Raw genomic sequence first — 56387 nt, 5'->3', positions numbered from 1 at the left:
TATCACCAGTCCTAAATAGTATAGAGCCTTTTTTCAATGTATAGACTGTGAGCCAATCCTGAGTAATTGAGTCGAAAACTCGGTATAATGAGTAATACGCTTATGGAACGTCAATGAAAATAGACAGAAAGGAGCGACGGCATTGCGTCAATTAGGAGAAAAACATTACGTCAATGGTGTGACGTTAAATGTGAGAGATAAAGAAAACTTAAAACACTTTTATGAAGAGATATTAGGATTTAATGTGATTAATGAAACGTATACTTCTATTCAATATGAAGTAGGAGATTCAAAACATCGCATTACCTTACATCAAATAGATGATGGCAGAGAGCCATTAGTATCAGAAGCAGGATTATTTCATATCGGTATTCGCTTAGGTTCGCACGCGCATTTAGCGGATTTAATGGCACACTTAACGGAACATGAAATCCCGTTAAATGGTGCGGAACATAATGTCAGTACGTCATTATATTTTACAGACCCTGAAGGTAATGGCTTTGAATTTTATGCGGACCAACCGGAAGAAACTTGGGATTTTGATAAAGAGAACCGTGTGATTATGGATACAAGACATTTATATGCCTCTAAACTAATGAACTTACGTTCACGTGATGGATGGCAAGGTATTCCAGATGACAGTATGATTGGTAATTTACATTTGAAGACGGTACGTATTTCTGAAGTGAAAGATTATTACTTAGCACACTTTGGATTAGAAGAATCTTCTTTTGTGAATAAATCATCGCTCTTTATGTCATCAAACGGTTATCATCATACTTTAGCTGTCAATCATTGGATGTCTAGTATGCAGCGGATGGAAAATGATGATACGTATGGTTTAACATTAGTAGATTTCCATTATCCAGAGACGACACATACTTGGCTAAAAGGACCGGACGGTATCGCATTTCGATTTAATTATCTAGGAGTTTGATAATCATTGAAAAAACTAATTTCAGCAGGTGTTATGTTGGTCGTCCTTGGTGGAGCAACATATGTGGCAGTCGACCATCAAGATGAGATTGAACATTATATAGAACAGATGAAACCTGATCCTATGGCATTTAATCCGTACGATGATGGAGAATGTACGGATTATGTGTTTGAGAAAGTCAAAGATGACGGTAATATGATTGGTAAAAGTTGGGGAGATGCGAAGTACTGGGCAGACAAAGCTGAAGAAGCGGGTTACACAGTGAATCAACAACCTAAAGCTTCATCACTCTTACAATCACCAAGAGGTGAAGAAGGTCATGTCGCATACATTGAACATGTGAATGACGATGGTTCATTATATGTAACTGAAATGAATTACGTTGCCCCTCATAAAGTGACTTCACGTACGATTCAACCACAACAAGTTCAAAATTATCATTATATTCATCCAAAAGAGAATCCGAAGACACAAGATACTAAAGAAGCTTAATTGATAATTTTAGTATCTGTTCTACTGGCAATTTGTTATAATATACAATGTTGTTATGAAGAAGTGAAAGGTCAGTATGCATCATTGTGATAACACAATAGATGAGCTGGCTGCTTCAAGGAGGAAGACATGAGAAAATCATATTTCATCGGTGCCACGTTATTTGTGACCTTAGCGGTACTGATTTTAGATCAATTTACTAAAGCATATATTGTAAAAACAATGTCAGTAGGCGACTCATATTCAGTCATTCCAGGATTTTTAAACATTACCTCTCACCGTAATACAGGCGCTGCATGGGGAATACTCAGCGGCAAGATGGGCTTTTTCTTTTTAGTTACGATTATTGTATTAGGGTTACTTACTTATTTCTACGTTAAAGAAGCAAGAGGTCATTTCTGGATGCAGATGGCAATCAGTTTACTATTTGCTGGTGCGTTAGGTAATTTCATCGATCGCATGAAAAATGGTGAAGTGGTCGATTTTATTGATACGTATATTTTCGGTTATGATTTCCCAATCTTTAATGTTGCGGATTCTAGTTTGACTGTCGGTGTCATTTTAATTTTGATTTTGTTGTTGTTTGATTCGAAGAAAAATAAAGTGAAGTAAAGGAGTGTTGAAATGACTCAATTTGATTTTCAGATTACAGAAGATGAACACGTTGGCCAACGTATAGATAAATTCTTGCCTGAACAAAACTCTGATTGGTCACGTAGCCAAATCCAAGATTGGATTAAAGAAGGCTTAGTTGAAGTGAATCAAAAAGTTGTGAAGGCGAATTATAAAATGAAGAAGAATGATCAAGTTCAAGTGACGGAGAAGGAGACGGTTGAAGCGGATATTCAACCTGAAAATCTGGACTTAGACATTTATTATGAAGATGAAGATGTGGCAATTGTATATAAACCTAAAGGTATGGTTGTGCATCCATCGCCAGGTCATTACAGTGGAACACTTGTAAATGGCTTAATGTACCAAATCAAAGATTTAAGTGGTATTAATGGTGAAATCAGACCCGGTATTGTCCACCGTATCGATAAAGATACGTCAGGTTTATTAATGGTTGCGAAAAACGATATTGCACATAGAGGTTTAGTGGAACAACTCATGGACAAAACTGTAACGCGTAAATATACGGCATTAGTTCATGGTAATATTCCACATGACTACGGTACAATCGATGCGCCAATCGGCCGTAATAAAGTAGACCGTCAAGCTATGGATGTTGTCGATGACGGTAAAGATGCGATTACACACTTTAATGTGTTAGAACACTTTAACAACTACACATTAGTAGAATGTGAACTTGAAACAGGACGTACACATCAAATTCGTGTACATATGAAATACATCGGTTATCCATTAGTTGGAGATCCAAAATACGGACCGAAAAAAACAATGGACATTGGGGGTCAAGCCTTACATGCAGGTGTCATCGGCTTCACACATCCAGTAACTGGTGAATACATCGAAAGAAAAGCACCTCTTCCAGATTACTTTGAGGAAATCCTTGAAGATATTCGCACTAGACATGCGTAAATAAAAGTAAACTTAATATCTAATAGAAAACCCCTTGAAATGAAAGTGTTCGTTTCAAGGGATTTTTTGCATAAAAAAAGTCTTACTGACACAGTAAGACGTTAGCATTTAAGCTACATTTTCGCTTTAAGCTTGTTTTAACTTATTTATGATCTTTTAGAATGAAGTAAACTTCTATTACATCTTAACATAGGCCTTTATAAAATAAAAGAATTTTGAGATAATTTATATAAATTATTACGACAACAGGTGATGACATGAAGAAAACAAACCCATATATTCTTAGCTTAGACATTGGAACAGCAAGTATTGGTTATGCTTGTATGGATTTAGATTTTAATATTTTAAAATACCATGATAAAGATGCGATAGGTGTGCTTACATTTGAAGGTGCAGATACAGCAGCTGAAAGGCGTGGATTTAGAACAAGTAGAAGACGTAAAAATAGAAGAATTAAACGTCTTGGATTATTACAGGAAGTTTTAGCACCATTAGTAAAGAATTCTAATTTTTACCAATTATTAAACTTGCATAAATGGAAAAATTCAAATGAGGATTTTAAACATCGCAGTTTATCTGAAGTCTTAAAAGCTTTAGGGAAGAACCCTAAAGCTTATCCTACGATTTATCATTTACAACAAGACATTCAGAACCATCCCGAAAAGAAATTTGAACCAGAATTAATATTTTTAGCGCTTTACCACTTAGTTAAGTACCGTGGCCATTTCTTATTTAATAATTTAAGTTTTGATAAAGGAAAAACTGTTGATAATGAAGCACAACTATCAGAACTGTTAGAACAATATCAGAGTATTAATCCATATGAAGACTCTATTTCAAATAAAGATATTAAAGTGATTGTTGATACTTTGAAAGATGATCAGTTAACAAGAAATGATAAATCTAAAGAATTAAAGAAAAATGTGTCTTAAACACATGCAGAGCTATTTAAAATGTTAGTTGGCCTCAAATTTAAGCAAAGTATTTTATTTGAAAATATGGAAAATGCAGAAGATATAAAAGAAAGTGCTACAGGTAGTGATGCAATTTCGTTATCTGATGATTATTATGAAAATTTATCAGAGTTTCTTACAGATGAACAACTGAATTTTATTGAGTCGGCTAATACGTTCTTTATGGGTATTATGTTAGACAGAATATTAAAAGGTGCAACAAGTATCTCTGCAGCTAAAGTGAGAGACTATAAGATTTTCAAAAGTCAATTGAAGTTAATTAAAGATATCGTTTATCAAAATAAGTATGATAAATATCATGAGTTTTTCGTGACAAGTAAAGAAGATATGAGGGCATATCAAGAAAACCCTGATGCGAAAAATTTCGGGAAGCTATCTAAATTTGATCAATATTTAATTCATTCTAAAGATCAGTATGCGAAATTGATGAAAGACTTAAAAGGGTTAGTACCTAAAGAATATACTGAGGTTTTAAATTTAATAGATGAACAAAAGTTCTTAGTGGTCCAAAATACGACGGATAATGCGAGTATACCGTATCAAAATAATGTGTTTGAAGCGGAAAATATACTTAGAAATCAACAAAAATATTATCCTGAAATTACTGAAGAGATGATTGGTAAAGTTATCAATTTAATTTCATTTAGAATTCCATACTATGTAGGTCCGCTCACTAATAAAAATGGACAATCTGATTTTGCATGGATGATTCGTAAATCAGATGAACAAACTTTACCATGGAACTTTGACAAAGTTATTGATAAATCTAAGAGTGCTGAAAAATTCATCAGACGTATGACAAGTAAGTGTACTTATTTGTTAGAAGAAGATGTATTACCAAAACACAGTCTGTTATACCAAGAGATGGAAGTACTCAATGAACTTAATAATGTGCAACTTAGGGGAGAAAATGAACCTAAGCATAGAATCCATAGACTTGATCCTAAAGTTAAACAATTTATTTATCATAATCTGTTCCAAAAGAAAAAGAATGTCACGCATAAAGATTTAATCACTTTACTGCAAAACTCTGAACATAGAAATACTTTAAACAAAACAAGTGGTCAAAAATTAAAAGTGTTTGGTACGCAAAATGATTCTAAATTTGCGTCAAAACTCTCTACTTATAATGATATGAAAGCTATTTTGGGTTCTGTTGAAAACAAAAGACAGATGATTGAAGAGTTAGTTTTATGGATTACAATCTTTGAAGATAAAGCGATATTGAAACAGAAAATTGGTGAAAAGTATCCAAATATTACTGAAAAACAACTTAATCAAATTGTTAAACTGAATTATTCTGGATGGGGAAGACTAAGTGAAAAATTACTAACTAAAGAAGTGAATGGTCGTTCTTTAATAGATTTGATGTATAGTACAGAAAATAACTTTATGGAAATTATCACAGATAAAACATTAGGATTTGATTGTTTCATTAAAAATAGTAATAAGGTAAAAAATGCTAAAATTTCTTATAAAGATGTTGCTGAATTAAGAACTTCTCCTGCACTTAAAAAGGGCATTTGGAACGCGATAAAAATGGTAAGAGAAATTAGCAATTTATTTGGTGCACCAGAGAAAATTATTATTGAATTTGCGACAGAAGATCAAGCAAAAGGTAAACGCCAAAAGTCACGTAGCGAACTTTGGGATGATTTGGTTAAAAAGAATAACCTAAAACGAAATAAAGAGTTCGAAGGTTTGTTTGAAGAACTAAAAGCTTATCCTGATTTAGATTTTTCTAATCCTAAATTATGGCTTTATATTCATCAAAACGGTAAATGTATGTATACCAAGAAGCCGATAGATTTAGAAAGATTAATGTCAGATACGAATAATCAACTCTATGAAATAGATCATATTTTACCGAGAACATTTGTAAAGGACGATAGTATTAACAATAAAGTTCTTGTTATACAAAGCGCTAACCAGAAAAAATCAGGCGATAAAATGCCGCTAGAAATTTTTGATAATCATGTACTTGTTCCATTTTGGAAGATGCTATATGAAAACGACCTAATTAGCAGTAGTAAGCTTTCAAAATTAATGAAGAAAGAATTTAATGATTTGGATAAAGAAGGTTTTATTCAAAGACAACTTGTTGAAACCAGACAAATTATTTCTCATGTAAGTGACTTCTTAACAGAAGAATATCCATCAACTACTGTCGTTCCTATGAAAGCAAACGTCGTTTCTGAATTAAGACGTAAATTTGATATACCTAAAATTCGTCAACTTAACGATTGGCATCATGCGGTAGATGCGTATTTAAATGGTTTCGTATATCAAGCTGCTCGTGTCTTTTATCCTAAAGTTAATCTATTTGAATTTAACTTCAAGTGGGAAAAAGTGCGTGAAAAATGGAGACAATTAGGTGAATTTACTGAGAATAATAAGAAAAGAGAATTCTTCCTATTCAAGCGTATGGAAAACTATGTTAATGAATATGGTGAAGGTATGATTTCTAAATTGATATTTGACTTAGATAATTTTAAGTTCAATTATTCAAGAAAAGTAGAAAGCACAAGCACAGAAAGTGCATTCTATAAACAAAGTGCTTTTTCTCCTAAAAATACGACTGCACAGTATGACTCGGATAAAAATAAAACAGCTATTTATAAAGAAATGAAAAATAAACGTGGTATTGTAGTTAGCTACACTTATGTTAAAAAAGATCAAGAGTTAATAGGTTACGGCGTATTTAATGAAACGGTATTCGAATATGTAAATAATGCTGATGTAGATATGAATACACGTGCATTGAAAATTGTTAGAAAAGCATTTCCTAAATTAGACATTAAAAAAGCACAATATCTATTTAGTATTAATAAGGGCGATGCACTTCTTGTCAATGGACATCCATTCTTATTTGTTTCTGCATATGAACGCATTAATGGTAAACAATTAGAGTTTGATATCGCAATGCAACGTAAAATAAAACAGGCATTAAGTCCATATAATAATATGACAGAACAAGAAAAAGTAGAGTTTTATAATCAGTTTGCAGAAAAAGTTATTGAAGAGTTCAGAAATAGTATTGGATTACAATCTAGAGATAGAAAGGTTAACTTAATAAAAAATCTGTTTAACAATACAGAAAAGTCTAACGACTCAATGACTCAATCTATATTAGAAGTTTTGAAGATGACTAAAGTCTCAGCTGAGAGATCAAAAGAATTAAAGATACGATGGAATGGACAAACGCCAAACACATTTATAGATACTAAAAATAATGCTGAAATACAATATAAATCTATTACGGGTTTAAAAACAACTAAACCTAAATCTATTTTCAAATTAGCGGAGTCTAAAAATGAGCTTTAGGACTGTCATAATTACTAAAGAATCAAAGTTGTCCTTGAGAATGAATCATTTAATAGTAAAAGCTGATGAATTGTATAAAATTCCACTCCAAGAAATTCTATGCTTGGTGATAGAAAATCCAAGCGTTTCTATTACTGGACATTTATTAAATGCCTTGTCTGAAAATAAGATTATTACGCTTTTATGCGATAAAAAACATTTACCTTCATCGTTTGTGGTGCCAATTTATGGGCATCACAAACAATCTAGGCATATTGCTAAACAATTGAACTGGAATAAGGAATATAAATCATTACTTTGGCAGAGGATTATAAAAAATAAAATTGCTAAACAAAAACAAGTGATTCAATATTTTTATAGAAATATTGATACCTCATTCTTTGATAACTGTGTTCATGAAACCAAATTAAATGATAGTACAAATAGAGAGGGACTAGCCGCAAAGTCTTATTTCAATATTATTTTAGATTCAGGCGTATCCAGAAATTCAGATGAATTTGTGAATGGAGGACTGGATTATGGCTATCAAGTATTATTAGCTGTATTTGTGCGAACTATTGTTAGTAAAGGTTATTTAACTGAGATAGGGATAAAACATAAAAATGAATTTAACCCTTTTAACTTAGCGTGTGATTTTATGGAAGTATTTAGACCGATGGTAGATTTTTTGGTTCTACAAAATGTGTACGATAAATTTTAAAAAGAGGAAAAAAGAGCGATTTTAAACATGTTTAATGAGAAAGTTAAGTTAAACAAAAAGAATTACTTTTTAGTTAATGCGATTGAAATTTATTTGGATGGAATTTTTAAATTCTTGGAAAGTGGAGATATCAACTTTATTAAGATGCCTGTTTTTAACTTCTAAAAATTGGGTGTTTGAAAGGAGTAATATGAGATTCTTGAGACTTTTTATTATGTTTGATTTACCTGTTGAAACTTCGAGAGAACGACGTGAATATAGAAAGTTTGTTAAATTTTTGTTGAATGAAGGATATGTCAGAAGCCAATATTCAATTTATTGTAAATTGATATTAAATAGAGGTACATTAAACCATCAAATAAGTAAGCTTAAACAAAACTTACCTGCGCATGGAATTGTGCAATCGTTAATTGTCACTGAAAAACAATTTTCAGACATGACCTATCTAGTTGGCGAACCTAGAACGAAATATGATGTAAATACAACAGAAAGAATTCTTGAATTATGAAATTAGTTGGAGAATTTAATAAACCGATTGAAATAGTAGAGCAGAAATTAAATGTGATTTCTTTTCAGAATACTAGTAAATTGAATGCTTTAACTGATGGACTTATAAAGTATAGTCAGTCTAAGTCTAAAAATTATGATGAGAACGTTAGACTTGTAGCAGATAATTATCAAACAATATTACCTAATAATGTAAACTTAATTATTGTTCCGTGCGGTGATATAAACCTCTTTGATAGTAAAATATTCAAAGAAGCATTATATCATCGTTTCGAACAACAAATTTTTAACGAAGAAACGACTAATTTATTATATAATAAGGTAGAGTCAACGATAGAAAGTTTCTTAAACTCATTAGAAATAAAGAATGAAAGTTATCAAGTTGACTTTCAATCCTCTAATATTGTTTTGAAAAAGTTGCTTGGCATGTTTAAACCAGACTTTCATAATGATTTAGATGATTTAAATGCGATAGAGCAACGCAAATTATTTATAGACACATTAACATCAACAGAAAAAGAAAATGTGCTGGTTTTGTTATTCCCTGAAGCTCATTTAGGGCTTTCGGATATGAAGGCATTTAATAAATATCTGCAAACTCTAAATATGTTTAGTATTATTGTTACGAGCCATCCTTATTTTATTATAGAGTCTGATACATTAGCGCTTATTAAAACGAATGGAGAATCGGTAAATACTAAACAAATAAGAGAAGAGTTATTGTTGTTTAAAGAAAAAGAAACAATAACTGATTTGGATAAGACAAGCAAAATGATAGCTTATCATGAATTTTGCCAACATCCATATCTTGATGATGAGTTCTTCATTCAATTTATGAACAAATATTAGTTTACTGTCATTATAAAGGTCTCTAAAACCTTGATTTCTCGTTGTTTAAGGTTTTAGAATTGTGATCTTTTAGAATGAAGTAAAACTGAATTGGGCGTAAAAACATTTGATGCATCGTTTTAGAATTGTGATCTTTTAGAATGAAGTAAAACCTTTGCTTTAATCAATACGGGTTTACCGCTGTTTTAGAATTGTGATCTTTTAGAATGAAGTAAAACTTTCCTGTATCATGAAACACACAAAACTTGTTTTAGAATTGTGATCTTTTAGAATGAAGTAAAACTAATCTCGATTTTCGCTTTGTTGTCACTAGTTTTAGAATTGTGATCTTTTAGAATGAAGTAAAACGATAATACACGCAAGTTAGCACTAGAAAGGTTTTAGAATTGTGATCTTTTAGAATGAATTGACCATGGAGATTAACTTAACTATTTATCATGTTTGTATGAGTGGAAAAATCTTTATATTTGTTTTGGAAATGTCTTTGACTTTTCATCTATCTGTGTTAAACTTAGTACAGTTTAATAAAGAAATCGTAAGTCTTTAATTGAGAGTACAGAGATGCTCCGAAGGCAGATAATTTACATGTTGAAACTAGAGAAAGTAACTAAGTAAACACTTTATTAAGAGGTAATTTTGTATGAACACGCAATTCACCAACCCTGATTGCCATACAAATTTAGTAAAGTAACCGACAAAACAGTTACTGATTTAAATAGTTGAGATAGTAAATCTCGCATGTTCTTCGTGTCCCGTGTCTCTCAATTGAGATACGGGATTTTTTTATGGAAAGGTGAGTGCGGGAATGACAGAACGTATTGTATTAGATGATGCAGGCATGCAGCGGACTTTAACACGTATCGCACATGAAATTCTAGAGTATAACAAAGGTACTGAAAATCTTGTGTTGCTTGGTGTGAAAACACGCGGAGAATTTTTAGCGAAACGTATTCAAATGAAGATTCAACAAATTGAAGACGTAAGTGTTCCTACAGGAACATTAGACATCACGCAATTCAGAGATGATTTAGAGTTACCGACACCTAAAATGTCTGAGAAATCTTATGTCATTGATGTAGACCTTAAAGACAAAGTCGTTATCATCATTGATGATGTGCTTTATACAGGTCGAACTGTACGTGCGTCACTCGATGCAATCTTACTACATTCTCGACCACAAAAAATCGGGTTAGCAACATTAGTGGATCGCGGACACCGCGAATTACCAATACGCGCTGACTTCGTAGGTAAAAATATTCCAACTGCGAAAGACGAAGAAGTTTTAGTCTATGTAGACGAAACAGATGGTCGCAACGCAGTTATAATTGAATAGCTTACCCTTTTAAATCAGTACGAGAGACTGACAAAGGGTTAGATAAGAACTGTTGTCGACTTACAATGCTAGCACGAGAGGCTACAAATCTTGTAAGAAACAACTTCTAAAGAGGTACACGTGTATCTCAAACAGACAACACCTTCTTATCTTTCCCCCACAATGTCTCTTTGCACGCTGATTGCTGTAAAGAGATTTTTTTATGAAAGGAAGAAAGAGAAATGGAAAATGAACAAATGTTTGAGCGAACGGTGAAACCCGTACTAGATGTTAATGAAAAGCCGAAAGCAGGCCAATGGGCCTTTCTCAGCTTACAACATCTATTCGCGATGTTCGGCGCAACAGTCTTAGTACCATTCCTAACAGGCTTGCCAATTTCAGCGGCATTGCTTGCATCAGGAATCGGGACATTGCTTTATATCTTAATTACAAAATCAATGATTCCAGCATACTTAGGCTCAAGCTTCGCCTTCATCACACCGATTATTACAGGATTAAGTACACACAGCTTAGGAGACATGCTTGTGGCACTCTTCATGAGTGGTGTGATGTATGTCATCATCGGAATCTTAATCAAACTAAGCGGAATCGGTTGGCTTATGCATTTGTTACCGCCCGTTGTAGTAGGACCAGTCATCATGGTTATCGGATTAAGTCTTGCGCCAACAGCTGCCAACATGGCAATGTTTGAAAATACTGCAGACATGAAAGGTTACAACGTTACTTACTTGATTGTCGCAATGATCACTTTAATCACAACATTAGTTGTTCAAGGCTACATGAAAGGGTTCTTCTCGCTGATTCCAGTCTTAATCGGAATCATTGTAGGTTACATCGCAGGCATCATCTTCGGCATCGTAGATTTCAAACCAGTGATGAAAGCATCATGGTTCGACTGGCCGCACATCTATGTACCATTTGTAGATTATCATCCAAGCTTCCACTTCGGATTGGTGCTCTTAATGGTTCCGATTGTGTTCGTCACAGTCAGTGAGCACATCGGACATCAAATGGTCATCAACAAGATTGTCGGCAGAAACTTCTTCGAGAAACCAGGTCTTCACAGATCAATTATCGGAGACGGTGTATCTACAATGTTTGCAAGTATTATCGGCGGACCGCCAAGTACAACATACGGTGAAAACATCGGCGTACTTGCGATAACAAAGATTTACAGTATCTACGTTATCGGCGGTGCAGCAGTCATTGCGATTATCCTGGCATTTGTAGGTAAGTTCACAGCATTGATTTCATCAATCCCAACACCAGTCATGGGTGGGGTATCCATTCTCTTATTCGGTATCATCGCTTCAAGCGGCTTAAGAATGCTGGTTGAAAGCAAGGTAGATTTTTCGGAAAACCGTAACTTAGTAATCGCGTCAGTTATTCTTGTGGTGGGTATCGGAAACTTAATGTTCGATATTCACGGCGTCAAAGTTGAAGGTATGGCACTTGCAGCACTTTCAGGTATCGTATTGAACCTAATTTTACCTAAAGTAAAACCGGAAACATCAAATAAATAAACTTTATCCAATTCTTAGGGGGAATTAACAATGAAACAATTAGTATCTATGGAACATTTATCAAATGAAGAAATCTATTCACTTATCGAAACAGCAATCGAATATAAACAAGGTAAGAAAGTTCATAAATTAAATGACACATACGTAGCAAACTTATTTTTCGAAAACTCAACACGTACAAAATGCAGCTTCGAAATGGCAGAACGTCGCTTAGGTATGCAAGAAATTCCATTTGAAACTAGTACTTCATCTGTTAAAAAAGGTGAGTCATTATATGACACATGCAAAACTTTAGAAAGCATCGGTGTAGACGCATTAGTTATCCGTCACCCACAAAATGATTACTACAAAGAATTAGAGGGATTAAATATTCCAGTCATTAATGGCGGAGACGGCAGTGGTCAACACCCAACGCAAAGCTTACTTGACATCATGACAATCTATGAAGAATACAAAAAATTCAAAGGCTTAAACGTGTTAATCTGTGGAGATATTAAAAACTCACGTGTAGCACGCAGTAACTACCAAGCACTTACAGCTTTAGGTGCTAACGTTAAATTCGCAGCACCAGACGAATGGGTTGACGATACTCTAGATGCACCTTATGTCAAAATTGATGATGTCATCGAAGAAACGGATATTGTGATGTTATTACGTGTACAACACGAAAGACATGACGGAGAATTAAACTTTGATCCACATGAATACCATGAAAAATACGGTTTAACAAAAGAAAGATACAACCGCATGAAACCAAACGCAATTGTAATGCACCCAGCACCAGTGAACAGAGGCGTTGAAATTGATACAGAATTAGTAGAAGCGCCAAAAGCACGTATCTTCAAACAAATGAAAAACGGCATGTTCTTACGTATGTCAGTCATCAGCCATATTATTGCGGAACAACAGAAAGGGGTTCTTATCGATGTTGCTAATTAAGAATGCAAAAGTATTAAAAGACGGTAAATTAACAGAGGCTTCTATCTTAGTAGAAGACGACAAAGTAAAAGAAATCGCACCAGAAATCACAGTAGGTTCAGAAGTTGAAGTGATCGACGCAAAAGGTCGCTTCGCAGCACCTGGCTTAGTTGATGTACACGTACATTTAAGAGAACCAGGCGGAGAACATAAAGAAACAATTGAAACAGGTACAAAAGCAGCAGCACGCGGTGGATTCACAACAGTTTGTCCAATGCCGAATACTCGCCCAGTACCAGATACAGTTGAACATTTAGAAAAACTTAACAAATTAATTGAAGATAACGCACGTGTTCGTGTATTACCATACGCTTCAATTACAATCAGACAAGCAGGCAGCGAATTAGTTGATTTCAAAGGGTTAGCTGAGCACGGCGCATTTGCGTTCACAGATGACGGTGTAGGGGTACAAACAGCCGGCACAATGTATGAAGCAATGCAACAAGCAGCCAAATTAAACAAAGCAGTGGTTGCACACTGTGAAGATAACAGTTTAATCTACGGCGGCGCTATGCACGAGGGGAAACGCAGTAAAGAATTAGGTATTCCAGGTATTCCAAACATTTGTGAAGCTGTACAAATCGCACGTGACGTATTATTAGCTGAAGCAGCAGATTGTCACTACCACGTATGTCACGTTTCAACAAAAGAAAGTGTACGTGCTATCCGTGATGCGAAAGCAGCAGGTATCAAAGTCACTGCTGAAGTGACACCGCACCACTTATTAATGACAGAAGACGATGTCCCTGGTGACAACGCAATGTACAAAATGAATCCTCCTTTAAGAAGTAAAGAAGACAGAGATGCACTGATTGAAGGATTGTTAGACGGCACAATTGATTGTATCGCAACTGACCATGCTCCACATGCAGCTGACGAAAAAGCACAACCAATGACAAAAGCACCATTCGGTATTGTCGGCAGTGAAACAGCATTCCCATTACTTTACACACACTTTGTAAAAAACGGAGATTGGTCATTACAACAATTAGTTGACTACTTAACAATTAAACCTGCACAGATCTTTGACTTGCCATACGGCATCCTAGAAGAAGGCAAAACAGCAGACTTAACATTAATCGATTTAGAAGAAGAGAGAGAAATCAAAGCAGAAGATTTCCATTCAAAAGCAAGCAACACACCATTCATCGGTTATAAAGTATACGGCAACCCTGTATTAACAATGGTAGCTGGAGAAGTGGCATTCAAGGAGGAATAAACAACAATGTTAGAAAAACGATATCTTGTATTTGAAGATGGTTCAATTTATGAAGGAAGAAAGCTGGGATCAGACAATCTGACTAAAGGTGAGATTGTCTTCAACACAGCAATGACGGGTTATCAAGAAACAATTTATGACCCGTCTTACACAGGTCAAATCATTACATTCACTTATCCTTTAATCGGGAATTACGGTATTAACAGAGATGATTTTGAATCGTTAGTACCGACATTAAGTGGCGTAGTCGTAAAAGAAGCGAGTACGCATCCTAGCAACTTCCGTCAACAAAAGACTTTCTACGATGTATTAGTTCAATATGATATTCCAGGTATTTCTGGTGTAGATACACGTAGTATCACACGTAAAATACGTGAACACGGAGTACTTAAAGCAGGTTTTACAGACCACGCTGAAGATATTCCAGCATTCATAGAAGAACTTAAACAATTTGAACTCTCTCGTGACGAAGTACCGATGGTATCGACGAAAACACCTTATGTATCAACTGGCTCAGACTTAAGCGTCGTATTGGTAGACTTCGGAAAGAAACAAAATATCGTTAGAGAACTTAACGCACGCGGTTGTAATGTAACTGTCGTGCCATACAATACACCAGCTGAAATTATTCTTGGCATGTCACCTGACGGTGTCATGTTATCGAATGGCCCAGGAGACCCTGAAGATGTACCAGAAGCTGTGGAAATGATTCAAGGTATCTTAGGAAAAATTCCATTCTTCGGTATTTGTTTAGGTCACCAGCTATTTGCATTATCACAAGGTGCCGAAGCTTTCAAAATGAAGTTTGGTCACCGTGGTGCAAACCATCCAGTTAAAGACTTAGCAACAGGAAAAATTGCTTTAACAAGTCAAAACCATGGTTACGCAATTGATGAAGCTTCAGTTGCACACACAGATTTAGAAGTCACACATATTGCCTTAAATGACGGCACAGTGGAAGGATTAAAACATAAAACGCTTCCTGCTTTTTCAGTACAATATCATCCAGAAGCATGCCCAGGACCTACTGATTCAAATTACTTATTCGATCAATTCATTGATATGATGAAAGAATTCAAAGCGAAGGAGCGTACAGTCAATGCCTAGAAATAATGACATCAAAACCATTTTAGTGATTGGTTCAGGACCTATCATCATCGGCCAAGCTGCAGAGTTTGATTATGCCGGTACACAAGCGTGTTTAGCTTTAAAAGAAGAAGGTTACCGCGTTATCTTAGTCAATTCAAACCCAGCAACAATTATGACTGACAAAGAAATTGCAGATAAAGTTTATATCGAACCTTTGACACACGACTTTATCGCACGTATCATCCGTAAAGAACAACCTGATGCACTCTTACCAACACTTGGTGGACAAACAGGTTTGAACATGGCCATTCAACTTCATTACAGCGGTGTTTTAGAAGCGAACAATGTACGTTTATTAGGAACAAAATTAAGCTCAATTCAACAAGCAGAAGACCGTGAATTATTCAGAAGTTTGATGAATGACTTAGATGTCCCTGTTCCTGAAAGTGACATCGTCCACACCGTAGAACAAGCTTTTGCGTTCAAAGAACAAGTGGGGTATCCATTAATCGTCCGCCCAGCATTTACAATGGGTGGTACAGGTGGCGGTATTTGTCATAACGACGAAGAATTAAAAGAAGTTGTGACAAACGGCTTGCATTATAGCCCAGCTACACAATGTTTGATTGAAAAATCTATCGCAGGATTTAAAGAAATTGAATATGAAGTAATGCGTGATAAAAACGATAACGCCATTGTGGTTTGTAATATGGAAAATATCGACCCAGTTGGTATCCATACAGGTGACTCTATCGTTGTTGCGCCAAGTCAAACTTTGACAGATGTTGAATATCAAATGTTACGTGACGTGTCATTAAAAGTTATTCGTGCTTTAGGTATCGAAGGTGGTTGTAACGTACAATTAGCACTTGATCCATATTCAATGAATTACTATATCATTGAAGTTAATCCACGTGTATCACGTTCATCAGCCTTAGCATCAAAAGCAACAGGTTATCCGATTGCGAAATTAGCAGCTAAAATTGCGGTTGGTTTAACATTAGATGAAATGTTAAATCCTGTCACAGGCACATCTTATGCGGCATTTGAACCAGCTTTAGACTATGTGATTTCTAAAATTCCACGTTTCCCATTTGATAAATTCGAAAAAGGTGAACGTGTACTTGGAACACAAATGAAAGCAACAGGTGAAGTTATGGCTATCGGCCGTACGTATGAAGAATCATTATTAAAAGCCATTCGTTCATTAGAATATGGTGTCCATCATCTAGGATTACCGAATGGAGAAAGTTACGATTTAGACTACATAAAAGAACGTATCTTACAACAAGATGATGAACGTCTTTTCTTCATCGGTGAAGCGATTCGACGTGGTACAACACTCGAAGAAATTCACGAGATGACTAAAATCGATTACTTCTTCCTTAACAAATTCCAACATATTATCGATATCGAACGTGAATTAAAAGCACATAAAGGTGATATCGAATATCTTAAATATGCGAAAGACTATGGTTTCAGCGATAAAGTCATCGCGCATAGATTTGATATGGAAGAAGAAGATGTTTATCGACTCCGCCATGAAAATGATATTAAACCAGTATACAAAATGGTAGATACATGTGCTGCAGAATTTGAATCTGCGACACCGTACTACTATGGAACATATGAAAGAGATAACGAATCCATCGTAACAGATAAAGAAAAAGTGATTGTACTTGGTTCTGGTCCGATCCGTATCGGTCAAGGTGTTGAATTCGACTATGCGACAGTTCATGCCGTATGGGCAATCCAAAATGCAGGCTATGAAGCAATCATCGTCAACAACAACCCAGAAACAGTGTCAACTGACTTCTCAATTTCAGATAAACTTTACTTCGAACCATTAACTGAAGAAGATGTCATGAACATTATTGAACTCGAACAACCTAAAGGTGTTGTAGTTCAATTCGGTGGCCAAACTGCCATCAATTTAGCAGAAAAACTTGCGAAACACGGTGTGCAAATCTTAGGTACATCTTTAGAGAATTTAAACCGTGCTGAAGATAGAAAAGAGTTTGAAGAACTCTTAAATACCATCGATGTACCGCAACCGAAAGGTAAAACTGCAACTTCTCCTGCAGAAGCTTTAGACAATGCGCGAGAAATCGGTTATCCAGTTGTTGTACGTCCATCGTATGTATTAGGTGGCCGTGCGATGGAAATCGTGTATAATGATGCAGAGTTAGAAAACTACATGAGAGAAGCTGTAAAAGCGAGTCCTGAACATCCTGTACTTGTTGACCGTTACTTAACAGGTAAAGAAATTGAAGTTGATGCGATTTCAGATGGGGAAACAGTGATTATTCCAGGTATTATGGAACATATTGAACGTGCAGGGGTCCACTCAGGTGACTCTATCGCGGTTTATCCGCCTCAAACGTTATCTGATGAAGTGATTCAAACTTTAGAAGCGTATACAACGAAACTTGCGAAAGGCTTGGATATTATCGGTTTAATCAATATCCAATTCGTATTAGCACATGATGGTGTCTATGTCTTAGAAGTGAACCCAAGATCAAGTCGTACAGTACCGTTCTTAAGTAAGATTACAGATATTCCAATGGCACAACTTGCGATGCGTGCCATCTTAGGAGAAAAACTCAGTGACTTAGGTTACAAGCCAGGACTTCAACCTTATTCAGAAGGGGTTTATGTTAAAGCGCCAGTATTCAGTTTTAATAAATTAAAAAATGTCGACATTACGCTTGGACCTGAAATGAAATCAACAGGTGAAGTTATGGGTAAAGATTTAACTTTAGAAAAAGCATTGTTCAAAGGTTTAACTGCGAGCGGTGTGGAAGTGAAAGATCATGGTACAGTGTTAATTACTGTCAGTGATAAAGATAAAGAAGAAATGGTTAAAATCGCAAAACGTTTACATGAAGTGGGATATAAAGTACTCGCAACTTCAGGTACAGCTGCGAAATTAGCTGAAAATCATATTCCGGTTGAAACAGTGGGTAAAATCGGCGGTGAAGATGATTTATTAAATCGCATTCAAAATGGTGACGTACAAATTGTCATTAACACTATGACAAAAGGGAAAACGATTGAAAGAGATGGTTTCCAAATCAGACGTGCGTCTGTAGAAAATGGTGTGCCATGTTTAACATCATTAGATACAGCGAATGCGTTAACGAATGTGATTGAAAGTATGACATTCACAATGAGAAGTATGTAAAAGTAGTTAAAGTGGCTATAATGAAGATAGATTCAAGATTAAAAGGAGGATTTAACAGTGGAACAAAACATTATCGTATCCAATCGAGAAATTGCGGACCGCATTTTTGAAATTAAAGTAAAAGGACCTGTGACACGTAAAATGACACAACCTGGACAATTCGTTCATATTAAAGTAGGTGAAGGTTCACTGCATATGTTGAGACGTCCGATCTCAATTTGTCATATCGAACCTGAAATTGAAACCTTTACGATGTTATATCGTGCAGAAGGTGCTGGGACACAACGTCTGTCTCAAATGCGTGAGAATGATGCGATTGATATTATTGCACCTTTAGGTAATGGTTTCCCTGTTGAAAAAGCAGAACGTAAAGCGCTTCTTGTAGGCGGCGGTATTGGTGTTCCTCCTTTATATGAACTATCTAAACAACTCAATCGTCAAGGTATTGAGACAGTACATGTTTTAGGTTTCAGAAGTAAAAAAGATGTCTTCTACGCAGATGAATTTGCGCAATTAGGTGAAACGCACATTGTGACTGAAGATGGCACAATGGGATCAAAGGGCTTTGTGACAAATGTGATTTCTGAGTTGCCGGTAGATTATGATATTTACTATACATGCGGACCTAAACCGATGTTAAAAGCCATTAAAGAACATGACAAATTAGCAGATGTTGAAGGTTTCTTATCACTTGAAGAACGCATGGGTTGCGGTATCGGCGCATGTTACGCATGTGTCTGCCATACACCTGAATCTGAAACAAGTTATGTCAAAGTTTGTACAGATGGACCTGTATTTGAGAAAGGAGCAGTCATCCTATGAGTCGATTAAATGTAGAAATTCCAGGATTAGAGTTAAAGAACCCGATTATGCCAGCAAGCGGTTGTTTTGCTTTCGGTGCAGAGTTCAGTCAATTTTATGACTTAAGCGAACTAGGTGCCATTATGATTAAAGCCGCTACGAAAGAAGCGCGTTATGGTAATGAAACACCGCGTGTTGCTGAAACAGATAGTGGTATGATTAATGCGATTGGGTTACAAAACCCTGGTGTGCATCACATTATTGAACATGAACTTAAGAAGTTAGAACAATTTAATGTACCAATTATCGCAAATGTTGCGGGTTCTACTGAAGAAGACTATGTATACGTGGCTGAACATATTTCAAAAGCACCAAATGTGAAAGCATTGGAATTAAACATCTCTTGTCCGAACGTGAAAGAAGGCGGTATGCAGTTTGGTGTGGATCCAGTAGTTGCTGCTGAATTGACACGTAAAGTTAAAGCAGTTTCTGAAGTGCCTGTATACGTGAAACTTTCACCAAACGTAACAGATATTGTCGCAATGGCTAAAGCAATCGCACAATATGCGGATGGTTTAACAATGATTAATACATTAGTCGGCTTACGTATTGATGCGAAAACAGGGCGTCCAATTATCGCAAATACAGTCGGTGGCTTAAGCGGACCAGCAATCAAACCTGTCGCAATGCGAATGGTTTATCAAGTCAGACAAGCTGTAGATATTCCAATTATCGCAATGGGCGGTGTTCAAAACGCACAAGATGTTATAGACTATATTTCAGTGGGTGCGAATGCGGTAGCAGTTGGAACAGCTAACTTCCAAAATCCAATGGTATGTAAAGAAATCATTGATGAACTGCCAGCATTGCTCGACGACTTAGGTGTAAACCATATTAATGAATTGTACAAAAGGACTTTTGAGGTGACTAAATAATGGCAAATCGTAATTTACCTTTACCGATTATCGCATTAGACTTTGCGACGGCTGAAGAAGTAGAAAATTTCTTAGATTTATTTGATGAACCTTTATACATCAAAATCGGAATGGAACTTTATTATCAAACTGGCCCTGAATTAATCAACAAAATTAAAGCACGCGGCCACCAAATCTTCTTAGATTTAAAACTGCATGATATTCCAAATACAGTCAAACAAGCGATGGCTGGTTTAGGACGTTTAAATGTAGATTTAGTAAACGTACATGCTGCAGGTGGTACTGAAATGATGCGCCAAGCAGTTGAAGGCTTACGTAGCGTTAACAAAGACACTAAAATTATTGCGGTCACACAATTAACATCAACAACAGAAGAAATGCTGCAAAAAGAACAAAACATCCAAACTTCAATTGAAGAGGCTGTATTAAACTATGCACGTTTAACTAAAGAAGCTGGCTTAGATGGCGTAGTATGTTCACCATTAGAAGCAGAATTACTGACAAAAGAATTAGGTTCAGACTTCTTGAAAGTAACACCAGGTATTCGTCCAGCACATTACGCACAAGACGATCAAAAACGTATTACAACACCAGACAAAGCACGTGAAATGGGCTCTACACATATTGTAGTAGGTCGTCCAATCACACAAAGTGACAATCCGGTTGAAAGTTATCATCATATTAAAGAAAGTTGGTTAGGTTAAGATGTCAAAACAAATTGCGCAATCATTATTAGATATTGGTGCAGTTGCACTATCACCGAATGATTTATTTACATGGAGTTCAGGGATTAAATCTCCGATTTATTGTGATAACCGTGTTACATTAGGTTATCCAGAAGTTCGTAACGCGATTCGTGACGGTTTAATCGAATTGATTCAAACACATTTCAAAGATGCTGAAATTGTATCAGGAACTGCGACAGCGGGCATTCCTCATGCAGCGTTCATCTCTGAAAAATTAGATATGCCAATGAGCTTTGTACGTTCTAAAAGTAAAAGCCATGGTAAACAAAACCAAATCGAAGGTGCACCAAGTAAAGGTAAAAAAATCGTAGTCGTTGAAGACTTAATTTCAACAGGCGGTTCTTCTTTAGTTGCTGCAGAAGCATTAAGAGAAGCTGGCGCTGAAGTATTAGGTGTAGTCGCAATCTTTACGTATGGTCTTGCTAAAGCGGATCAAATGTTCAAAGATGCTGATATTCCGTTCTATACTTTAAGTGACTACAACGAATTAATCGACGTGGCTAAAGAACAAGGTAAAATTTCTGAGTCAGATATTCAATCTTTAGTTGAATGGAGAGACAATTTAGCATAAGATGGAATTGGATGGAGGGATGAACCATGTCCAATACACATGCACAAACTGCTCATAAACCATTTGCGCACTTAAATAAATTCTTATCCGCAAATGAAGATTATCGTGAGCCGGTCAATAACTATGATCAAGATGAAAATCAATGGTTATCGAATGAACACGAGAAAAACATATTCAAGAAATGTAAAACAGATATAAAAGAAAAAGGCTTAATTTAAAAACAAACGACAAAATCCGCAATCATGAACACTCATTTTGAGCTTATGATTGCGGATTTTTAGATTTTAAGAAAAATCTGTCTAAGTCAAAAGTGACAAATAGACTAGCGTAAATATATTTTAATAAAGATATAACCGATAATAATCACTGCTAACATTGCTAAAATAGGTAAGAAAAAGTGAGACATCATAGACCTCCATTCATTCAATCATCTGATTAAGATTTACTCATTGTTTTGGAATAAAGTCATTATACTATGAATTGTGTCATACATATAGAAAAAGGTACTGTTTGATTCACTTTTGGTCTTTCACAATGTTAGCTTAAGTTAACGCTTTTAAGGAAAAACACAATCTCAATTAAGGCAGTTCTATGTATAGGTTGAGTTGCTTTTGTATAGTCATTCATGTATCGTTTTAAGTGTCAAAATAGTGATTTTTAAGTTGCTTAATTTTAAATTACTATGTGATTAGTAAATAGCAAGTCAATGAGGAGGGGATAGTGTGCAAATACCAAAGGTGACACCATTTTTAATGTTTAATAATGAAGCTGAAGAAGCGATTGAACTTTATACTTCAGTATTTGAAGACAGTGAAGTGGTTTCAATGGTGAAGTATGATGAGTTTGGAAGCGGAGAAGCGGGTGCAGTCCAACACGCAATTATTCGTTTAAAAGACCAAATTATTATGGCGATTGATAATTCTAATGGAACTGAAATACCGATGAATCCATCTATTTCTTTATTTGTGACAGTAGATAATGCTATGGAAATGGAACGTCTATACAGTGGATTAAAAAGCGGCGGTGCCATTTTAATGGCCAAAACTGAGCTTGGACCTTACAGAGAATTCGCATGGATACAAGATCGCTTCGGTGTGAATTTCCAACTAGCATTAATGGATTAATTTCATCAATGATATGTAAACAACTCACCTGATAGGTGGGTTGTTTTTTTATTTACAGCAGGCTATGAAAGAAGAATATAATGAAGGTGAGTTATGAACAAACACCATTTAAAAAGATAGATTGGTAGTCTGAATTTTGGAGTGATACCCATGATAGATATGCATAATCATATATTAATTGATTCAGATGATGGACCAAGAGATGAAGAAGCGGCTATTCAATTATTAAAACAAGCTAAAAAAGAAAATGTAACAAAAATTATTGCAACACCTCATTATACTAATAAATACGATAATTCTTTTGATAAAGTAAAGTTAAAAATAAAAAGATTATGTAAATTAAAAGAGGTTAAAGATTTAGAAATTCAAATTTATCCAGGACAAGAGGTAAGAATTCATCAGAATTTAATTGAAGATATTAAATCCGGAAAGGTAAGTGGTTTAAACAAGTCCAGATACATACTCATTGAGTTTCCTCCTAACGACATTCCTGATTATACGTATCAAATGTTTCAAAATATACAGGAATTAGGTTATATTCCCATCATTGCACATCCTGAACGTAATATCGCTTTGTTGAAAGATATGAGTGTTTTATATCACTTGGTTCAGCAAGGAGCATTAAGTCAAATTACTTCAACGTCTTTAGTAGGGGATTTTGGTAAAGGAATTCAAGATGTATCGATTGAACTAATGAAATGTAATCTTGCTTATTTTATCGCATCTGATGCGCATGACTTTGAAGCCAGACCTTTTATGATGAAATCTTTGTTTAAGGAAGAAGTGTTATTGGATTTTCGTGAATCTATGATGAAGTTAATCAAGAATGCAGAAGCAATTATTAAAAATGAAGAAATTGATAAGCGTGAACCGCTTATTCTTGATAGTCAAAAAATTAAAGGTTGGATATTTTAAAATAAAGCACTCGAAAACATTTTGTCTTCGAGTGCTTTTAAAGTAAATAGATTATTTTAATTTCACTTTTTCTGCATCGCTTTTCATCGATTGTATGTGATCATAATCTGGTGTTGCATATAATGTTTTTTGATTATCGTACGTTACAAAGCCAGGTTTCGCACCAGAAGGTTTGTGTACATTTTTGATATCTGTGTAATCTACTGGAATTTGACCAGAGTTTCCTGCTTTAGAGAAGTAGGCTGCTAACATTGCAGCTTCTTCTACTGTTTTATCGCTTGGTTCATCTTCAAAAATGACTACGTGAGAACCAGGAATATCTTTTGTATGGAACCATAAATGGTGCTTACGTGCTTTTTTATTTGTTAGATAATCGTTTTGTTTGTTGTTTTTACCTACATAAATAGTTGCGCCATCTGTAGAAACGTAAGTTTGCAATTGCATTTGCGGTTGTTTCTTTTTCTTACGATTTTGACGTTGTTTCATAAAGCCTTGTTCTGCAAGTTCTTCACGGATTTCGTCAATATCTTCTACAGTGATATGAGCCAACTGTTGCTCAATAGATTCAAAGTATGCGATGTTCTCTTCTGTGAGTTGTATTTGATGTTCAAGTTCATGTTCACGTGTTTTTAAACGATTATATTGCTTATAGTAATATTGCGCATTCAGTGAAGGTGATTTCGTCGGATCTAACTTAATCGTTACTTCTTCACCTGTATAGTAATTTTCTGTAGTTAATGTTTCATCGCCTTGTTTAATGCGATAAATGTTTGCAGTAATGAGTTCACCATATAACTGCATATCTTCTTTTGATTGCGTACCTTCATACTCAGCGTTTAATTTAACGAGTTTGTTTCGATTCTTTTGAAGTTGTTGTTGGACAAAACGAACTAAATCATTCGCACGTTGTTTAACACGTTCACGTTCGCCACGCGCATCATAGAAACGATCTAATAACTCATCAAGTGATTCGTAAGTCACACTATCATCATCAAACTGTTTCAAACGCATGAAGTAATAATCTTCTTTACCTGTTTCATGGTTTTTATGGAAAATCGGAACAGGTTTAAGTTTAGTTTCTTCCATAACTTCATCGAATGCTGCTGGTAATGTTTCAGTAGTCATAAATTGACGACGTTCTGTAATTTCTTTCGTAATGAGTGGACTGAAACCTTCGAAAGTTTGTAAGAGTTGTCTCGCAATATTGCCTTGATTGAAATCAATATACTTGAGTACATCTTGATCTGAAACTTCATAAGGATTGATTTTATTTTGTGTAGGTGGTGCTTCGTATTGGAAACCTGGCATCACAGTTCGGTATTGGTTTGTGTTAGGTGTTAAATGTTTGAAACCTTCGATAATCTTACGATTATCATCAACAAGTATTAAGTTACTGTGTTTACCCATAATTTCTAAGATAACGGTACGATATATTTTATCACCGAGTTCATCTGTGCTTTGAACATCGATTTCGATACGACGGTCATTATCAATTTGACGAATTGCTTGTATAATTCCGCCGTCTAAGTGTTTACGAAAGACACGGTTAAACATTGGCGGTTCAAATGGGTTATCATATTTCTTTTTCGTAATATGCATACGAGAGAAATTAGAATGGATAGATAACAGTAATGAATGGTTTTTACGATTCTGACGAATGACCATTATAATTGTATCGTTATCAGGTTGGTTGATTTTATGAATACGTCCACCTTCAAGAAAGGACAGTTCTTCTACCATTTTCTTTGTGAATAGGCCATCAAATGCCATAATTATCAGCTACCTTTTTATTTTCGTTCTTGTACTACGTTCTTATTATTGTACCATGTGAATATGGTAAACTTCCAAATTAAGATTTTATCTATTGGCATCTATACAATTTTATTTAGAATATGGTATCATTATATAATACAACAATAGCTTAGAGAGGTCGTAAGGCATGGATAATGAAAAAGGTTTACTAATTGTCTTATCAGGTCCATCTGGAGTCGGAAAAGGTACTGTCCGCAAAGAAATATTTGATGACCCGAAAACATCATACAAATATTCAATTTCAATGACGACACGTGAAATGCGTGAAGGTGAACAAGATGGCGTTGATTATTTTTTCAAGACAAAACGAGAGTTTGAGCAACTTATCGCACAAGATCAATTTATTGAGTATGCAGAATATGTAGGTAACTACTACGGTACACCTGTACAGTATGTGAAAGACACTATGGATGAAGGCTATGATGTCTTCTTAGAAATCGAAGTTGAAGGTGCGAAACAAGTACGCAAGAAATTCCCTGATGCATTATTTATCTTCCTAGCACCGCCAAGTTTAGACCACTTAAGAGAGCGTTTAGTCGGCCGCGGTACAGAATCAGACGAAAAGATTCAAAGTCGTGTGAAAGAAGCACGTAAAGAAGTGGAAATGATGAATCTTTATGACTACGTTGTGGTAAACGATGAAGTAGAACTTGCTAAAGAACGTATTCAAGCAATCGTTGCAGCCGAACATCTAAAACGCGAACGTATAGAAGCAAAGTATAGAAAAATGATATTGGAGGCCAAAAAATAATGTTATACCCACCGCTTAATCAATTAACTTCAAAAGTAAAATCAAAATATTTAATCGCAACAGTGGCAGCCAAACGCGCACGTGAATTATATGACAAAAAAGACACTGCGTTATTAGAAAAATATCACTCAGTTAAAACAGTTGGAGAAGCTCTAGAAGAGATTGCCGATGGCAAAATCACTCCAATCGAACCAGAATTAAACGAAAGTGAATTCGAAACAAAAGACTGAGTTTAAAGTGATTATATAAATTGAAAACAACCTTTAAGGCAAAAAACTGCTTTAAAGGTTGTTTTTCATTTAATAAGACATCTTCAATTGCTCCATAGAACGTTCTAACTGATCGAAATCTATAATACGTGCTTGTCTATGAAATTCTCTTCCATTATTAAAAAGAATGACGACAGGCGCAGTAAAGAGTGAGAGCTGACCAGCAGCTTCAGGAATATCATTTACAATAATTTGTGCTGCAGGTATTTCTAACTGATTTACTAATTTTTCTACTCTAGGTTGGTCTGCATGGCAGACTGAGCAACCATTCGCCATGACATATAATAAGAATTTATTTTCTGATTCAATGCGTTGTGTAATATCGTCATATTGCTTTAAAGTCTCCACCTTCAAACCTTCTTTCTATTGTCTGTATCGAAAGCTATCATACGCGGATAGAGGTAGAGAATCAACTTTATTGCTTTGCAAAGCTAAGGACTTTTTTGACCTAGAGTGTTAAAATATAAAATGATTGATGAATTATGAGGCCATTTCATTTGGACTCATTTTTTAATATTAAGCCGTATACATAAAGAGAGAATAAACTTGGAGGCAAAGATTGCGATGAAGAATATTTTATTAGCAGTATCGGGTGGTATTGCAGCTTATAAAGCGATTGATTTAACAAGTAAATTAACACAAGCAGGGTATGACGTACGTGTAATGCTGACTGAACATGCACAAGAGTTTGTGACACCGCTTGCTTTCCAAGCAATCAGTCGTAATCCTGTATACACGAGTACATTTAAAGAAGAAAATCCAGCTGAAATTCAACATATAGCGTTAGGTGATTGGGCAGACGCAGTGATTATTGCGCCAGCAACTGCCAATATTATCGGTAAATTAGCAAACGGTATTGCTGACGATATGATTACTTCAACTTTATTAGCGACGACTGTTCCTAAATTTGTTGCTCCTGCTATGAATGTGTATATGTATGAAAATCCAAGAGTACAAGCAAACATGCAAGTATTGACTGAAGATGGATATCATTTCGCCGAACCTGGTGAAGGCTTTTTAGCCTGCGGCTATGTAGCGAAGGGCCGTATGATGGAACCATTGGATATCATGGCATTCATGCGCCAAACGATGGAACAAAATAATAATCAATCAGTCATCAATGAGAGTGATTGGTTCAATGGTAAACATGCCTTAGTTACAGCAGGACCGACGGTCGAAGTTATTGATCCTGTACGTTTTGTGTCTAATAGAGCATCAGGAAAAATGGGATATGCACTTGCTGATGCATTACAAAAGAGAGGCGCTAAAGTAACTTTAGTGAGTGGTCCAACAAGCTTAACGCCACCAGAAAATGTGGACTTTGTACCTGTAACTAGTGCGGAAGATATGTTTAACGCAGTAGTTGAACGTTTTGATGCTCAGGACTTTGTCTTTAAAACGGCTGCAGTTTCAGATTACAAACCATCAGAAAAACTGGAACATAAAATGAAAAAACAAGATGGAGATTTAACCATTTCATTTACACGAACTAAAGATATATTGAAATATTTAGGTGAGCATAAATCGCATCAAAAATTAATTGGCTTTGCAGCTGAAACACAAGATATTGAAAAATATGCAAAAGCTAAATTAGAGAAAAAGAATGCAGATGTGATTATTGCGAATAACGTAGGAGACACATCTATCGGTTTTAGTTCTGATGATAATGAAGTCACATTATACTTCAAAAATGACGAAGCAGTTAATATAGAGAAAGGTAAGAAACAGCAGCTTGCTGGAAGAATCTTAGAAGAATTAGAACGTAGGTGGAAATAATGTATGCAAAGGTAATTGTAGATGTTCCAGCTAAAAACGTAGACTTTACCTTTGACTATAAAATACCAGAGCGACTCGTACCCATTATTCAAGTTGGTGTACGAGTCGTTGTACCCTTTGGGTACAGAACCATTCAAGGGTATGTTATGGAAATAGCTGAGGAACCAGATCCAGAACTAGATTTATCTAAACTAAAAGAAATCCAAGAAATTCAAGATATCAAACCAGAACTGATACCTGAATTAGTTGATTTAAGCGCTTGGTATGGTAAATATCATGTCACGAAACGTATTTCTATTTTAGAAGCCATGTTACCAAGTGCTATTAAAGCAAGATATACCAAAGTATTTGAAATTGTAGAAGATGAATCAATACCAGATGACATTTTAAAACGCTTTAATAAAGAAGGACATTATGCTTATAAAGCTGCTCAACAAAATGGTGATTTAAAACATTTAGTTCCTTTATTAGAAGAAGGTATCGTTAGAGAAGAAACGTTATTGTCTCAAAATACAAAGAAAAAAACACAACGTGCAATACGAATAAGAGATGATCATCAACCAGATGAAGTTTTAGCAATGTTAGAACGACACCCTAAACAATATGATGTTTATGCATACTTGCTAGATGCACAAAATAGAGATGTTCCTTTAAAAGAACTTGAAGAAGTAGGGTTATCAGCTTCAAGTGCTAAAACATTGGAACGTAATGGTTTTGTAGAGAAGTATGATGCTATAGTAGAACGTGACCCATATGCATCAAGAGTATTTGAACAAGAAGAAAAACGACAACTCACTCCAAGCCAACAAATCGCTTACGATGAGATTAAAAAGGTTATTGATGAAGAAAAACAAGAAACATTCTTACTACATGGTGTAACAGGTTCTGGTAAAACTGAAGTTTATCTTCAAACGATAGAAGCTGTTCTAGAAAAAAATCAACAGGCTATGATGTTAGTTCCAGAAATTGCTTTAACACCACAAATGGTTTTACGTTTTAAACGTAGATTTGGTGATGAAGTTGCAGTATTGCATTCTGGTCTTTCAAAAGGCGAACGTTATGATGAGTGGCAAAAAATACGTGACGGACGCGCACGCGTAAGTGTAGGCGCGCGTTCTAGTGTTTTTGCACCATTTAAAAATCTAGGTATGATTATTATTGATGAAGAACATGAGGCAACATATAAACAAGAAGATTATCCGCGTTATCATGCGAAAGAGATTGCGTTATGGCGCGCAAAATATCACCAATGTCCATTAATTTTAGGTAGTGCGACACCAAGTCTTGAATCATATGCACGTGCTGAAAAGGGTGTTTATCACTTATTAAGCTTACCTGATCGTGTGAATAATCAACCATTACCTGAAATTGATATTGTAGATATGCGTGAAGAATTAGCAAATGGCAACCGGTCAATGTTTTCGACAGAATTGCGAGAAGCAATTCAAGACCGTTTATCTCGCAATGAACAAATTGTACTGTTCCTAAATCAACGTGGTTATTCTTCATTTATATTATGCCGAGACTGTGGTCATGTACCGCAATGTCCAAACTGCGATATTTCATTGACCTACCATAAATCTAGCGATAAATTGAAATGTCACTATTGTGGTTATGAAGAAACACCGCCTAATAAATGTCCAAACTGCGAAAGTGAACATATTCGTCAAATGGGAACTGGTACCCAACGTGTTGAAGAACTTTTAAATCGTGAATTTGAAAATGCGAAGATTATTCGTATGGACGCAGATACAACATCACGAAAAGGTGCACATGAGAAGTTATTGAATGACTTCGGAGATGGTAAAGGGGATATTCTGCTCGGTACTCAAATGATTGCGAAAGGGTTGGATTTCCCAAATATTACACTTGTCGGTGTGTTAAACGCTGATACTATGTTGAACTTACCAGATTTTCGTTCCAGTGAAAGAACTTTCCAATTATTGACTCAAGTAGCAGGGCGTGCAGGACGCCATGAAAAAGAAGGTAAGGTTATTATTCAAACTTATAATCCTGATCATTATGCGATACAAGATGTCCAGCTTAATGATTATTTATCGTTCTATCATAAAGAAATGAAATACAGACAAATTGGTAAGTATCCACCATACTATTTCTTGATTAACTTTACGATTTCTCACCAAAATATGAAAGAAGTTATGCAAGCAGCTGCACATGTTCATAAAATATTATTACAACATCTTACGGATCGGGCTTTGATTTTAGGACCATCACCAGCAGCTATCGCTAGAATTAATAGAGAATTTCGTTTCCAAGTTCTAGTCAAATACAAAAGTGAACCCGAATTACACAAAGCACTTCAATATTTAGATGATTATTATCATGAACGCTATCAAAAAGATAAGCTTTCATTAAAGATAGACATAAACCCTTATGTCATGATGTAGTGAATAAAATAGCATAAAATCAAGGATAAGTGATGATTTAGGAAGTATTAGATGCTTTTTAGATTGTCACTTATCTTTTTATTTTCAGCCAACATCAATGTATAAGTGTAACACTTTTTGAAAGTTCTTTATTATTGCGTACTATACAAAAAGTGGTGTAAAATAAATTAAATTATAAATGCTTATCTGCTTACGAACTTCATATAGATATACGATTAAGGAGTCTTTATTAGGCACAATACTGTTAAAAGTAAGTAAAGTATCAAAGTTATAATTAATTTTCAAAAGGGGATGATGAAACGATGAAAATAGCAATCATTAGCGCAACGGGTAAACAAGGAACGATTTTAACTGAAAAAGCATTAGAGAGAAACCATGAAGTTACTGCGTTTGTCAGAAATCATAATAAATTACAATTTGATGTTCCATATGTAGAAAAAGATATATTAGATATTACTCGTGAAGATTTAGAAGGTTTTGATGCAGTATTCGTCGCATTTGGCGCACCAAAAGGGAAAGAAGAATTATATATTCAAATGACTAATCATCTTATTGATATTCTAGCTGGTATAGATGTGAAACTAATGTTTGTTGGTGGAACAGGTAGATTGTTTATAGATGATAGTAAAACAACAAGAGTGGCGGATAATCCAAATATCCCAGAGGCTGTAAAAGAATCAGCTATAAAAATGGCTGAAGCTTATGATATTCTAGCAGCGCAAGACAAACTAAAAGACTGGACGTTTGTAAGTCCTGCAAGCATGTTTGATTTTAATGGTCTAGAAACCAACGATTATAAATTGGGTGCTGATACAATTATTTATAACTCAAAAAATAAATCTTATGTATCGTACAGTGATTTTAGTAACGCATTTATAGATGAAGCTGAAAATAATCAATATCCAAACCAAGGTATCACAGTAGTTTCTGGTTAACTGATAATAAAACCTCATTAAAAGCAATAGAAAGTAAATTGCTTTTAATGAGGTTTTATTATTAAGAATTCACTAACTTGTACAGGTGTATATATTTTATATAGGTAACTATAAGTTAATATCCCTTTTTTGATATTGTAATGATTATTTTCATGTATAATAAGGAATCAAGGAGTGATTTTATGATTCTGCTCAAAACGTTTATCATAGCATTTTCAGTTTTCACATTTTTATCTGCGATATTAATGTTAGCACGTAATCCGAAAACACCTAAAATTACAATGATCCTCTTAATAGTAGGAAGCTTATTGTTAGATATCGGAGCTTTAATTGCTAATTTCATACCAGCTCTGATTCTTTTAATCATTGGGTTTGCGATGATCCAAGTAGGCATAGGTATCTATCAAAAGAGAACTTTTGGGAAAATCATCTTTTTAGCACAAAGTATAAGGTTCATTGTAAGCATATTTGTTATTGTTTTCTTTATTATTTTACAATAGTTTAAAGCATCTACTAAGAAATCTTGGTAGGTGCTTTTTTACGCCTTAGCAAAGGTATCCAGTGAATTAAGCTATCAATAGATTTAGTGATTGTTATAATTTTGTGGATTTTATTAAAAAATATTACAATCTGATTTTGATTGTAAAAATATTTAAAATTTGTTTCAAAAGCGTCATGTTATCCTATATAATGTAAAGTATACGTTAATTAGTATGTACTATACATATAATGGAGGTTACTATGGAAAAGACAATTGATATCGGTAAGATATTTACCGCACTAAAGAAAAACGTTAAATTGCTGTTGATTATTCCGTTAATATTTTTAGTTGTAAGTTTATTGTTAAGTTTTTTTGTTATACAACCCAAATATTCTGCAACTACTCAAGTATTGGTTAATCAGAAACACTCAAACAATGAAATGATGGCACAACAGGTTCAATCTAATATTCAACTTGTTAAAACATACTCAGAAATTATTAAAAGCCCGAGAATCTTAGATAAAGTTTCTAAAGATTTAAATGGTAAATATTCAGAAAAAGAATTATCTAGTATGTTAAGTGTAAATAATAAAGCAGATTCTCAAATCATGAGCATTACTGTAGAGAGTAATAAAAAAGGTGACGCCACAAAAGTTGCAAATACAATTTCTAAAGTATTTAGTGATGATGCTAGTAAAATCATGAGTATAGATAATGTGTCTACTTTATCTAAAGCAGAAGATGCAAAAAAAGTCGCTCCTAAACCTATTACAAATGCACTTATCAGTATAGTATTAGGTCTTATTCTTGCTGTGATTATCATAATATTAATAGCTATTTTTGATAAAAGAATTAAAAGTGAAGATGAAGTTGAAGAATTATTGGATTTACCAGTTTTAGGTGCAATTCCTGAGTTTAATAAAAAATGATAAAGGAGAATTCACAGATGAAAAAAAAGAGTAAAGCTATAAATAATCCATTAATGACTCACTATGACCCAAAATCTGTTATTAGTGAAAAATTTAGAGGAATACGTACAAACATAATGTTTTCTACTGCAAATGATGATGTTAAAACTTTAGTAATAACATCTGAAAAACCTGGCGTTGGAAAATCTTTGGTTTCTGCAAATATAGCAGTTACATATGCACAAGCCGGTTATAAAACATTGCTTATCGATGGAGATATGAGAAAACCCACTCAGCATTATATGTTCAATACTAGCAATATTGATGGATTATCTAATTTAATAATTAGTAAATCATATTTTGAAAAGGCGATTACTAAAACAGAAATCGATAACCTAGACTTATTAACTTCTGGACCAATTCCACCGAATCCGTCTGAGTTAATTGGCTCAATCCAGTTTCAAAATCATTTAGAGGAATTAAAAGAAATATATGACTTTATAATTATTGATACTCCTCCTGTAAATACTGTTACAGATGCACAACTGTTTTCAGAAATCAGTGGATATGCTGCGTTAGTAATAAATGTAAAAAATAATGATCGGAAGTCAATCTTAAAAAGTAAAGAATTGATTGAAAATACTGGAGCTAAAGTTTTAGGCGTTGTTTTAAACAAAACAGAACATGAAAAAAATTCAAGTTACTATGCGTATTATGGAGAAGAATCATAATGATAGATATTCACAATCACATTATATATAACGTTGATGATGGTCCGGAAAATGAAGATGAAATGATTAGTTTATTGCAACAAGCTTCTGAAGAAGGTATCAACGAAATTGTGGCAACACCACATCATTTACATTATAAATACAATAATAAATTTGATGATGTAGAGAAACATGTCAATTCTTTGAATAAACATGAGGAAATTAGAAAGTTAGGAATTAAAATTTTACCTGGCCAAGAGATAAGGGTGACGGATGAATTACTAACTGATTTGGATAATGGAAATATTAAAGGAGTTAATTATTCAAAATACTTATTACTTGAACTTCCATCAAATAATGTACCAAACTTTCTTCAAAATATTATTTATGAAATTCAAACCAGAGGATACATTCCAGTTATTGTGCACCCAGAAAGAAATAAAAAAATTGCTCAAGACATTAACATACTATATGGGTTAGTTAATATCGGAGCGCTTTGTCAATTAACAGCTTCTTCTTTAGCAGGTAATATGGGGAAAAATATTCAAAAATTTTCAATTAGAATGATTAAACATAATCTAGTTCATTTCATTGCTTCTGATGCACATGATGTAAAATTTAGACCATTTATAGCTGAGAAACTATTTTCAATTTCTAAACTTAGTAAATATGAAGAAGAAATTAAGGAAATGTATGAGAATAATAAACACCTGGTTTGTGATGAAAAAATTACTCAAAGAAGACCTATTGAGTATAAAAAGAAGAAAATTCTTGGGCTTTTTTGATACTTTAAATTTTTATTCATAAAAGAAAGGTGATAGGGATGTTAAAAAGAGCAATTGATTTAGCGATAGGTAGTTCAGTTTTCTTAGTAAGTGCTCCAATTTTAGTCGGTGCATCTGTTGCCATTGCCAAAAGTATGGGACGACCAGTGTTATTTAAACAACAAAGACCAGGTTTAAATGGAGAACCCTTCTATATTTATAAATTCAGAACTATGACTGATGCACGAGACGATCAAGGTGAATTATTGCCTGATGAACAAAGAATGACAAAAGTGGGCAGTTTTATTCGTAAAACTAGCATTGATGAACTACCGCAATTAATTAATGTCATAAAAGGTGATTTAAGCTTGGTCGGTCCACGTCCGTTATTAATGGAATATCTCCCTTTATATTCAGACGAGCAAAAGAAACGTCACTTGGTAAAACCTGGTATCACAGGTTGGGCACAAGTAAACGGCAGAAATGCGATTTCATGGGAAGCTAAGTTTAAATTGGATGTTTGGTATGTTGAAAACCAATCGTTCAAGTTAGATATGTATATCCTATACAAAACATTTATTAATGTTTTAAATCGTAAGGATGTAAGTGCTAAGGATCACGTAACAATGGAAAAATTCCGAGGTTCGCCGCAATGAAATCAATACTAATTATTGGTAATGGCGGACATGCTAAGGTTGTCAGAGATGTAATCGAAGCTGAAGGCATTTATAAAGTTAGTGGATATTTGGATGATAATATTGAAAAAATGTATAAAGAAAAAGATTTGATTTTCGATAATCTTAGAAATATTCAACTTTATCAAGAAAATTACTATTTTGTTATTGCAATAGGGAATAATAAAGTTAGAAATAAAATTTTCGACAAGATTAATGTGCCTATCGAAAGATTTCCAGTGTTTATTCATCCGCATGCAATTATTAGTAAAACTGCAGAAATTGGCAATGGTACCGTTGTTATGCCCGGTGCCATTGTTAATGCGGATACAGTAATAGGGAAGCATGCCATTATAAATACCGGTTCCATAGTTGAACATGATTGTTTAATAAAGGATTATACACATATTTCACCAGGAGCAGTGTTAACTGGTAATGTTTCGGTTGGTGAGAGCACGCAAGTTGGAGCAAATGCGACAGTGATTCCGAATTTGAAAGTTGGAGCACACGTTATGGTAGGCGCAGGTTCTACCGTAATTTCTAATGTAAGGGACAATGTAACGGTAGTAGGATCACCCGCAAAAGTTATTAAGGAGTAATGATGATAATGAGAGAGAGAATATTTTTATCAACACCGCATATGGGTGGGACAGAAACCCAGTACATAGAAAAAGCTTTTAAAGATAATTGGATTGCACCTTTAGGTGAAAATGTAACGGAATTTGAAAATGATGTAAAAGATTACGTAGGTGCAGATTATGCACTAGCTACAGCAAGTGGTACATCTGCTATTCATCTTGCATTGATTGAAGCAGGTGTTGCAAAAGGTGACATCGTCTTTTGTTCATCATTAACATTCTGTGCAACATCTAATCCAATTTTATATCAAGATGCTACACCAGTATTTATTGATTCAGAAATGGAATCATGGAATATGTCACCGACAGCTTTAGAAAAAGCATTCAAAACATATGAAGATAAAGGTACTTTACCTAAAGCAGTTTTAGTAGTGAATTTATACGGTCAGACAGCAGACTTTGAGAAGATATCAAAAATCTGTAAACATTATAATGTTACCTTAATTGAAGATTCAGCAGAATCTCTAGGGTCAACTTATCACGGTAAAATGAGTGGTAGTTTTGGAGATTTAAGTATTTTTTCATTTAATGGTAATAAAATCATCACGACAAGCGGTGGTGGCATGTTGCTTTCTAATCATAAAGAATACATTGACCATGCGTTATTCTTAGCAACACAAGCTAAAGATAAAGCACCATATTATCAACATAGTGAATTAGGTTTTAATTATAGATTGAGTAATATTTCAGCAGGTATTGGCCGTGGCCAAATGGAAGTTATTAATGATCGTGTGAATCGTCGACGTGACATCTTCGACATGTATTATGATGCATTAAGTGAAATTGATGGTATTAATTTCCAACCTGAATTACCAGACAGTAAATCTAATCGTTGGTTAACAGCAATGACAATCAATCCAAATAAGATTAATATTTCTGCAGCTGATTTAATAAAAGAATTAAATGTCAAAAATATTGAAGCAAGAGCAGTATGGAAACCGATGCACCTACAACCATTATATGAAGCATTTGATTATTTTTATGATGAGAAAGATAATGCCAAAAAATTATTTGAAGAAGGTGTTTGTCTGCCATCTGGTTCAAATATAACAAATGAGGAATTAATTGATGTAATTGATAGTATTAAGTCACTTTTAAAATGATTTTTTCAGTGGTTAAAATTTAGAATATAAATATAAAAAATGAGGGATAAAGATGAAAGAGAAAAAAATCGCAGTAATTGGTATGGGATATGTTGGAATGCCGTTAGCTATAGCTTTTGCTAAACATTTTGAAGTAATTGGTTTTGATATTGATGAAAATAAAATAAATAAATATAACAATAACATTGATCCAACTGGAGAGGTTGGAGAAGAAGTGTTAAAGAATACATCATTAAAATTCACTTCTAATGAGAATGATTTAAAAGATGCAGAATTTTTTATAATCACTGTACCTACACCTATTAAACAAGATAATACACCAAATTTAGCACCAATTGAAAGCGCTACTAAATTAGTAGGGAAATACTTAAAAAATAATGATTATGTAGTTTATGAATCCACAGTCTATCCTGGTGTTACTGAAGAAGTATGCGCACCATTATTAGAAGAAATATCCGGATTGGAAGTAATTAATGATTTCAAAGTTGGTTACTCCCCAGAAAGAATAAATCCTGGTGATAAGAAAAATACAGTTGAAAATATAATAAAAATTGTTTCAGGTATTGATAAAGAATCACTAGATGTGATTGCCGAAATATATGGAAAAGTTATCAAAGCAGGTATTCACAAAGCTTCAAATATCAAAGTAGCAGAAAGTGCAAAAGTAGTTGAAAATAGTCAGAGAGATATAAATATTGCATTTATGAATGAACTATCACAAGTCTTTAATTTAATGGGAATTAATACTCATGAAGTGATAGATGCCATGAATACAAAGTGGAATGCATTAGGTTTCTATCCAGGTTTAGTAGGTGGTCATTGTATAGGTGTAGATCCTTATTACTTCATTTATAGAGCAGAGAACCTTGGATATCACTCTCAAATAATTACAGCAGGAAGAAAGATTAATAATGCGATGCCTGCATTTGTTGTTAACAATATAATAAAGGAGTTGATGAAAAAAGGTAAATCATCAGATGCAACAGTCTTAATTGCCGGTTTGACCTTCAAAGAAAATACACCTGACTTCAGGAACTCTAAAGTGTTAGAAATGATTAAGTCTTTAAATGAATTTGGTATAAAACCAAAAATTTTCGATCCTTATATTAATAGTTTTAGCGACGAAATTGAAGCGGATATTGTAGATATGGAAGACTTTAAAGAAAGCGTTGATGTCTTACTATATGCCGTGAATCATGATGTTTTCAAAAATATAGAAGATACAAGTTTCTTAGAATTATTGAAAAAGGACTCTTCTATAATTGTTGATTTGAAAAATAGATTTAAGAAATATGAAAATGATAACGTTACTTACTGGTCTATTTAAAAAGAAAGGTTAGATGTTATGGAAATTTTGCATTTTAATAGCAATTACTTACATTCACCTTTATATAGCGAAATGTTTAATCAATTAGAAAAACAAGGTGTTAGAAATGATGTTATTATGCCAAGGAAAATTAAAGATGAAGCAAACGTTAGTGATAAGTTGATTGAAACAAACACAAATGTGTTTGAAAAACAATTTTTAAAATCAATTGATCGTTTCTTTTATTTTAAAAAGCAAAAGAAGATACTAGCTTGGGTTCAGTCATTAAACTTAGACTTGAATGATTACGATATTGTTCACGCACACACTTTATTTTCAGATGGTTATCAAGCGTTAAAATCAGGTAAGCCATATATTGTTACAGTGAGAAATACTGATATAAATTTTTATATGAAATTTTACAAGCACCTATTACCTTTAGGAAGAAAAATTTTAAAAAAAGCCAGTCAAATAATATTTTTATCGGAGTCTTATAAAAACAATACTATAGAAATGTTGTTTGGTACTAGAAAAATAAAAAAAGAAATTTACGAAAAATCACATGTCATACCTAATGGTATTAATGATTATTGGTTGAAGCATTCCAGTGACCAAACAAAACATATTAATGAAGATATAAATGTTATTTGTGTTTGTAGGATTATGAAAAATAAAAATTTGGAATTTTTAGCTGAAAATCTTACTGCTAAAAACTTAGGAAGAAATGTAAATATTTATATAGTTGGTGATGTAGTTGATTTGAAATATTACCAGAATTTAAAAAAATATCCTAATATGTATTTTCTTGGCAAAAAAGGCAAACAAAACATTGTAGAAATTATGAAAAATATGCACGTTTTTATAATGGTTTCTTTTACAGAAACGTTTGGCTTAGTGTACTTAGAAGCGCTGACACAAAATTTACCTGTTATATATACCAAAAATGAAGGTTTTGATAAATACTTTGAAGAAGGGTATGTTGGTTATTCTGTAAACCCAACAAATAATAATGAATTAATAAAGCAAGTAAGAAAAATTATTGAAAATTATAATGTAATACAAAAAAATATTAGTCAAATAGATAAGAAACGATTTTCTTGGCAAAACAATGCCTTAAAACACAAAGAAATTTACGAAATAGCAAAGGCAAGGGTTGAACAATGAAATTTATCAAAGATATGTTAATAAACATATTATCTCAAGGTTTATTTATAGCGGTACAACAATTGTTTTTATTTCCCAATTTCGAACAAGCACTTGGTCAAGGGGAGTTCGGTAGATTTTTAATAATATATGGTTACTTTAATGTATTGGTAATAACCTTAAATGCAAGTTTTACCAATCTGTATCAAAAAAAATTTAACACGTTTGATCAAGAACTAGATAACAAATCTGCACTTTACACGTATTATAAAAAGTTGTTGCTATATATTACGTTAGTATCTGTGATATTTTCTGTATCAATTTGGGTATTTCATATTGATGAAATAGAATATTTACTAATTTATTTATTAGTTTTATTTACGTCGAGTAGAATGTTTTTACTAGTTTTCTACAGGGTAAAAAAAGAATTTATGAAAATTCTTTATGTTAACTTAGTACTTAGTTCTATGTATATATTGCTATACTTTTTACCTATAGAAAGTGTGAGAGGCGTTCTTTTATGTTTTGTAGTGATAGAGTTGTTGATTAATGTAGTTACTTACCTATTAGTTAAAGTTAATGTAATTGCATTGTTCAAAACAAAAAATTATTATTTTGAAGCATCAGCACTAACTTTTTTATTAATATCAGGCTGTGCAGGATCTTTAATGAACTATTCTGATAGATTTATAACAAGTTTTTTACTTGGTGCAAGTAGTGTTTCGATTTTTTATATAGCAACTTTGCCAACTAAATTAATGTTATTCCCGTTTACAATGATTTCATCAGTTATTTTGAGTTACATTGCTGATACTGAAAAAATCACAAAAAGAATTAAAAAACGCGTATTAATGTTGATGCCGATTGTAAGTGTTATTGTATTTGTTATTTCCTATTTTGTTGGCTATATTTTGATATATCTGTTATATGAAAATTATTTAGAAGCAGTCAAACCTATATATTTATTTGTAACAATAACGTTTGGATTGATTTGTGCTGATTACATTATACGTAGTTTCTTAGTTAAATATTATTCATTAAAACGCAAAGCGTTGATTGACATATTAACGCTAATCTTTTTTGTAGTATTATCAATGATATTAAGTATTTTTAGCCATAGTTTAGTTATGATTGCAGTTGCTCAATTAGTTACATACTCAATAAAGCTATCTGTACAATTGTATATCTTCTCAAAACTAAAAGTATAAAAACAGATTACATGGAGGAATAAGATGATTAGTCGTATTAAGATAGCTATTAGAAAATTGTTATTAAGAGAAAGTACTAAAAATATATATAAGAAAATGAGTAAAATAAAAGCTAAATTGATGAGATTTTTGAGTGACGAGCAATTTACAAAGCTCAATATAAAACATAATACAGGTATTAAACTAAACTTGAAAAACCCTAAGATGTTTGTTGAAAAAATAAATTGGCTGAAGTTGAATTATAGAAATGACTTGCAAACTGAGTATACTGATAAGTATCTAATGAGACAGCATTTAATTGATAATGAGTATAGTAACTTATTACCTCCTTTATTAGGTGCATATGATAATTTTAATGATATTAACTTTGAAAAATTGCCAGATAAAGTATTTTTAAAAACCAACCATACATCTGGGGTAAACCAAGCAGTTGAAAAAAACAAAACAAACTTAAAGAAAACTAAAGAAAAATTTGATGCAGCTATGAAAGATAACTATTTTAAATATTCAAGAGAATGGAATTATAAGAATATTAGACCTAAAATTTTAGTGGAAGAGTATTTAGATATGACGGAATTTATTGATTATAAATTCTTCGTATTTGAAGGTAAAGTAGAATTTTTTGCTATCATAAAAAATATTAATGATGAGCAAGGCAACCAATCTCTAGAAAGTAAAATTAATCTATACGACACAGACCTGAATAAAATGAATATAGATATCAAAAGACAAGAGTTTAATGATGATGATTTCAAATTCAGTAAATTTATACCTGAAATGATTAAAGTATCTGAAAATTTAGCGTCGAGATTTCCGTTTTGTAGAGTTGATTTTTTTGTGAGTAAGGATAAATTGTATTTTGGTGAAATGACATTTCATCCTAATGGCGGCCAATTAGTGCTGTACCCATTAGAAAATGAATTAAAGTATGGAGAAAAAATTCATTTGAATAAAATTCCTCAAAGCGATTTGAAAAAGCAGCTTAATCATTAATGGTTAAGGAGGTAAAGTATGAAAAATAATCTGCATGAACATAAGTTTACGATTAAAGTATCTACAATTGTTATATTCATATTGTATTTGTTAATAATTATAGGATCACTTAATGCGACAGAATCTGCAACTGTCCTTATTGGAACTGCATCGCTGTTTCTAACTTTTTTTATTGCCGCTTTAGGAATACTTATTTATATCAGTAAATTAGTTCCTTTTGATAAATCGCAGTTGGCAGTATTGATTTTAATTCTATTATTGACAATGGTATGTGTTACTTCTATTTCAAATAATACATTTGAAATGAAGGATTTAATTAATACAATTCAAATGATTGCGTGTTTATTAATCATTATGTATTTATCTTTTATCAAAATAAGTTTTGAAAATCTTAAATATATAAATGTGTTAGTCGCAATATTCGTCCTATTTCATTTTATAGTATGGGTAGCAATGGGTTTACCTGGTTTCTTTGCAAGTATATATAATAATTCAAACCTGATTGGTCCTTATATGTTTTATACTTCTTTCTTCCTGATATTAGGTATAAGATACTCTAAATTTAAAATTATATATATTGGAATTCTTTTTATTAGTTTAATTCTTGTTTTCGCTAGTGATACACGATCTATACTTTTGAGTATTGCTGCAACGATATTCGTGTTCTTATTTTGGAAATTTTTAACTAAGTATCAAATTATAGCAGTCTTATTTTTTGCTCTCATAATTATACTTAGTATTTCATTTGTTTATATCTATCCAATGTTACCTACTTTTAGATTCTTTACACCTATAGAACAGTGGATGTTGGATCATACTGGTAAAAGTATAATGTCTGGTAGAAATGACTTGTGGATTCCATTAATTGAATTAATTAATGAAAAGCCTTGGTTTGGTTATAGCCCTGGAACTATGGCAGAAGAATTATATTCACATGATCAGTCGCCACATAATTTATATTTAAATATTTTGATGCAAATTGGTTATTTAGGCTTAATACTAATTTCAGCTATTTTATTGATTATATGGAATGCAATGGTAAAACAAAGAGATAATTTCATTGTTAAATTATCTGCTAGTTATTTTTTAGGAGTAATTGTACACCAATCATTTGAGATTACCTTATTCCAAAATCAGTTATCAGTAGGATTGCTACAAGTATTTATAATGGGTGTTGGATATAGTGTTGCGACAAACTTAAACAAAGAAAGCAAAATGATAATAGAATGATTTATCGAAAAAATATGGAGGTTGTTAACTTGAAAAATATATGGATATTTAACCATTATGCTACAGACAATTATTTTAATGAAGGCGGAAGACATTATTGGTTTGCAGAATTTTTAAAGAAAAAAGGGTATAAAGTTACAATATTTTGTGCAAATACGAGACATAATTCTAATGATGTTATAGATACCAACAGAAAACTGTATGCAGAAAGAGTTGTTAACGAAATTCCATTTGTTTTTGTGAAATCCCATACTTATAATTCAAATAACCATCATAGAATTTTAAATATGCTTTCTTTTAGTAAAAGATTACTTAAAGTATCAGAAGAATATCGAAAAAGATATGGCAAACCGGATATTATTATAGCATCAAGTGTACATCCACTCACTTTAATAGCAGGTTTAAAAATAGCAAAAGAATTACAAGTGAAATGTATAGTTGAAGTCAGAGACTTATGGCCAGAAAGTATTGTTGCATATGAAATTTTAAGTAAAAGCAACCCAATTACACAAATAATGTATCAAGCAGAAAAGAAAATTTATGAAAAAGCTGATGCAATTGTAATGACGTGGCAAGGTGGTAAGGATTATATTAAAAATCAAGGTTGGTTCTCTTCAATATCAGAAGAAAAAATTTACCATATTAGTAATGGTGTAGTTTTAAAAAACTTTAATCAGAATGCTGATTTATATAAAGTAAATGACTCAGAACTAATGGACACTAATTATAAAAATTATGTATACACTGGATCAATAAGAAAAGTAAACTACTTATCGTTTTTAGTTGATGTTGCAAAAATATTAGACGAAAAATATCCAGATTCAAACATAAGAATTCTTGTTTATGGCGATGGAGACGAGAAAACTAATTTAGAAGAAAAAGTAAGTGAATTGAAATTATCTAATATAGTATTTAAAGGAAAAGTACATAAAAAATATGTTCCGTTTATTTTGAAAAACTCTTATGGCAATATACTTCATAATCGCAGTACAAACTTAGATAAATATGGACAGAGTCAAAATAAATTGTTTGAATATTTAGCAGCGGGTAGACCTGTTATTCAAACTTATTCGACTGGCTACAGTGTAATTGAAACAGAAAATTGTGGTTACTGTGCAAAAAATCAAACACCAGAAGAAGTTGCTAAAGCTTTAGTTGATCTTGCTCAAAATGAAAATGAAGCAAGAACACAAGGTGAAAATTCAAAACAGAAATCTATCAACTTTGATTTTGAAAATCTTACTAACAAATTAATAGAGGTTATTGAAAGATAAAGTTAAACAAAGCACATCTCACTCGCTTGAGATGTGCTTTACTGTTTGTTCTATTTACTTAATAAGTTCGTGTTCACTTCATCAAAGCCTTTGTCTGATAAGCGAACATCATTAATTTTTGTCCCGTCCCATTTACCGTCTACATATCCTTTATCAAATAAGACTTTCAAATCGTCTAAGAATGGGTCTCGATCCTTATCACAGAAATAGTTTTCTTGTAATGAATAAGAATCCTTGAAATCATTCGCTTGTTCAGGTGTCATATCAGCGTTACGTTTTTCTGTATAATATTTATACAACACCGCAACGATGAATGCCTGATCACGTGTGATATCATCCAAGAATATTCACCACCTTTAATCAATACGCGTATAAACCCTAAATTTATACAATATTAATACTTTACCCATTTTGTTTTGTTTTAAATCTTAATTTTATTAGGAATTTGTTGTTTGTTTTTGTGGATGTATCGCTTTTCTGAGTGTTTTACGATATAATGATTAGATGAATTTTTTAAGGAGTCGATGAATGTGGCAGTGAAACCTTTAGTGTCTGCATCAAGCGCAATATTGCGTCAACAAGCAGAGGATGTTAAAACGTTTGATAGTCAGTTGAAACAGTTATTATTAGATATAGAGGATACTTTATATGAAACAGAAGCATCTGCTTTGTGTGCACCACAAATTGGGGTTTCACAACAAGCAGCGATTATCGATATGGAAGCGGACGGATTACTTCAATTAATCAATCCACGTATTGTCAGTGAATCAGAAACGAAAGTGACTGAACTAGAAGGCGATGTATCGTTTCCAGATATCTTTGGGACAGTTACACGCAGTCAAATGATTGTCGTTCAAAGTAATGATGTTGAAGGCAATACAGTAGAATTAACCGCATATGATGATATTGCACGCATGATTCTTCATATTATAGATCAATTAAATGGCGTGCCTTTTACAGATAAGATGGAAAAACAATTGACTGAAGAAGAATTGGAGGCGTATTTAGAAGATGAGTAGAATTATATTTATGGGAACACCAGATTTCTCCACAAAAGTATTAGAAATGTTAATCGCGAAAGAAGATGTGATTGCGGTTGTAACACAACCAGATCGTCCAGTAGGGCGTAAGCGTGTTATGACACCGCCGCCAGTAAAAGAAGTGGCATTACAAAATGGGATTGAAGTCTATCAACCTGAAAAAATTTCACAATCAGAAGATTTACAAACATTAATTGATTTAAAACCAGACTTAATCGTGACAGCAGCATTCGGTCAAATTTTACCGAAAGCATTGTTAGATGCGCCACGTTTAGGCGCAATTAATGTGCACGCTTCATTATTACCAAAATACCGTGGCGGTGCCCCGATTCATCAAGCGATTATCGATGGCGAAAAAGAAACAGGCGTTACGATTATGTATATGGCACCAAAACTAGATGCAGGCGACATCATTTCACAACAAGCCATTGACATCGAAGCAAATGATGATGTAGGTTCTATGCACGATAAATTAAGCTTCTTAGGTGCAGATTTACTTGCGAAAACTTTACCAGACATTATTAATGGTACAAATGAACGTATTGAACAAAATGAGGAAGAGGCAACATTCGCTTCAAATATCAGTCGTGAAGATGAACGTATCGATTGGTCAAAATCTGCACAAGATATTTACAACCATATCCGTGGTTTATCACCATGGCCAGTGGCATATACAAAACTAGATGATAAAAATGTGAAGTTATATCAAGCACATATAGTAGAAGGAAAAGAAGGCAAACCAGGTGAAATTATTGAAACGACAAAGAAAGCAATCATTGTCGGAACAGGTTCATCTGATGCGATTGCGTTAACAGATATTCAATTATCAGGTAAAAAACGTATGCCGACTGCGAACTTCTTAAGCGGCTACCAAGATGACTTAGTTGGGAAGGAATTAAATTAATGCAGACAGTGAGAACACTCGCATTTGACACATTACAAGCAATTATCCAAGACAAAGCGTACAGTAACTTAAAGATTAATGAAGTTTTAAAAGAAAATGAATTGAGCCGTGCGGATAAAGGTTTATTAACAGAATTAGTCTATGGTACGTTGAAACATCAATATACACTTGATTATTATTTGAAGCCTTTCGTAAAAACGAAGATTAAAGGGTGGATGCGCCGTTTACTATGGATGAGTATCTACCAATATCAATATTTAGATAAAATCCCAGATCACGCAATTATCAATGAAGCAGTTGAAATCACTAAACAACGTGGTGGGCTGCATAACAGTAAAGTTGTGAATGGTATTTTACGTAATATGATGCGCAGTGATTTACCAAACCCTGCAGATATCGAAAATGACCAACAACGTATTGCGATTATGTACAGCTTGCCTAAGTGGATTGTTAAACATTGGGTGACACATTTTGGTTTAGAAACAACTGAAGCAATCGCTCAGTCGTTGCTTGAACGACCAGGTCAAACAGTACGTGTCAATACACATAGAACAACGATTGAAGATGCGATAGTACGCTTAGAAAAAGAAGATTATGAAGTATCACAAGATAAAGATATTCACTATTGTTTACATGTGTCAGGACGTCCAGTAGTAGAAAGCCGTGCATTTAAAGATGGTTATGTATCTATCCAAGATAAAAGTTCTATGTTTGTAGCTGAAATCTTAGCACCTGTTGAAGGTGAAAATATTTTAGATGCTTGTAGTGCACCAGGTGGTAAAGCGTGTCAGACTGCTGAATTATTAAAAGGCAGCGGTCATGTCGATGCGACGGATATCCATGAGCATAAAATTGATTTAATTGAGCATAACATTCGTAAGTTGCGTTTGAAGAATGTCACAGCGTTTCAACACGATGCGACAAAGCCATATGACGCAAAGTATGATAAAATTTTAGTGGATGCTCCATGTAGCGGTTTAGGTGTGTTACGCCATAAACCAGAAATTAAATATACACAAAATCCGGAAACGGTCGATGGATTAGTCGACTTACAGTTAGAAATTATGAATAATATTAAAGATTCTGTAAAACCGGGTGGCGTGATTGTCTATTCAACATGTACAATAGAACAGATGGAAAATGAAAATGTGATTTATACATTTTTAAAACAAAACAAAGACTTTGAATTTGAACCATTCCCACATCCTAGAACAGGAGAGGAAGTAAAGACCTTACAAATCTTACCGCAAGACTTTGACTCAGATGGTTTCTTTATTACAAAGATTAGAAGAAAGGAAAGTTAATTCATGATTACACCTCAAAAGAAGAAAAAGAATCGTTTTCTTCCTGATTTTGAAAAGCAATCAATTTATTCACTACGCTATGAAGAGATGCAAGCGTGGTTAGTCGAACATGGCCAACAGAAATTCAGAGCAAAACAAATCTTTGAATGGCTCTACGAGAAACGTGTCGATACAATCGACGAAATGACAAACTTATCTAAAGACTTGCGCGCATTATTAAAAGACAACTTTACAATCACGACTTTAGAAACTGCCGTTAAACAAGAAAGTCGTGATGGGACAATCAAGTTCTTATTTGAATTACAAGACGGTTATACAATTGAAACTGTGTTGATGCGCCATGAATATGGTAATTCTGTCTGTGTAACAACACAAGTAGGTTGCCGTATCGGATGTACATTCTGTGCGTCTACGCTCGGCGGATTGAAACGTAACCTAGAAGCAGGAGAAATCGTAGCCCAAGTGCTTACTGTTCAAAAAGCCTTAGATGCGACAGATGAGCGTGTCTCTTCAATCGTAATTATGGGTATTGGTGAACCATTTGAGAACTATGATGAAATGATGGACTTCTTAAAAATTGTAAACCACGACAATGGTTTAAATATTGGAGCGCGTCATATCACGGTTTCAACATCAGGCATTATCCCTAAAATTTATGATTTCGCAGATGAAGAAATCCAAATCAATTTTGCGGTCAGCTTACATGCGGCGAACGATGAAATTCGTTCTAAATTAATGCCGATCAACCGTGCATATTCAATTGATAAATTAATGGAAGCTATTCAGTACTATCAAGAAAAAACGAATCGTCGTATTACGTTTGAGTATGGTTTATTCGGCGGTGTAAACGATCAGCTTACACATGCGAGAGAACTGGCACATTTAATTCAAGGTTTGAACTGTCATGTCAACTTGATTCCAGTGAACCATGTGCCTGAAAGAAATTACGTGAAGACATCTAAAGAAGATATCTTTAAGTTTGAAAAAGAACTCAAACGTTTAGGTATTAATGCGACAATTAGACGTAACCAAGGCTCAGATATCGATGCCGCATGCGGACAATTAAGAGCGAAGGAACGTCAAGTAGAAACGAGGTAGGAACCTATGTTAAATGCACAATTTTTTACAGACACAGGACACCATAGGGAAAAGAACGAAGATGCTGGCGGCATCTTCTACAACATGACTGATCAACAGCTGTTGGTTTTATGCGACGGTATGGGCGGACATAAAGCAGGCGAAGTTGCGAGTCAATTCGTAGTCAACCGCTTCCAAGAACTCTTCGAACAAGAAAACCTTGTCGAAGAATCTCAAGCGGAAGAATGGCTGCGCAGCACCCTGCAGCTCATTAACCGAGAGCTCTATAACTACGCCGCAGCTAACGAAGATTTCAGAGGCATGGGCACTACTGCAGTTGTCGCCCTGATTTACGATAAGCGCGTCATCATCGCCAACATCGGCGATTCCCGTGCCTTTCTCATCAACAGCCGTGAAATCGAACAAATCACAAGCGACCATTCCTTTGTCAATCATCTCGTGATGACAGGACAAATTACCGAAGAAGAAGCCTTTACGCATCCACAACGTAATATCATTACTAAAGTGATGGGTACAGATAAATTCGTAGTCGCAGATATCTATGTGAAACGTTTGAACTTCAATGATTACTTATTATTAAATTCAGACGGCTTAACAGACTTTGTCCGTCCGCATTTAATTCAAGAACAATTGAATCAAGATTTACCGCTAGAAACACAAGGTCAAGCCTTATTAGATTTAGCACAAGCCTATGATTCAACCGATAACGTCAGCTTCGTATTGGCAGAAATAGAAGGTGACCGCGTATGATGATTGGTTCAACTATCAGCGAACGTTATAAAATTATAGAATTCTTAGGTGGAGGCGGCATGAGTAATGTCTACCTCGCTGAAGATTTGATCTTAGAGACTAAAGTTGCGGTCAAAATGATTCATATTGCGCCACATGAAAAAGAAGACATGGTGAGACGATTTGAACGTGAAGTGCATAATACATCTCGTCTCTCACATGATAATGTTGTCAGTGTCAAAGATGTCGGAGAAGACCACGAATATTTCTACTTAGTGATGGAATATATCGAAGGTCCGACACTCTCCGAATATATAAAAACACATGGTCCTTTAAGTATTGAAACAGCGGTTAACTTCGCACAACAAATACTTGAAGGCATTCAACATGCACATGAAATGGGTATCGTACATAGAGACATTAAACCTCAAAATATTTTAGTAGACCGACATAAGACATTAAAAATCTTAGACTTCGGTATTGCTAAAGCGTTAAGTGAAACAGCCATGACCCAAACCAGCCATGTGCTCGGTACTGTGCAATATCTTTCACCTGAACAAGCGAAAGGTGAAGCAACAGACAAACGTACGGATATTTATTCGATCGGAATTGTCTTATATGAAATGTTAGTCGGTGAACCGCCATTCACTGGAGAAACAGCTGTCAGTATCGCCATCAAACATATTCAAGACCAAATGCCGAACCCGACAGATATCCGTCCAAATATCCCGCAAGCGCTCAGCAACGTGATTTTAAAAGCGACTGAAAAAGATAGAGACAAACGCTATCAAGATATTGAAAGTATGCAACGTGATTTAAGCAGTGCGTTAGAAAAATGTCGTGAAGATGAAACACCTTATGTTTCAGATGAAGCAGATACTAAAACCATCGCGATTGATAAAGCAGCAATCGCAAAAGAAACTAAAGATAATGAACCGATTCATCAAACAATGGAAATTCCAATTGTGAATCAACAACGTTTCCAAAGTACAGAAGGTCCTGTTTATGAAGTACCTAAAAAACGTCGGTCTAAAAAGAAAAAGTTCTTCTTTGCGTTAATTTTCGCGTTATTGTTAATCAGTCTTATCAGCTTTATTGCGTACGGCTTATTAGGAAATAAATATATCGAAACTCCAGACTTGCGCGGTAAAACAGAAGCACAAGCTGAACAGATTTTAAAAGAACATCATATTAAAGTAGGCAAAACAAAACGGGCTTATAGTGATAAGTATCAAGAAAATCAAATTATCACAACAGATCCTGCACCAGGTGAGCGTGTAGAAGAACATGGCACCGTAAATATCGTGTTGTCTAAAGGTCCGCAAAAAGCACAAATGCCTAACTTATACGGTACAAGTAAAACGGAAGCATTGAAGCTATTAGATGAACTTGGTTTCAAACATATCTCAGTAGAACAAGCATACTCTAAGACTAAATTAGAACGTGGTTTGATTGAAAACCAAAATATAGCGGCTGATACCGAAGTACCGATTAATGATACACATATCGTACTGACTGAATCTTTAGGTGTGAAACAAGTGTATGTCAAAGATTATACAGGTGAAAGCTATGACAAAGCAGAAAAAGAACTGCAAGATAAAGGCTTGAAACCAGTAAAAGAAAAAGAAGTACACAGTGATAAAGTCGAAAAAGGCAAGATTATTTCGCAATCACCTAAGAGTAAATCTATTGATGAGGATTCTACAGTAACGTTTGTCGTATCATTAGGAAAAGATGATGGTAAAGATGAAGATAAAGCTGACGACAATCCATCAGTCAAAGATGTGACACAAACGGTTCAAGTGCCATATTCTGGTGAAGATAAAGAACGTCAGAAAGTAGAAGTCTTTGTCAGAGATAAAGACCATGACGGTTCTTCAGCAGTTCAAACGTTTCATATCAACAGCAATCGTTCGATTTCAATCCCATTAAAAATTGAAAAAGGCAAAACTGCTGGTTATACCGTACGTGTAGATGATAAAATAGTCGCAGATAAAGACGTCGCATATGACTAAAACATTTCAAAATCCTATCTCATTCATTCAGTTGAATTGAGATGGGATTTTCTTTGTTTCAATCCGTTCGTTTATTAAGGGAACGTTTGGTATAATGTATTAGAGAAAATGAACGAAATAAGAGAGGTGTCTCGGTGAGAACAGGACGTATAATCAAGTCGATCAGCGGTGTGTATCGAGTGGACTCAGATGGTGAGCTTTTTGATACGAAACCGCGCGGCCTATTCCGAAAGAAGAAATTTTCTCCGATTGTCGGAGATATTGTAGATTTTGAAATTGAAAATGTGACAGAAGGCTATATTCATCATGTACATGAACGTCAAAATGAATTGAAAAGACCGCCTGTCAGTAATATTGACCATTTAATTATTGTGATGAGTGCAGTCGAGCCTAATTTTTCAACACAATTAGTCGATCGCTTTTTAGTCATTGCGCATTCCTATGAATTGAGACCACGTATTGTGGTAACGAAAAAAGATATGGCATCAGAGACTCAAATCGCACAGATAGAGAAAGATTTAGCTGTATATCAAGCAATCGGCTATCAAACGCAATTTGTCGGAAAAGATGACGATGTCGAAGCGATTTTCGATGCGTGGGGCGATGGTTTAGCAGTATTGAGCGGTCAATCTGGTGTAGGTAAATCGACTTTATTAAATGCCTATCGTCCTGATTTACAATTAGAAACGAATCAAATCTCAAAATCATTAAATCGAGGTAAGCATACAACTCGTCATGTGGAGTTGTTTGAACGTAAGCGTGGCTTTGTGGCAGATACACCTGGATTTAGTGCACTTGATTTTGATCATATTCAAAAAGATGAAGTAAAAGATTATTTTTTAGAGATTCAAGAATACGGACAAGACTGCAAGTTCAGAAATTGTAATCATATGAAAGAACCGAAATGTAATGTGAAAGCGCAAGTAGAAGCTGGCAATATTGCGGAATTCCGTTATGCGCATTATGTACAATTATTTGAAGAGATTGCAGCACGAAAGGAAAGATATTAATGGTTAAAGTATTTCCATCCCTTTTATCAGCGGACTTTTTAAACTTACAACAGGAATTGAAAGACCTAGAAGCAGCAGGTGTAGACGGTGTACATTTTGATGTGATGGATGGTCAATTTGTGCCGAATATTTCAATTGGTCTTCCTATTTTAGAAGCAGTAAATGCGGGTACTGATTTACCGATTGATGTGCATTTGATGATTGAAAACCCAGAAGCATATATCGCAGAATTCGCTTCTAAAGGTGCAGATATGATTTCAGTTCATTTCGAAGCAACACCGCACATTCATCGTGCCATTCAACTGATTCATACACATGGTGCTAAAGCAGGTGTCGTGATTAATCCAGGTACTTCTGTTGCCGCAATTGAACCGATTTTACATGATGTAGACTACGTATTAATTATGACAGTGAATCCAGGCTTTGGCGGCCAAGCGTTTATCTCAAACAGTGTAGAGAAAGTGACTGCGTTACAAGCATTTAAAGAGAAATTTAATTTAGACTTCGATATTGAAGTGGATGGCGGTATTAACGCGATTACTGGTAAGAAATGTGTAGAAGCAGGTGCGACAATGCTTGTGACAGGTTCTTATTTCTTTAAACAAGCGAGTTATCAATCTGTTGTAGAAGCATTGAAATCAACAGCACAACCATCAGAATAAGGCAGGGTGACGCTATGAAAATTAATCTATTATGCGGCGATCGTCATTTGCCGAAACATTTATTAGAAGATAAATCTGAAGAAGAGTGGGGCGGTATTGATCGCGGCGCTTTAATTTTAATAGAACATGAAATTGAACCGATCTTTTCATTGGGTGATTTTGATTCAGTGACGGACGAGGAACGTTCTGAATTAAAAACGAAGCTAGATATTAACCCAGTTAAAGCAGAAAAAGCGGATACTGATTTAGGGTTAGGTGTCAAAGAAGCAGTGGAATGCGGGTTTGACGAAATTGATATTTATGGTGCGACAGGCGGCAGACTGGATCATTTCTTAGGTGCCGTACAACTGCTGCAAGTGCCTGAATATGTAGAAGCGGGTATTGTGATTCGCATTATTGATACGAATAATGAAATTTCATATTTAGAAAAAGGCGAATATCATATGACGTATGATAAGCATATGCCTTATGTATCGTTTGTGCCGCAAAGATCTAATACAGTGATTTCACTGACAGGCTTTAAATATCCGCTTCAAAACCAAACACTCCACCAAGGCTCAACCTTAACCATTTCAAACGAAATTGCAGCTTACCGAGGCACAATCGAGGTAGAATCTGGCGGTATCCTAGCCATCAGAAGCAGAGATGCACAACATTCATTATAAAATGAGTTGAATACAAATAAACACGCAACCTTCTTTATGACAACACATCAATAAAAAAACAGCGGATGATGCATAAGCAAACCATCATCCGCTGTTTTTCGTACAATATATCATTAAAAAGACTAAATCGCTGTTTTAAGACAAGAAAAAAACGACCCGCCACATACGAGTCGTTTTTGTCATGTGCTTAATATTTATTAAACTCTAGTTACTTTACCAGATTTTAAAGCACGTGCAGAAACCCAAACTTTTTTAGGTTTTCCGTCTACTAGGATTCTAACTTTTTGAAGGTTAGCATTCCATCTACGTTTAGTAGAGTTTAAAGCGTGTGAACGACGATTACCAGTCGAAGCTTTACGACCTGTTACGAAACATTGTTTACCCATGAAAGTACCTCCTTTAATAAATATAAACACACTGACTTATGATATACTTTCCTAATTTAGCATATATTTTTCAGATTGGCAACCAAAAATTATAGCTTTCAAGAATATTTTAAGTTATTCTAAACAAGGAACAAAATTGTGTTATAATTTGTAAATGTCTATGTATGCGTTTTTATTAAAAAGCGGCGACGTGGACTTATAACCACGCAATGATTTTATAAGGATGAGCCAAGAGTAAAATCCGGCATTTAAAAGGCAAAATTGTGTTATTCATTATATAATAGTATGTAATGAATGCAAAACATAAATCATAACTGATTAGACCTATATTTAAGGAGGAACTCATAATGACATTAGAAATTACCAATGAATACGGCAATATTGACGTTTCCAACGACGTAATCGCTTCAGTAGTAGGTGGTAAAGCCGTAGAATGTTATGGTATTGTCGGAATGGCATCCAAACAACAAGTCAGAGACGGCATTGCGGAAATTTTAGGTCATGAAAATTATGCACGCGGAATTGTGGTGCGTTCAAATGACAAAGCAATTGACGTTGATATGTATATTATAGTAAGTTATGGCATTAAGATTTCTGAAGTAGCGAATAATGTACAATCTACTGTTAAATATACTTTGGAAAAAACTTTAAATTTGAAAGTCAATTCAATCAACATTTATGTACAGGGTGTACGTATGAATAATTATGGCAAGAAACATTAGGAGGAAGACATGATGATCAGCAAAATAGATGGTAAATTATTTGCCGACATGGTGATCCAAGGGGCACAAAATTTATCAAATAATGCAGAGCTAGTCAATGCATTAAATGTTTATCCAGTGCCAGATGGCGACACAGGGACGAACATGAATCTTACGATGACTTCTGGGAGAGAAGAAGTCGAACAAAATGCTTCACATCACATCGGAGCCTTAGGAAAGACATTTTCTAAAGGCTTATTAATGGGTGCCCGCGGGAACTCAGGCGTGATTCTATCACAAATTTTCAGAGGCTTCTGTCAGAATATGGAAGACTTAGAAACACTAGATGCGAAAGCCTTCGCAGAAAGCTTTGAAGCGGGTATTGAAACAGCTTATAAAGCAGTGATGAAACCGGTAGAAGGGACAATTTTAACGGTTGCAAAAGAAGCGGCTAAAGCAGGTGTTGAGAAAGCACAATCGACTGAAGACTGTGTAGAAGTCTTAGAAGCGATTATCGCATATGGTCAAGTTGCCTTAGAAAACACACCGAACCAATTACCAGTCCTTAAAGAAGTCGGCGTAGTCGACAGTGGCGGTAAAGGTTTAATGTGTGTTTATGAAGGTTTCTTAATTGCGATGAAAGGTGAAAAAGTCGAAGCGACAAAACCAAAATTAGATACTGAAACATTTGTGAATGACGAACATGATTTCCATGGTGTCATTAATACAGAAGATATCGTCTATGGTTACTGTACGGAAATGATGGTACGTTTTGATAAACATAAACGTCCATTCAATGAGCAGCAATTCCGTGAAGACATGTCTAAATTCGGAGATTCTTTACTTGTCATCAATGATGATGAAATTGTGAAAGTACATGTGCACTCTGAACATCCAGGTGAAGTCTTCAACTATGGCCAAGAGTATGGTGAATTGATTAAAGTCAAAGCTGAAAATATGCGTGAACAACACCGCAATGTGGTCAATAAAGAAAAACAAAAATCTAACGATGAAACACCACAAGTAGAAACTGCGATTATTGCGATTTCTATGGGTAATGGTATTTCAGATATCTTTAAATCAATGGGTGCAACGTCTATTATTAATGGCGGTCAAACAATGAACCCATCAACAGAAGACATCGTTAAAGTGATTGAACAATCTGGCGCGAAAAAAGCTATTATCTTGCCGAATAACAAAAACATTCAAATGGCGAGTGATCAAGCAGCTGAGATTGTTGAAGCTGAAACAGTAGTTATTCCAACGAAATCTATTCCGCAAGGGATTGCGGCAATGTTCCAATATCTACCAGATGCGTCATTAGAAGATAATCAATCAAATATGACACAAGCATTAGAAGATGTGACTTCTGGTTCTATTACAAACGCTGTACGTAATACTACAATTGATGGTGTAGAAATCAAAGAAGGCGAATTTATGGGCCTTAAAGAAGGTAAAATTGTTTCAAGTCAGAAAACACAATTAGAAGCAGCGAAAGCATTGTTAGCTGATATGATGGATGATGAAACTGAAATTGTTACAGTAATTACAGGTGAAGATGCTGATGCAGAAACAACTGAAGCATTAACAGAATGGTTAGAAGAAACTTATCCTGATGCAGAAGTCGATGAACAAGTCGGCGATCAACCGATTTATCCATATTTATTCTCTGTAGAATAACGTTGAAAATCATATAAAGTAATGTATATAAAAAAATTCACTTAGACTAAAGCGGTCTAAGTGGATT

General features: G+C 34.3%; 54 protein-coding genes, 1 pseudogene and 1 CRISPR repeat array. Of the genes and pseudogenes, 51 read left to right on the top strand and 4 right to left on the bottom strand.

What is annotated here, in order from left to right:
• Window positions 1–142: 142 nt before the first annotated feature.
• The 22 genes and pseudogenes from HMPREF3031_RS09955 to HMPREF3031_RS09855 all read left to right on the top strand — a co-directional run bounded on the left by HMPREF3031_RS09955 (window position 143) and on the right by HMPREF3031_RS09855 (window position 23743).
• Window positions 143–937 carry a VOC family protein gene (locus tag HMPREF3031_RS09955; RefSeq protein WP_002480605.1) on the top strand — a complete coding sequence of 265 codons (795 nt, stop codon included), beginning with the start codon at window positions 143–145 and terminating at the stop codon, window positions 935–937.
• 6 nt (window positions 938–943) lie between these two features.
• Window positions 944–1429, top strand: coding sequence for a CHAP domain-containing protein (locus tag HMPREF3031_RS09950; protein WP_002480606.1), 486 nt, complete (start codon window positions 944–946; stop codon window positions 1427–1429).
• A gap of 129 nt (window positions 1430–1558) precedes the next feature.
• A complete protein-coding gene (gene lspA, locus HMPREF3031_RS09945; RefSeq protein ID WP_002480607.1) occupies window positions 1559–2041 on the top strand; it encodes a signal peptidase II in 483 nt (160 codons plus the stop codon).
• A 12-nt stretch (window positions 2042–2053) separates the two neighbouring features.
• The gene (locus HMPREF3031_RS09940; RefSeq protein ID WP_002480608.1) at window positions 2054–2971 is read left to right on the top strand and encodes an RluA family pseudouridine synthase; all 918 of its coding nucleotides are present in this window, start codon (window positions 2054–2056) and stop codon (window positions 2969–2971) included.
• Between the two features lie 257 nt (window positions 2972–3228).
• Window positions 3229–3903, top strand: coding sequence for a type II CRISPR RNA-guided endonuclease Cas9 (cas9, locus tag HMPREF3031_RS13695; RefSeq protein WP_002480609.1), 675 nt, complete (start codon window positions 3229–3231; stop codon window positions 3901–3903).
• An 18-nt stretch (window positions 3904–3921) separates the two neighbouring features.
• Window positions 3922–7269 (top strand): annotated as a pseudogene (cas9, locus tag HMPREF3031_RS09935) (type II CRISPR RNA-guided endonuclease Cas9); the annotation flags it as partial.
• Window positions 7259–7969 carry a type II CRISPR-associated endonuclease Cas1 gene (gene cas1, locus HMPREF3031_RS09930; protein ID WP_002480611.1) on the top strand — a complete coding sequence of 237 codons (711 nt, stop codon included), beginning with the start codon at window positions 7259–7261 and terminating at the stop codon, window positions 7967–7969. The pseudogene cas9 (HMPREF3031_RS09935) and the gene cas1, both read left to right, overlap by 11 nt.
• A 190-nt stretch (window positions 7970–8159) precedes the next feature.
• Window positions 8160–8477 carry a CRISPR-associated endonuclease Cas2 gene (cas2, locus tag HMPREF3031_RS09925; RefSeq protein ID WP_002480613.1) on the top strand — a complete coding sequence of 106 codons (318 nt, stop codon included), beginning with the start codon at window positions 8160–8162 and terminating at the stop codon, window positions 8475–8477.
• Window positions 8474–9325 carry a hypothetical protein gene (locus HMPREF3031_RS09920; protein WP_002480614.1) on the top strand — a complete coding sequence of 284 codons (852 nt, stop codon included), beginning with the start codon at window positions 8474–8476 and terminating at the stop codon, window positions 9323–9325. The genes cas2 and HMPREF3031_RS09920 overlap by 4 nt, the downstream gene beginning before the upstream one ends.
• A 50-nt stretch (window positions 9326–9375) precedes the next feature.
• Window positions 9376–9738: a CRISPR direct-repeat array (repeat unit 36 nt; unit sequence GTTTTAGAATTGTGATCTTTTAGAATGAAGTAAAAC).
• Window positions 9739–10130: 392 nt separating this feature from the next.
• Entirely contained in the window at window positions 10131–10658 is a 528-nt protein-coding gene (pyrR, locus tag HMPREF3031_RS09915) for a bifunctional pyr operon transcriptional regulator/uracil phosphoribosyltransferase PyrR (protein WP_002480615.1), read from the top strand.
• Between the two features lie 221 nt (window positions 10659–10879).
• Window positions 10880–12181, top strand: a complete 1302-nt coding sequence (locus HMPREF3031_RS09910; RefSeq protein ID WP_002480616.1) for a uracil-xanthine permease family protein — start codon at window positions 10880–10882, stop codon at window positions 12179–12181.
• A gap of 30 nt (window positions 12182–12211) precedes the next feature.
• Window positions 12212–13120: an aspartate carbamoyltransferase catalytic subunit gene (locus HMPREF3031_RS09905; RefSeq protein ID WP_002480617.1), complete on the top strand. Its 909-nt coding sequence runs from the start codon at window positions 12212–12214 to the stop codon at window positions 13118–13120.
• Window positions 13107–14378 carry a dihydroorotase gene (locus tag HMPREF3031_RS09900; protein ID WP_002480618.1) on the top strand — a complete coding sequence of 424 codons (1272 nt, stop codon included), beginning with the start codon at window positions 13107–13109 and terminating at the stop codon, window positions 14376–14378. Before HMPREF3031_RS09905 ends, HMPREF3031_RS09900 begins: the two co-directional genes overlap by 14 nt.
• Before the next feature lie 6 nt (window positions 14379–14384).
• Window positions 14385–15485, top strand: a complete 1101-nt coding sequence (locus tag HMPREF3031_RS09895; protein WP_070724859.1) for a carbamoyl phosphate synthase small subunit — start codon at window positions 14385–14387, stop codon at window positions 15483–15485.
• Window positions 15478–18651 (top strand): carbamoyl-phosphate synthase large subunit, encoded by a 3174-nt coding sequence (gene carB, locus HMPREF3031_RS09890; protein WP_002480620.1) that lies wholly within the window; start codon window positions 15478–15480, stop codon window positions 18649–18651. The genes HMPREF3031_RS09895 and carB overlap by 8 nt, the downstream gene beginning before the upstream one ends.
• Before the next feature lie 57 nt (window positions 18652–18708).
• Window positions 18709–19473 (top strand): dihydroorotate dehydrogenase electron transfer subunit, encoded by a 765-nt coding sequence (locus tag HMPREF3031_RS09885; protein ID WP_002480621.1) that lies wholly within the window; start codon window positions 18709–18711, stop codon window positions 19471–19473.
• Window positions 19470–20387 carry a dihydroorotate dehydrogenase gene (locus HMPREF3031_RS09880; RefSeq protein WP_002480622.1) on the top strand — a complete coding sequence of 306 codons (918 nt, stop codon included), beginning with the start codon at window positions 19470–19472 and terminating at the stop codon, window positions 20385–20387. Before HMPREF3031_RS09885 ends, HMPREF3031_RS09880 begins: the two co-directional genes overlap by 4 nt.
• On the top strand, window positions 20387–21091 hold the full coding sequence (pyrF, locus tag HMPREF3031_RS09875) for an orotidine-5'-phosphate decarboxylase (RefSeq protein WP_002480623.1): 705 nt from the start codon (window positions 20387–20389) through the stop codon (window positions 21089–21091). Before HMPREF3031_RS09880 ends, pyrF begins: the two co-directional genes overlap by 1 nt.
• Window position 21092: 1 nt before the next feature.
• Window positions 21093–21704 (top strand): orotate phosphoribosyltransferase, encoded by a 612-nt coding sequence (gene pyrE / locus HMPREF3031_RS09870; RefSeq protein WP_002480624.1) that lies wholly within the window; start codon window positions 21093–21095, stop codon window positions 21702–21704.
• Between the two features lie 26 nt (window positions 21705–21730).
• Entirely contained in the window at window positions 21731–21922 is a 192-nt protein-coding gene (locus HMPREF3031_RS09865; protein ID WP_002480625.1) for a hypothetical protein, read from the top strand.
• Window positions 21923–22426: 504 nt separating this feature from the next.
• Complete coding sequence (locus HMPREF3031_RS09860; protein WP_002480626.1) at window positions 22427–22828, top strand: VOC family protein; 402 nt, start codon at window positions 22427–22429, stop codon at window positions 22826–22828.
• Window positions 22829–22978: 150 nt separating this feature from the next.
• Window positions 22979–23743, top strand: coding sequence for a tyrosine-protein phosphatase (locus HMPREF3031_RS09855; protein ID WP_002480627.1), 765 nt, complete (start codon window positions 22979–22981; stop codon window positions 23741–23743).
• 51 nt (window positions 23744–23794) lie between these two features.
• Here HMPREF3031_RS09855 and HMPREF3031_RS09850 read toward each other — a convergent pair whose 3' ends face one another.
• Window positions 23795–25513, bottom strand: a complete 1719-nt coding sequence (locus tag HMPREF3031_RS09850; RefSeq protein WP_061054772.1) for an Rqc2 family fibronectin-binding protein — start codon at window positions 25511–25513, stop codon at window positions 23795–23797.
• A gap of 169 nt (window positions 25514–25682) precedes the next feature.
• Here HMPREF3031_RS09850 and gmk point away from each other — a divergent pair, with 169 nt between their 5' ends.
• Together gmk and rpoZ are read left to right on the top strand one after the other, a co-directional pair.
• Window positions 25683–26306, top strand: coding sequence for a guanylate kinase (gene gmk, locus HMPREF3031_RS09845; RefSeq protein ID WP_002480629.1), 624 nt, complete (start codon window positions 25683–25685; stop codon window positions 26304–26306).
• Window positions 26306–26536, top strand: a complete 231-nt coding sequence (gene rpoZ / locus HMPREF3031_RS09840; protein WP_002480630.1) for a DNA-directed RNA polymerase subunit omega — start codon at window positions 26306–26308, stop codon at window positions 26534–26536. The genes gmk and rpoZ overlap by 1 nt, the downstream gene beginning before the upstream one ends.
• Before the next feature lie 69 nt (window positions 26537–26605).
• On the opposite strand, the gene HMPREF3031_RS09835 is transcribed toward rpoZ, so the two are convergent.
• Entirely contained in the window at window positions 26606–26923 is a 318-nt protein-coding gene (locus tag HMPREF3031_RS09835) for a thioredoxin family protein (protein WP_002480631.1), read from the bottom strand.
• Window positions 26924–27139: 216 nt separating this feature from the next.
• Here HMPREF3031_RS09835 and coaBC point away from each other — a divergent pair, with 216 nt between their 5' ends.
• From coaBC to HMPREF3031_RS09755, 16 genes are all read left to right on the top strand, one after another.
• Window positions 27140–28351 (top strand): bifunctional phosphopantothenoylcysteine decarboxylase/phosphopantothenate--cysteine ligase CoaBC, encoded by a 1212-nt coding sequence (coaBC, locus tag HMPREF3031_RS09830; RefSeq protein WP_002480632.1) that lies wholly within the window; start codon window positions 27140–27142, stop codon window positions 28349–28351.
• Window positions 28351–30759, top strand: coding sequence for a primosomal protein N' (priA, locus tag HMPREF3031_RS09825; protein ID WP_070724857.1), 2409 nt, complete (start codon window positions 28351–28353; stop codon window positions 30757–30759). The genes coaBC and priA overlap by 1 nt, the downstream gene beginning before the upstream one ends.
• Before the next feature lie 302 nt (window positions 30760–31061).
• Complete coding sequence (locus HMPREF3031_RS09820) at window positions 31062–31694, top strand: NAD(P)-dependent oxidoreductase (protein WP_070724856.1); 633 nt, start codon at window positions 31062–31064, stop codon at window positions 31692–31694.
• Between the two features lie 182 nt (window positions 31695–31876).
• The gene (locus tag HMPREF3031_RS09815; protein ID WP_002480635.1) at window positions 31877–32194 is read left to right on the top strand and encodes a hypothetical protein; all 318 of its coding nucleotides are present in this window, start codon (window positions 31877–31879) and stop codon (window positions 32192–32194) included.
• A 241-nt stretch (window positions 32195–32435) separates the two neighbouring features.
• Window positions 32436–33104 carry a Wzz/FepE/Etk N-terminal domain-containing protein gene (locus HMPREF3031_RS09810; RefSeq protein ID WP_002480636.1) on the top strand — a complete coding sequence of 223 codons (669 nt, stop codon included), beginning with the start codon at window positions 32436–32438 and terminating at the stop codon, window positions 33102–33104.
• Between the two features lie 17 nt (window positions 33105–33121).
• Window positions 33122–33814, top strand: coding sequence for a polysaccharide biosynthesis tyrosine autokinase (locus tag HMPREF3031_RS09805; RefSeq protein WP_002480637.1), 693 nt, complete (start codon window positions 33122–33124; stop codon window positions 33812–33814).
• Entirely contained in the window at window positions 33814–34578 is a 765-nt protein-coding gene (locus HMPREF3031_RS09800) for a tyrosine-protein phosphatase (RefSeq protein WP_002480638.1), read from the top strand. The genes HMPREF3031_RS09805 and HMPREF3031_RS09800 overlap by 1 nt, the downstream gene beginning before the upstream one ends.
• 38 nt (window positions 34579–34616) lie before the next feature.
• Window positions 34617–35213: a sugar transferase gene (locus HMPREF3031_RS09795; RefSeq protein ID WP_002480639.1), complete on the top strand. Its 597-nt coding sequence runs from the start codon at window positions 34617–34619 to the stop codon at window positions 35211–35213.
• Complete coding sequence (locus tag HMPREF3031_RS09790) at window positions 35210–35830, top strand: acetyltransferase (RefSeq protein WP_002480640.1); 621 nt, start codon at window positions 35210–35212, stop codon at window positions 35828–35830. The genes HMPREF3031_RS09795 and HMPREF3031_RS09790 overlap by 4 nt, the downstream gene beginning before the upstream one ends.
• Before the next feature lie 2 nt (window positions 35831–35832).
• Window positions 35833–36972: a DegT/DnrJ/EryC1/StrS family aminotransferase gene (locus tag HMPREF3031_RS09785; RefSeq protein WP_002480641.1), complete on the top strand. Its 1140-nt coding sequence runs from the start codon at window positions 35833–35835 to the stop codon at window positions 36970–36972.
• A 52-nt stretch (window positions 36973–37024) separates the two neighbouring features.
• Entirely contained in the window at window positions 37025–38299 is a 1275-nt protein-coding gene (locus HMPREF3031_RS09780; RefSeq protein ID WP_002480642.1) for a nucleotide sugar dehydrogenase, read from the top strand.
• A gap of 18 nt (window positions 38300–38317) precedes the next feature.
• Window positions 38318–39442 carry a glycosyltransferase family 4 protein gene (locus HMPREF3031_RS09775; RefSeq protein ID WP_002480643.1) on the top strand — a complete coding sequence of 375 codons (1125 nt, stop codon included), beginning with the start codon at window positions 38318–38320 and terminating at the stop codon, window positions 39440–39442.
• Window positions 39439–40629, top strand: a complete 1191-nt coding sequence (locus tag HMPREF3031_RS09770) for a lipopolysaccharide biosynthesis protein (protein ID WP_002480644.1) — start codon at window positions 39439–39441, stop codon at window positions 40627–40629. The genes HMPREF3031_RS09775 and HMPREF3031_RS09770 overlap by 4 nt, the downstream gene beginning before the upstream one ends.
• Before the next feature lie 24 nt (window positions 40630–40653).
• Complete coding sequence (locus HMPREF3031_RS09765; protein ID WP_070684434.1) at window positions 40654–41622, top strand: ATP-grasp fold amidoligase family protein; 969 nt, start codon at window positions 40654–40656, stop codon at window positions 41620–41622.
• 18 nt (window positions 41623–41640) lie between these two features.
• Window positions 41641–42852 carry an O-antigen ligase family protein gene (locus HMPREF3031_RS09760; protein WP_002480646.1) on the top strand — a complete coding sequence of 404 codons (1212 nt, stop codon included), beginning with the start codon at window positions 41641–41643 and terminating at the stop codon, window positions 42850–42852.
• A 29-nt stretch (window positions 42853–42881) separates the two neighbouring features.
• Complete coding sequence (locus HMPREF3031_RS09755) at window positions 42882–44126, top strand: glycosyltransferase family 4 protein (RefSeq protein ID WP_002480647.1); 1245 nt, start codon at window positions 42882–42884, stop codon at window positions 44124–44126.
• 50 nt (window positions 44127–44176) lie between these two features.
• Here HMPREF3031_RS09755 and HMPREF3031_RS09750 read toward each other — a convergent pair whose 3' ends face one another.
• Complete coding sequence (locus HMPREF3031_RS09750) at window positions 44177–44467, bottom strand: hypothetical protein (protein WP_002480648.1); 291 nt, start codon at window positions 44465–44467, stop codon at window positions 44177–44179.
• A 189-nt stretch (window positions 44468–44656) separates the two neighbouring features.
• Here HMPREF3031_RS09750 and HMPREF3031_RS09745 point away from each other — a divergent pair, with 189 nt between their 5' ends.
• The 9 genes from HMPREF3031_RS09745 (at window position 44657) to HMPREF3031_RS09705 (ending at window position 53553) form a co-directional block, all read left to right on the top strand.
• Window positions 44657–45145: a peptide deformylase gene (locus tag HMPREF3031_RS09745; RefSeq protein WP_002480649.1), complete on the top strand. Its 489-nt coding sequence runs from the start codon at window positions 44657–44659 to the stop codon at window positions 45143–45145.
• Complete coding sequence (gene fmt, locus HMPREF3031_RS09740) at window positions 45138–46070, top strand: methionyl-tRNA formyltransferase (protein WP_002480650.1); 933 nt, start codon at window positions 45138–45140, stop codon at window positions 46068–46070. Before HMPREF3031_RS09745 ends, fmt begins: the two co-directional genes overlap by 8 nt.
• Complete coding sequence (rsmB, locus tag HMPREF3031_RS09735; RefSeq protein WP_002480651.1) at window positions 46070–47374, top strand: 16S rRNA (cytosine(967)-C(5))-methyltransferase RsmB; 1305 nt, start codon at window positions 46070–46072, stop codon at window positions 47372–47374. Before fmt ends, rsmB begins: the two co-directional genes overlap by 1 nt.
• 3 nt (window positions 47375–47377) lie before the next feature.
• Window positions 47378–48472, top strand: coding sequence for a dual-specificity RNA methyltransferase RlmN (gene rlmN / locus HMPREF3031_RS09730; protein WP_002480652.1), 1095 nt, complete (start codon window positions 47378–47380; stop codon window positions 48470–48472).
• Between the two features lie 6 nt (window positions 48473–48478).
• Window positions 48479–49222: a Stp1/IreP family PP2C-type Ser/Thr phosphatase gene (locus tag HMPREF3031_RS09725; RefSeq protein ID WP_070724853.1), complete on the top strand. Its 744-nt coding sequence runs from the start codon at window positions 48479–48481 to the stop codon at window positions 49220–49222.
• Entirely contained in the window at window positions 49222–51216 is a 1995-nt protein-coding gene (gene pknB, locus HMPREF3031_RS09720; protein WP_037556459.1) for a Stk1 family PASTA domain-containing Ser/Thr kinase, read from the top strand. Before HMPREF3031_RS09725 ends, pknB begins: the two co-directional genes overlap by 1 nt.
• A gap of 134 nt (window positions 51217–51350) precedes the next feature.
• Window positions 51351–52226, top strand: a complete 876-nt coding sequence (gene rsgA / locus HMPREF3031_RS09715) for a ribosome small subunit-dependent GTPase A (RefSeq protein ID WP_002480655.1) — start codon at window positions 51351–51353, stop codon at window positions 52224–52226.
• A complete protein-coding gene (gene rpe, locus HMPREF3031_RS09710; protein ID WP_002480656.1) occupies window positions 52226–52888 on the top strand; it encodes a ribulose-phosphate 3-epimerase in 663 nt (220 codons plus the stop codon). Before rsgA ends, rpe begins: the two co-directional genes overlap by 1 nt.
• A gap of 14 nt (window positions 52889–52902) precedes the next feature.
• Window positions 52903–53553 carry a thiamine diphosphokinase gene (locus tag HMPREF3031_RS09705; protein ID WP_002480657.1) on the top strand — a complete coding sequence of 217 codons (651 nt, stop codon included), beginning with the start codon at window positions 52903–52905 and terminating at the stop codon, window positions 53551–53553.
• Between the two features lie 197 nt (window positions 53554–53750).
• Here HMPREF3031_RS09705 and rpmB read toward each other — a convergent pair whose 3' ends face one another.
• A complete protein-coding gene (rpmB, locus tag HMPREF3031_RS09700) occupies window positions 53751–53939 on the bottom strand; it encodes a 50S ribosomal protein L28 (protein WP_000517908.1) in 189 nt (62 codons plus the stop codon).
• A gap of 347 nt (window positions 53940–54286) precedes the next feature.
• On the opposite strand from rpmB, the gene HMPREF3031_RS09695 reads away from it, so the two are divergent.
• Window positions 54287–54661: an Asp23/Gls24 family envelope stress response protein gene (locus tag HMPREF3031_RS09695; RefSeq protein ID WP_002480658.1), complete on the top strand. Its 375-nt coding sequence runs from the start codon at window positions 54287–54289 to the stop codon at window positions 54659–54661.
• A gap of 12 nt (window positions 54662–54673) precedes the next feature.
• Complete coding sequence (gene fakA / locus HMPREF3031_RS09690) at window positions 54674–56320, top strand: fatty acid kinase catalytic subunit FakA (protein WP_037556357.1); 1647 nt, start codon at window positions 54674–54676, stop codon at window positions 56318–56320.
• Window positions 56321–56387 lie beyond the last annotated feature (67 nt).

Source organism: Staphylococcus sp. HMSC072B07 (genome assembly GCF_001815505.1).
Classification (GTDB): Bacteria; Bacillota; Bacilli; order Staphylococcales; family Staphylococcaceae; genus Staphylococcus; species Staphylococcus simulans.
Note: the sequence above shows the minus strand (reverse complement) of the source record. Positions and strands in the feature narration are given on the sequence as shown.

Coding starts and splice junctions, on each gene's coding strand:
- lspA (WP_002480607.1), top strand. CDS start 1,559: ATGAGAAAATCATATTTCATCGGTGCCACGTTATTTGTGACCTTAGCG.
- HMPREF3031_RS09940 (WP_002480608.1), top strand. CDS start 2,054: ATGACTCAATTTGATTTTCAGATTACAGAAGATGAACACGTTGGCCAA.
- cas9 (WP_002480609.1), top strand. CDS start 3,229: ATGAAGAAAACAAACCCATATATTCTTAGCTTAGACATTGGAACAGCA.
- cas1 (WP_002480611.1), top strand. CDS start 7,259: ATGAGCTTTAGGACTGTCATAATTACTAAAGAATCAAAGTTGTCCTTG.
- cas2 (WP_002480613.1), top strand. CDS start 8,160: ATGAGATTCTTGAGACTTTTTATTATGTTTGATTTACCTGTTGAAACT.
- HMPREF3031_RS09920 (WP_002480614.1), top strand. CDS start 8,474: ATGAAATTAGTTGGAGAATTTAATAAACCGATTGAAATAGTAGAGCAG.
- pyrR (WP_002480615.1), top strand. CDS start 10,131: ATGACAGAACGTATTGTATTAGATGATGCAGGCATGCAGCGGACTTTA.
- HMPREF3031_RS09910 (WP_002480616.1), top strand. CDS start 10,880: ATGGAAAATGAACAAATGTTTGAGCGAACGGTGAAACCCGTACTAGAT.
- HMPREF3031_RS09905 (WP_002480617.1), top strand. CDS start 12,212: ATGAAACAATTAGTATCTATGGAACATTTATCAAATGAAGAAATCTAT.
- HMPREF3031_RS09900 (WP_002480618.1), top strand. CDS start 13,107: ATGTTGCTAATTAAGAATGCAAAAGTATTAAAAGACGGTAAATTAACA.
- HMPREF3031_RS09895 (WP_070724859.1), top strand. CDS start 14,385: ATGTTAGAAAAACGATATCTTGTATTTGAAGATGGTTCAATTTATGAA.
- carB (WP_002480620.1), top strand. CDS start 15,478: ATGCCTAGAAATAATGACATCAAAACCATTTTAGTGATTGGTTCAGGA.
- HMPREF3031_RS09880 (WP_002480622.1), top strand. CDS start 19,470: ATGAGTCGATTAAATGTAGAAATTCCAGGATTAGAGTTAAAGAACCCG.
- pyrF (WP_002480623.1), top strand. CDS start 20,387: ATGGCAAATCGTAATTTACCTTTACCGATTATCGCATTAGACTTTGCG.
- pyrE (WP_002480624.1), top strand. CDS start 21,093: ATGTCAAAACAAATTGCGCAATCATTATTAGATATTGGTGCAGTTGCA.
- HMPREF3031_RS09865 (WP_002480625.1), top strand. CDS start 21,731: ATGTCCAATACACATGCACAAACTGCTCATAAACCATTTGCGCACTTA.
- HMPREF3031_RS09855 (WP_002480627.1), top strand. CDS start 22,979: ATGATAGATATGCATAATCATATATTAATTGATTCAGATGATGGACCA.
- HMPREF3031_RS09850 (WP_061054772.1), bottom strand. CDS start 25,513: ATGGCATTTGATGGCCTATTCACAAAGAAAATGGTAGAAGAACTGTCC.
- gmk (WP_002480629.1), top strand. CDS start 25,683: ATGGATAATGAAAAAGGTTTACTAATTGTCTTATCAGGTCCATCTGGA.
- rpoZ (WP_002480630.1), top strand. CDS start 26,306: ATGTTATACCCACCGCTTAATCAATTAACTTCAAAAGTAAAATCAAAA.
- coaBC (WP_002480632.1), top strand. CDS start 27,140: ATGAAGAATATTTTATTAGCAGTATCGGGTGGTATTGCAGCTTATAAA.
- priA (WP_070724857.1), top strand. CDS start 28,351: ATGTATGCAAAGGTAATTGTAGATGTTCCAGCTAAAAACGTAGACTTT.
- HMPREF3031_RS09820 (WP_070724856.1), top strand. CDS start 31,062: ATGAAAATAGCAATCATTAGCGCAACGGGTAAACAAGGAACGATTTTA.
- HMPREF3031_RS09815 (WP_002480635.1), top strand. CDS start 31,877: ATGATTCTGCTCAAAACGTTTATCATAGCATTTTCAGTTTTCACATTT.
- HMPREF3031_RS09810 (WP_002480636.1), top strand. CDS start 32,436: ATGGAAAAGACAATTGATATCGGTAAGATATTTACCGCACTAAAGAAA.
- HMPREF3031_RS09805 (WP_002480637.1), top strand. CDS start 33,122: ATGAAAAAAAAGAGTAAAGCTATAAATAATCCATTAATGACTCACTAT.
- HMPREF3031_RS09800 (WP_002480638.1), top strand. CDS start 33,814: ATGATAGATATTCACAATCACATTATATATAACGTTGATGATGGTCCG.
- HMPREF3031_RS09795 (WP_002480639.1), top strand. CDS start 34,617: ATGTTAAAAAGAGCAATTGATTTAGCGATAGGTAGTTCAGTTTTCTTA.
- HMPREF3031_RS09790 (WP_002480640.1), top strand. CDS start 35,210: ATGAAATCAATACTAATTATTGGTAATGGCGGACATGCTAAGGTTGTC.
- HMPREF3031_RS09785 (WP_002480641.1), top strand. CDS start 35,833: ATGATAATGAGAGAGAGAATATTTTTATCAACACCGCATATGGGTGGG.
- HMPREF3031_RS09780 (WP_002480642.1), top strand. CDS start 37,025: ATGAAAGAGAAAAAAATCGCAGTAATTGGTATGGGATATGTTGGAATG.
- HMPREF3031_RS09775 (WP_002480643.1), top strand. CDS start 38,318: ATGGAAATTTTGCATTTTAATAGCAATTACTTACATTCACCTTTATAT.
- HMPREF3031_RS09770 (WP_002480644.1), top strand. CDS start 39,439: ATGAAATTTATCAAAGATATGTTAATAAACATATTATCTCAAGGTTTA.
- HMPREF3031_RS09765 (WP_070684434.1), top strand. CDS start 40,654: ATGATTAGTCGTATTAAGATAGCTATTAGAAAATTGTTATTAAGAGAA.
- HMPREF3031_RS09760 (WP_002480646.1), top strand. CDS start 41,641: ATGAAAAATAATCTGCATGAACATAAGTTTACGATTAAAGTATCTACA.
- fmt (WP_002480650.1), top strand. CDS start 45,138: ATGAGTAGAATTATATTTATGGGAACACCAGATTTCTCCACAAAAGTA.
- rsmB (WP_002480651.1), top strand. CDS start 46,070: ATGCAGACAGTGAGAACACTCGCATTTGACACATTACAAGCAATTATC.
- rlmN (WP_002480652.1), top strand. CDS start 47,378: ATGATTACACCTCAAAAGAAGAAAAAGAATCGTTTTCTTCCTGATTTT.
- HMPREF3031_RS09725 (WP_070724853.1), top strand. CDS start 48,479: ATGTTAAATGCACAATTTTTTACAGACACAGGACACCATAGGGAAAAG.
- pknB (WP_037556459.1), top strand. CDS start 49,222: ATGATTGGTTCAACTATCAGCGAACGTTATAAAATTATAGAATTCTTA.
- rpe (WP_002480656.1), top strand. CDS start 52,226: ATGGTTAAAGTATTTCCATCCCTTTTATCAGCGGACTTTTTAAACTTA.
- HMPREF3031_RS09705 (WP_002480657.1), top strand. CDS start 52,903: ATGAAAATTAATCTATTATGCGGCGATCGTCATTTGCCGAAACATTTA.
- rpmB (WP_000517908.1), bottom strand. CDS start 53,939: ATGGGTAAACAATGTTTCGTAACAGGTCGTAAAGCTTCGACTGGTAAT.
- HMPREF3031_RS09695 (WP_002480658.1), top strand. CDS start 54,287: ATGACATTAGAAATTACCAATGAATACGGCAATATTGACGTTTCCAAC.
- fakA (WP_037556357.1), top strand. CDS start 54,674: ATGATCAGCAAAATAGATGGTAAATTATTTGCCGACATGGTGATCCAA.